Source organism: Modestobacter muralis, from assembly GCF_010682105.1.
GTDB lineage: Bacteria > Actinomycetota > Actinomycetes > Mycobacteriales > Geodermatophilaceae > Modestobacter > Modestobacter muralis.
Map to the genome: position 1 here is coordinate 1 of NZ_JAAGWH010000033.1, position 57,671 is coordinate 57,671.

A 57,671-nucleotide genomic window follows, 5' to 3' on the forward strand; every position below is an offset into this window, starting at 1 on the left:
TGACCCTCGCCCCCCACCACTCGCTCTGCTCGCGGTGGGGGGCGAGGGGGCCGGGCCCTCGCCCGGTCCGTCCCGAGCTCGCGAGGGTCGGGGGTGGAGCGGGTCCGTCAACTACGCTCGGCGGTGCACCGCCGGTCCACGCCGGCGGTGGTGGGGGATGGGGTAATCGGCAGCCCGCCGGCCTTTGGAGCCGTGCAGTCTCGGTTCGAGTCCGAGTCCCCCAGCCAGTCCGCGGACGCGCGTGGACGGCGCCGGGTGCACCTGCCCGGCACCGCCGGACGCCGTCCCCCGCCCGTCCCGAGGAGCCAGGTGAGCCAGCAGCAGCCGACCACGACAACAGGGCAGGTGGGCGCGGTCGTCGTGCTCGCCGCCGGCCAGGGCACCCGGATGCGCTCACGCACCCCCAAGGTGCTGCACCGGCTCGGTGGCCGGTCGATGCTCGGTCACGTGCTGGCCGCCGCCGCACCGCTGGGCGCCGCACAGACGGTGGTCGTGGTCGGCTCGGGCCGGGAGGCGGTCGAGGCGCACCTGGCCGAGGTCGCGCCCGGCGCAGTCCCGGCGCTGCAGGAGCAGCAGCTGGGCTCCGGGCACGCCGCCGCGGTCGCCCTGGACGCGCTGCCCGAGCTCGCCGGCGCCGTGCTCATCGTCAACGGCGACGCCCCGCTGCTGCGCGCCGCCACCCTCGCCGACCTCGTCCGGGCCCACGCCGACGCGGGCAACCTGCTCACCGTGCTCACCGCCCGGGTCGCCGACCCCACGGGGCTCGGCCGGATCGTCCGGGACGACGCCGGCGGGGTCACCGCCATCGTCGAGGAGCGGGACGCCGACGCCGCCCAGCGCGCGATCACCGAGGTCAACGCCGGGGTCTACCTCGGCGACGCCCGCGCCGTCCGGGAGGCGCTGCGCCGGGTCGGCGCCGCCAACGACCAGGGCGAGCAGTACCTCACCGACGTCCTCGGGCTGCTGGTCGCCGACGGCGAGCGCGTGGGCGGGCACACCGCCGCCGACGCCGCCGACACCCTGGGCTGCAACGACCAGCGCGAGCTCGCCGCGCGGCGCCGCACCCTCAACGACCGGGTCCTCGACGACCTGATGCGCGCCGGTGTCGTGGTGGTCGACCCGCAGACCACCTGGGTCGACGTCACCGTCGAGGTCGCCGCCGAGGCCGTGCTGCACCCCGGCACCCAGCTGCTGGGCACCACCTCGGTCGGCACCGGTGCCGAGGTCGGCCCTGACACCACCCTCGTCGACACCCGGGTCGGAGAGGGCGCCACCGTGCTGCGGTCGCAGTGCCAGCAGGCCGACGTCGGCCCCTCGGCCACCATCGGCCCGTTCAGCTACCTGCGCGCGGGCACCCGGCTGGCCCGCGGTGCCAAGGTCGGCGCCTTCGTGGAGACCAAGAACGTCACCGTCGGCGAGGGCTCCAAGATCCCGCACCTGTCCTACGTCGGCGACGCCACCATCGGCGCGGGCAGCAACATCGGTGCCGCCACCGTGTTCGTCAACTACGACGGGGTGGCCAAGCACGCCACCACCGTCGGCGACCACGTCCGGATCGGCTCGGACACCATGCTCGTGGCCCCGCTGACCATCGGCGACGGCGCCTACACCGCCGCCGGGTCCGTCATCACCTCCGACGTCCCGCCGGGTGCCATGGCCGTCGCCCGGGGCAAGCAGCGCAATGTGGCAGGCTGGGTGGGACGACGCCGTCCGGGGAGCCCCTCAGCGCAGGCCGCAGCAGCGGCCGCTGGTGCGGCATCCGCCCCCGCGACCGACACTCCACCAGAGCCCTCCGGCCCGCACCCGGCCCGGACCTCGGACGACGACCAGCAGGGGCAGCCATGAGCGTGATCCGGCAGACGACCAACAAGAGCCTGATGCTCTTCTCCGGACGGGCGTTCCCCGAGCTCACCACGGAGATCGCCGGCCACCTGGGGGTGACCCCCACCCCGACCGCCTCCTACGAGTTCGCCAACGGCGAGCTTTTCGTGCGGTTCGAGGAGTCGGTGCGCGGCTGTGACGCCTTCGTGGTGCAGAGCCACACCGCGCCGATCAACACCTGGCTCATGGAGCAGCTGATCATGGTCGACGCGCTCAAGCGCGCCTCGGCCAAGCGCATCACCGTCGTCGCGCCGTTCTTCCCCTACGCCCGGCAGGACAAGAAGCACCGCGGTCGCGAGCCCATCTCCGCCCGGCTCGTCGCCGACATGTTCAAGACCGCCGGCGCCGACCGGCTGATGGCCGTCGACCTGCACACCGCGCAGATCCAGGGCTTCTTCGACGGCCCCGTCGACCACCTCTTCGCCATGGACCTGCTCGTCGACGAGGTCAAGCGCCGGTGGGGCGACCGCGACCTGACCGTCGTCTCGCCCGACTCCGGCCGGGTGCGCGTGTCCGAGCGGTGGAGCGACAAGCTCGGCGGCACCCCGCTGGCCTTCATCCACAAGACCCGCGACATGACCCGGCCCAACGAGGTCGTCGCCAACCGCGTCGTCGGTGAGGTCGAGGGCCGGGTCTGCATCCTGGTCGACGACATGATCGACACCGGCGGCACCATCTCCAAGGCCGCCGAGACCCTCTTCGCCGCCGGCGCCGCCGACGTGATCATCGCCGCCACCCACGGCGTGCTCTCCGGGCCGGCGGTCGACCGGCTCAAGAACAGCCAGGTCAGCGCCGTCATCGTCACCAACACGCTGCCCATCGAGCCCGAGCGCCGGTTCGACAAGCTCACCGTGCTCTCGATTGCGCCCCTGCTCGCCAGCGCCATCACGCAGGTCTTCGAGGACGGCTCGGTCACCAGCCTCTTTGATGGGGCCAGCTGAGCTGTGCTCATTGCGATCCTCCGGATCGCACCGCGGCCAGGAGCCGTTCCCGGCGGGCGCTGAGCCGTTAGTGCTGCACCGGCAGGGACCCTCCGGGCCCCGTGCCGGTGCAGCCGGACCGGCTGCGGTCCCGAGCGGGAGCCTCCGGCCCCGCGCTCGGTCCCGCAGGCGTCCCTCCGGGACGACGGTCCGAACCCCTCCGCCGGCGGCGCTCGCCCGTCCCCGGCCCGACTCCAGCCGGTCCGGTCGCCACCGTGGGCTCGGTGGCCGGTGATCCCGCTCGTGTACCGTTCTTCCCGTTGCCCGGCGAGGGAGTGGCTCCGGCCTGCTCCGTGATCGACGTGCGTGTGGCCTCCAGGGGTCGTCGCGGTCGTGCGCTGGGTGCGCAGACCCGATCCACTGTTGAGGAGCACACCCCGTGGCTGACTTCCGCCTCGCCGCCCTGTCCCGCACCGAGTTCGGCAAGGGCAGCGCCCGTCGCGACCGCCGTGCCGGCCGCGTCCCCGCCGTCCTGTACGGGCACGGCCAGGACGTCGTCCACCTGACCCTGCCCGCCCGCGAGTTCGCCGCGGCGCTGCGCAACGGTGGCACCAACGTGCTGCTGACCGTCACCCTCGACGGCACCGAGCACCTGGCGCTGACCAAGGCCGTGCAGCGCGACCCGATCAGCCGCGAGCACAAGCACGTCGACCTGCTGCTGGTCCGTCGCGGCGAGAAGACGATCGTCGACGTCCCGGTCGTCATCGTCGGCGAGGCCGCCCCGGACACGATCAGCAACCACCAGCTGAACACCGTCTCCCTCGAGGCCGACGCGACCCAGCTGCCCGGCCCGATCGAGGTCGACATCACCGGCCGCACCGCCGGCAACGGCATCACCGCCGGCGACCTGGTGCTGCCCGCCGGCGTCACCCTGGTCACCGACCCCGAGGCCCTGGTCATCGGGTTCCTCGGTGCGCCCACCGCCGCCCAGCTGGAGGAGGAGCTCGCCGAGGCCGAGGCCGAGGCCGGCATCGAGCGCGACGAGTCCGACGCCGACGGCGACGTCGTGCCGGAGCCGTCCGACCAGGGCAGTGGCGAGTCGATGGACGCCGCCTCGAACTCCGCCGACAGCTGAGTCCTGCACTGAGCGAGAGCACGACCCGCGGGGGCGCCGGCACTGCCGGCGCCCCCGCGGCGTCACCCGCCCCGGCCCCGGCACCCTCCGAGGGCCCGTTCCTCGTCGTCGGGCTGGGCAACCCCGGTCCCGAGTACGCCGGCAACCGGCACAACGTCGGCGCCATGGTGGTCACCGAGCTCGCCCGGCGGGCCGGGGTCAAGCTGTCCGCGGGCAAGGGGCCGCGCTCCCGGGCGCTGTCCGGTGAGGGGCGGCTGGCCGGCCGCCGCGTCGTGCTGGCCGTGCCGCTGACCTACATGAACGAGTCCGGCGGGCCGGTGCGCGGGCTGCTGGACTACCACCACCTGCCGCCCACCGACCTCGTCGTCGTCCACGACGAGCTCGACATCGCCTTCGAGGCCGTGCGGCTCAAGCGCGGCGGGGGGGAGGGCGGGCACAACGGCCTGCGCTCGATCACCCGCTCCACCGGCACCAAGGACTACCTGCGCGTGCGGGTCGGCATCGGCCGGCCGCCCGGCCGGCAGGACGCCGCCGACTTCGTGCTCCGGGACTTCTCCGCCACCGAGCGCAAGACCCTCGACCTGTTCATCAGCGAGGCGGCCGACGCCACCGAGCTGCTGCTCGAGCGCGGGCTCGAGACCGCGCAGAACAGCGTGCACCCCCGCAGCTGAGCACGCACGGTCGCCGTCCTCGCCCGGACGGGTGGACGGCCGGCCCCAGCGGGTGAACCACCGCGGGGCTGGTTGCCCGGGTTCGTCACCCCCTGTGATCGTCACTCGGTGTCGCCAGCGTGACCGGCGGATGGCCATACGGCCGTCCGCCGGGGAACTCCTGGCCACGTCGATGACAACGCGTGACGAGATCCCCCGGGGGGAACCGTGCTGCTGGAACGTGCAGAGCCGACGAGTGCACTCGTGCGACCGGTCTCCGGCCTGCTGGGTGCCGCCGTCCGGACCCCGCTGCCGGCCCTGGCCGGCGCCCGGACCGACAGCCCGCGGCGCTGGGCCGCCCGGCACCGCCGCCGGCTGATCGCCGTCGAGGCCACGCTCGCCGCCGCCGTCGCCGCGGTCGTGCTGTCCGTCCGGGCCGACGACGTCGCCTCCACCGACGGCCTGCTCTGGGCCAGTCTCTCCCTCGTGGTCGCCTGGCCGGCCCTGCTCGCGGTCACCGGTGCCTACGAGGGGCGGTCCTTCGGCGTCGGCTCCGACGAGTTCCACCGGATCGCCCGCGCCGGGCTGCTGCTGCTGGCCGGCCTCGGCTTCCTCAGCTACGCCGCCGAGCTCTACCTCAGCCGGGCTCTCGTGGTCGTCGCCGTCCCCGCGCTGGCCCTGGTCACCCTGGTCGAGCGGTACGCCGCCCGCCGGGTGCTCCACCACCAGCGCGCCCAGGGCCGGGGCGTCAAGCGCGTCGTGGTCGTCGGGCGCGGGGGCGCCGTGCTCGAGCTGGTCGGGCGGCTGCAGCGGACCCAGCACGCCGGGCTGCAGGTGGTCGCCGCCTGCGTCACCCCCGACGACCGTTCCCGCGTGGCCCGGGCCGCCGGGCTGCCCGTCGCCGGCCTGGACGACGTGCTCGACCTGGCCCGCCGCGTGCAGGCCGACACCATCGCGGTGACCTCGGCCAGCGAGACCGCCGCCCAGTACCTGCGCACCCTGTCCTGGCAGCTGGAGGGCACCGGCCTGGAGCTGCTGGTCGCCCCGGGCCTGGTGGAGGTGGCCGGTCCGCGGCTGCACATCCGGCCCTTCGACGGGCTGCCGCTGCTCTCGGTCGAGCAGCCCCGGTTCACCGGCTGGCGCCGGGTGGTCAAGGGCGTGCTGGACCGCTCGGTGGCGCTGGCCGCGCTGCTGGCCCTCGCCCCCGTGTTCGCCGGACTCGCGCTGGCCGTGCGCCTCACCAGTCCCGGCCCGGCCTTCTACCGCCAGGAGCGGGTCGGCCTGGGTGGCCGGCGCTTCACGATGCTGAAGTTCCGCAGCATGGTGGACGGTGCCCACTCCCAGGTCGCCGGCCTGTCCGACGGCAACGACGCCGACGGACTGCTGTTCAAGATCAGGCACGACCCGCGGGTCACCCCGCTGGGCCGGCACATGCGTCGCTTCTCCCTCGACGAGCTGCCCCAGCTGGTCAACGTCCTGCGCGGCAGCATGTCGCTGGTCGGACCCCGGCCGCCGCTGCCCGCGGAGGTCGCCCGCTACGACAGCGAGGTGAGCCGCCGGCTGCTGGTCACCCCGGGGCTGACCGGGCTCTGGCAGATCTCCGGTCGCAGCGACCTGCCGTGGGAGGAGGCCGTGCGGCTGGACCTGCGCTACGTCGAGAACTGGTCGCTGGCCCTGGACCTGCAGATCCTGTGGAAGACCGCGCGCGCCGTGGTCCGCGCCTCCGGCGCCTACTGAGCGACCGGGCGCGCGAGCGTCCTGCCCCGAGCGGAGCCACCCGGTCCACGACCGGGTGGCTTCCTCCCTCTGGGTGACCGCACGAGTGCGAACGGCGATGACCTCGCGTGTGCGAGGGATGGTTCTCCCGGGCCGGCCGACGCGGCTGGGCCCACCACCGCGCCGTCGGCCGGTGACCGGGTGCCTCGAGGACGAGGCACCCGTCGGACCGCAGGGAACGGAGCCAGGGGCCATGCCACGCAGGAGGTCGGGAGCGCTTCGCATCGCACTGGTCGGGACGCGCGGCGTCCCGGCCCGCTACGGCGGGTTCGAGACCGCCGTCGAGGAGGTCGGCCGCCGGCTGGCCGAGGACGGGCACGACGTCGTCGTCTACTGCCGCACCACCGCGGACGCCCCGCGGCCGGCCGAGCACCTGGGCATGCGCCTGGTGCACCTGCCGGCCCTGCGCCGCCGGTCGCTGGAGACGCTGAGCCACACCGGGCTGTCGGTCCTGCACCTGCTGACCCACCGGGTCGATGCCGCGATCGTCTTCAACGCCGCCAACGCACCCTGGCTGCCGCTGGTGCGTGCCGCCGGCATCCCGGTCGCGACGCACGTCGACGGCCTGGAGTGGAAGCGCGCCAAGTGGGGCGGCATCGGCAAGCGCTACTACCGCGTGGTCGAGGCGCTGTCGGTCCGCTGGTCCGACGCGCTCATCGCCGACGCCCGCGGGATCGCCGACTACTACCGCGACGAGTTCGCCGCACCCACCGAGCTGATCGCCTACGGCGCGCCCAAGATCGACGCTGCCGGCAGCGACAAGCTCGCCGGGGCCGGTCTCACCGAGCGCGGCTACCACCTGGTGGTCGCCCGGTTCGAGCCGGAGAACCACGTCGACGTGATCGTCGACGGCTACCGGCGCAGTGGTGCCGAGCTGCCGCTCGTGGTCGTCGGGTCGGCCCCCTACGCCGACGACTACACCCGCCGGGTGCACTCCCTGGCCGACGAGCGGGTCCGGTTCCTCGGCGGCGTCTGGGACCAGGAGCTGCTCGACCAGCTCTACGCGAACTGCGCCACCTACCTGCACGGGCACTCGGTGGGCGGGACCAACCCCTCGCTGCTTCGGGCCATCGGCGCCGGCGCGGCCACCATCGCCTACGACGTCTCCTTCAACCGCGAGGTGCTGGAGACCAGCGGCCGCTACTTCTCCACCGCCGAGGACGTCGCCACCGCCCTCACCGCCGCCGAGGCCGACCCGGCCCGCACCCGCAAGGACGGCAAGCGCGCCCGGCTGCTGTCGGCCCGGTACGACTGGGACCACGTGGCCCAGGGCTACGCCCAGCTGTGCCGCCGGCTGGCCGCACGCGACGTCCCGCGCTCGCGCCCCAGCGGCGTCCGGCTGCGCCTCGGCCCGGCGGCCCAGCCCGAGCCGGCCACCCGGCCCGAGCAGGCGGCCGACGTCGCCGCCCTCGTGCCCGCGGCCCGCCCGGCCGGTGCGGTCGACGCCCGCTCGCGCCGCCACCGCGCCGTCTCCGCCGAGACCACGCCGCCGCCGGCCGCAGCAGCCGACGCCGACGCTCCGCGGGCGGCCCGGTCGTGAGCGGGACGCTGCTGAGCCCACCGGCACCCGCGGTGCGGCCGGCACCGCGCCGGGTGGCAGCGGGGGAGACGCTCCGGGACACCCTCGGCCGGCTGTCCACCGCGCAGAAGGGCGCGGCCGGTGCGCCGGCGTACAGCCGGTTCCTCAACCGTCGCGCCGGCCGGTTGCTGGCCGCGCTGGCGTTCCACGCGGGCCTGACCCCCAACGCCGTCACCGGCATCAGCGCGCTGTGCACGTTCACCGGCATCGCGCTGCTCGCCCTGGTCGCGCCGTCCTGGGGGCTGGGCGTGGCCGTGGCCGGCTGCCTCGCGGTGGGCTACGCGCTGGACTCCGCCGACGGCCAGCTGGCCCGGCTGCGCGGTGGCGGCTCGCCCGCCGGTGAGTGGCTGGACCACATGGTCGACGCGCTCAAGACCTCCAGCCTGCACCTGGCACTGCTGGTCGGGCTCTACCGCTTCCAGCCGGTGGAGCGCGGGCCGGTGTTGCTCGTGCCGCTGGCCTTCTGCGTCGTGGCCGCGGTGCTGTTCTTCGGCACCATGCTCAACGAGGCGCTCCGGGCCCAGCACGGCGCCACGACCCGCGCCCAGCGGACCGCCGGCCGGCCCAGCGTGGTCCGCTCCCTCGTCGTCCTGCCCACCGACTACGGACTGCTGTGCTGGGTGTTCGTGCTCCTGGGCGCGCCGGTGGTCTTCCTGTGGGTCTACGCCGGGCTGGCCGTCCTGACGGCCGGTTACCTGGCGCTGGCCGCCCTCAGCTGGTTCCGAGAGATGGGCAGGTTGCCCCGATGAGCACTCCCTCCACCACGCCGCAGCCGGCCGGGCCCGACGCGGGGACCGGGCGCCCGGTCTCGCGCCGGCTCACCCTGGCCGCCGCCGCGACGGCCGTGGTCGCCGCGGTCGTCGCCGCGGTCACCCTCGGCGGGGGCGGCAGCCCGCCGTCGGCCGCGGGTGCCGACGCCTCCCCGACGGGGTCGACGGCCACGACCAGCGCACCGGCGGGGGAGTCCGCGGCGCCCACGACCGCGGCGCCCGTGCCCTCCCCGCAGACGCCGACGCCCACCGGCCCGACGTCCGACGCCGACGAGGGCCCGCCCGAGCTGCCGGTCGTGCCGCTGGACGCACCCGCCCCGGTGGGCAACGGGGTCGTGGCCACGCTGCCGCGGATCGAGTCGATCGACGCCTCGGCGACCGGACCGGGCAACATCGCCGGCCCGGCGCTGCGGGTGACCGTGCAGGTCACCAACGGCACGGCGGAGCCGCTGTCGCTGGGCGGGGTGGTCACGAACCTCTACCTCGGCCCCGACCGCACGCCGGCCTCCCCGGTGGACGACCCGTCCCGGGCACCGTTCACCGGCACCGTCGCGCCCGGTGCGTCGGCGACCGGCGTCTACGTCTTCACCGTCCCGGCCGACGCCCGCTCGGCCGTCACCGTCGAGGTCGGCTACGAGGCCGGTGCCCCGCTGCTGCAGTTCACCGGCCCGGTGGGCTGACCGCTCGTCCGGGCACCCGCCCGGACGGCACCTGCTGCACTGCCCGAAGGGGCCGACCGCACTCCGCGGTCGGCCCCTTCCGGCGTTCCCGGCGGCACCCGCCGGGCCAGGGTGGCCCTCAGCCGCTCCGGCGCGGTCGACGCCCGCCGACCTCACCGCCCGACGGGCCGGTCCTCCTCCGGGAGGGCCGGCCCGTCGTCGTGCCCGGCCCCAGGGGCGCCGGGCACGCGGCGTCACCTCACTCACCCGATCGGTGGCCCTCCGGCGTCAGCACCACCTGATCCGGGGATGGGCGGCCCCCCCTTTCCCTGCGATCGTCACTCTCAGTACCCGTCGAGCCCGCCACGTCGGTCGGCCGTCCGCCCCGGAGCAGGGAGAGCACGAATGAGTTCACCGACCGCACGCACGACCCAGCGGGTCGTCGCGGGCCTGCTGAGCCCGCTGCTGCTGGCCGGCGCGATGACCCTCCTGCTGCCGGGTACGGCGCGCGCGGACTCCGCACCGCTGGACGCGACGAACACCGCGACCCCACGGACGGTCACCGCCGACGCGCTGCCCACCGTGCAGATCGACGGCGTCGCCTGGTCGCAGGTCGTCGTGGGCGACACCGTCTACGTCGCCGGGAAGTTCGGCTTCGCCCGCCCGGCCGGTGCCGCGGTCGGCACCCAGCAGACGGTGCGCAACAACATGCTCGCCTACGACGTCCGCACCGGTGCGCTGATCACCTCCTTCGCACCGGACCTCAACGGCACGGCGCTCGTGGTGACCGCCTCGCCCGACGGCTCGCGGGTCTACGTGGGCGGCGACTTCACCCGGGCCAACGGCCAGGTCCGGAACCGGGTCGCGGCCTACAGCACCTCGACCGGCGCGCTGCTGCCGGACTTCAAGCCCAGCGTCAGCGGCCAGGTCCGGGCCATCGCCGCCACGGACACGACCGTCTACCTCGGCGGCGGGATCAACGCCGTCGGCTCGACCAGCCGCAGCCGGCTCGCCGCGGTCAGCGCGAGCAACGGCGCCCTGCTGCCCTGGGCCCCGGTCCCCGGCGTGGGTGACACGAAGGGCAACCGGCTGCCCGTCTTCGACGCCAAGGGCAACCCCACGGGCACGCTGGACACCGCCGCCAACGCCCGCACCAGCAGCGACGTCCTGTCCCTGGTCGTCACCGGTGGCGGCCGCCAGGTGGTGGCCGCCGGGCGCTTCGCCACCCTCAACGGCGTCGAGGCCACCGGCGTCGGTGCCCTCGACGCGACCACCGGGGCGACCCGGCCCTTCGCGATCAACCAGCTGTTGACCAACCAGGGCATCAACTCGGCGGTCTACAGCCTCTCCACCGACGGCACGAACGTCTACGGCACCGGCTACGACTACTACGGCCCCGGCAACCTGGAGGGGGCCTTCGCCGCGGACGCGCTCACCGGCGCGGTGCGCTGGGTCGCCGACAGCCGCGGGGACACCTACAACAGCTTCGCCGCCGGCGGAGCGGTGTACCTGGCGGCGCACACGCACGCCGCGGCGAACTTCGGCGGCTTCCCGCAGCAGGACCCGCAGGTGTTCCGGTACGCCTCGGCGCTCTCGGCCGCCGCCGCCGGCACCAACCACCGGTACGCCGACCTGCGCGGCAACACCGCCCTCGTCGGCACGCCCGCGCCCGCCGCGCAGATCTGGGACCCCAGCTTCGCCGCCGGCGCCGTCACCGGGCAGGAGCAGGCCGGCTGGTCGGTGACCGGCAACGGCCGCTACGTCGTCTACGGCGGTGAGTTCCCCCGGGTCAACGGCGTGGAGCAGCACGGTCTCGTCCGCTTCGCCGTCCCCGGCACCGCTCCGGCGAAGATGGGGCCGACCGGCAAGGGCCTGACCCCCACCGTGACGTCGCTGACCCCGGGCACCGCCCGGGTCAGCTGGACCGAGAGCACCGACCAGGACAACGAGAACCTGACCTACCGGGTGTACCGGGACGGCGGGACGACCCCGGTGTACGAGGTGACCTCGCCCTCGCAGTGGTGGAGCACCGACCTGCTGGCCTTCCAGGACAGCGGGCTGTCCGCCGGCACCCACACCTACCGGGTCGGCGTCGTCGACCCCTCCGGCAACAAGAACACCGGCCCCACGGTGTCGGTCACCGTGGCCGCGGGCAGCACACCGGCCCGCAGCTACACCTCCCTGGTGCGCGCCGACGGAGCCAGCGGAGCCTGGTCGCTCGGTGAGTCCAGCGGGACGGTCGCCCGGGACCGCGCCGGCGCCAACGACCTGACGCTCAACGCGGGTGTCAGCCTGCGGCAGGGCGGCGCGCTGGCCCAGGACACCGACACGGCGGCCTCCTTCAGCGGCACCACCACCGGCTTCGCGGCCACCACCACGAAGGCCTACGGACCGCAGACGTTCAGCGTCGAGGCCTGGGTCAACACGACCACCAAGGCCGGCGGCAAGATCATCGGCTGGGGCACCTCGGCCACCGGGACCAGCGGCAACTACGACCGGCACGTCTACATGGACACCTCCGGACGGCTGCTCTTCGGCACCTACACCGGGGCGACGGACTCGGTCACGAGCCCGCGTGCCTACAACGACGGCCGGTGGCACCACGTCGTGGCCACCCTCGGCGCGGCCGGCCAGCAGCTCTACGTCGACGGCGCGCTGGTGGCCTCCCGCGCCGACGCCACGACCGCCGAGCCCAACTACGGCTACTGGCGCATCGGCGGGGACTCCAGCTGGTCCGGCTCCCCGTGGTTCGCCGGGAAGATCGACGAGGTCGCCGTCTACCCGACGGCGCTGACCGCCGCCCAGGTCGCCGGCCACCACCGGGCCGGCACCACCGGCACGGTTCCCAACCTGCCCCCGACCGCGTCGACCACCTCTTCGGTGACCGACCTGACCGCGGCCTTCGACGGGTCGGCCTCCCGCGACGCGGACGGCTCCCTGACCTCCTGGGCCTGGACCTTCGGTGACGGGACGACCGGCACCGGCCGCACGACCAGCCACGCCTACAAGGCGGCAGGCACCTACGCGGTGACGCTGACCGTCACCGACGACAAGGGCGCCACGGCGGTCCAGCGGACGTCGGTGACGGTCACCGCGCCGCCGGCCAACGTCGCGCCGACCGCGGTCGTGACCGCAGCGGCCGCCGGCCGCACCGGCACCTTCGACGCCTCCGGGTCCACCGACACCGACGGCGAGGTCGCCCGGTTCGAATGGGACTTCGGCGACGGCACCACCGGCACCGGTGCGCGGGCCACCCACGAGTACGCGGCGGACGGCACCTACGCGGTCACCCTCACCGTGACCGACGACGACGGCGCCACCGGCACCGCACGCACGTCGCTGGTGGTCAACTCCACGGTGCTGGCCTCCGACGCCTTCGGCCGCACGGTCACCGGCGGCCTGGGCACCGCTGACCGGGGCGGTGCGTGGACGGCTGCGGCTGGTGCGACCCGCCAGTCGGTGAAGCCCGTCGCCGCGGCGCTGGCCCTCACCGCCGGCACCAACACCGGCTCGTACCTCGGCGCGGTGTCGCAGACCAGCGTCGACCTGCGCACCACGCTGACCCTGTCGGCCCGGCCGACCGGGACCGGGGCCTCGGTGTACCTCACCGGGCGGCGGGTGGGCGCCAACCAGGAGCAGCGGGCCCGCCTGCGCTTCCTGGCCGACGGCAGCGTCCGGGTGGCGGTCACCGAGCTGGCGGGAACCACGACGGAGTCCCTGGTCGGGGCCGAGGCCACCGTCCCGGGACTGACCTACACGGCGGGCACGCCGCTGCAGGTCGCCGTGCAGGTCACCGGCACCGGCCCGACCACCCTGTCGGCCACGGTGTGGCCGGCCGGCACGGCCCAGCCGGCCACGCCGACGGTGACCCGCACCAGCACCACGGCGTCCCTGCAGGCCGCCGGGTCGATCGGCGTCAGCGGCTACCTGGCCGGCAGCGCCACCGCCCCGGTCACGGTCACGGTGGGCACGCTCACCGCCGCACCCGCCGGCGCCACCCCGGCGCCGGCGCCGGCACCCGCCCCGGCACCGGTCAACGCGAAGCCGACGGCGGTGGCCACGTCCTCGACGGCGGACCTCACCGCCACCCTCGACGGCAGCGGCTCCACCGACACCGACGGCACGGTGACCGCCTGGTCCTGGGCGTTCGGGGACGGGGCGAGCGCCGACGGTGCCACGGTCACGCACACCTACGCCGCGGCCGGCACCTACCCGGTCACGCTGACCGTGACCGACGACGACGGGGCCACCGCGAGCGTCGTCCGCCAGGTGCCGGTCACCGCCCCGGCCGCACCGGCCCCGGAGCCGGAGCCGACGCCGCCGGGTGCCCCGGCCGCCGTCGCCTCGGACGCCTTCGGCCGGACGGTCACCGGCGGGCTGGGCACCGCCGACCTCGGCGGCGCCTGGACCGCCACGGCCGGGGCGGCCCGGCAGTCGGTGACCCCGGGCCAGGCCGTGTTCGGCCTGACCCCGGGCACCAACACCGGGTCCGTGCTGACCGCGGTCAGCCGCACCGACGCCGACGTGCGGACCCGCTTCTCCTCCACGACGACACCGGGCGGGACGGGCACCTCCGTGTACGTGGTGGGCCGCCGCGTGGCCGCGAACCAGGAGTACCGGGCGCGGGTGCGGCTGCTGGCCGACGGCAGCATCGGCGTCGGGGTCACCCGGCTCGCCGGGACCGGCACCGAGACGCTGCTGGGCGCCGACGTCGTCCTGCCCGGCCGGTACACCAGCGGCCAGGAGCTCGCCGTCCGGTTCACCGTCCGCGGCACCGGGACGACCGACCTCGCGGTCACCGTGTGGCCGGCCGGCTCGCCGGAGCCGACGACACCCACCGTCGCGCGCACCGACACCACCGCCTCGCTGCAGGCCGCGGGCTCGGTCGGGCTGCTCGGCTACCTCTCCGGCTCCGCGACCGGCCCGGCGACGCTGCGGTTCGGGGACCTCACCGTGCGGCCCGTCGCCTGACCGCACCCGCTCGACCACCCCTCGCGGGTGAGGCCCGGTCCCGCTGCGGCGGGGCCGGGCCCTCGCGCTGTCACGATGGGCCGGTGAGGGGTCTGCTGCGCGTGCTGCGCCGCCCGGCCACGGGCGCGCTGACCGCCCAGGGCACCCAGGCGCTGGCCGGGCTGGTCCTGCAGGTGGCCGCCGCCCGCTCGCTGGGCGCCGCCGGTCTGGCCACCTTCGCCCTCCTCTACGGACTCGTCGTGCTGGCCACCGCCGTCTGCAGCGGGCTGGTCGGCGACTCGCTCACCGTCCTGGACCGCCACGAGCCGCGCACCCGGGCCGCCCTGCTCGTCGGCGCGACCTGGGTCTGCGGCGTCGCCGGTGTGGGCGGTGCCCTGCTCGGGGTGCTGACCGGCGTGGTGCCCCCGTGGGCCGGGCTGGTGCTGGGTCTGGCCACGGCCGCCTTCATCGCCGAGGACGCGCTGCGCCGGCTGCTGATGGCCACCGGCCGTTTCTGGTCGCTGCCGGCCGTCGACGGCACGAGCCTGCTGCTGGCGCTGGGCACCCTGGGGCTGCTCCGCACGACGGGCGCGCTGGACCTCACCGACTTCCTCCTCGCCCTGCTGGTCGGCCAGGCCGGCGCCGCGCTGGTGGCCTGGCCGCTCCTGCCGGCGCACGAGCGTCCCCGCGGCCCGTGGCGCGGGCCCGCGCTGCGGGTGGTGGCCGCCTTCGGCGTCTGGCGGGCCGCGGCGCAGGCGATCCGGCCGGCGCTGCTGACCGTGCTGCGGCTGCTGGTGGTCGCGGTGGCGGGGGCGGCGGCGTACGGGCCGCTCGAGGCCGCCCGGGTCTACACGGCCCCGACCCTGGTGCTGGTCGCCGGGCTCGGCTCCTGGCTGCTGCCGCACTTCGTCGCGCTGCAGGCCGCCGGCCCCGCCGCCGGGCTCCGGTACGCCGACCGGGCCGCCGCCGGCCTGGCGCTGGCGGTCGCCGGTCTCGGCGGGGCCGCGGTGCTCGTGCTGCCGTGGCTGGGCCCCGCGCTCACCGGCGGCGACTACCCCGTGCCGGTGGGGGCCGTCGTGGGGTGGACGGCCTACGCGGTCGCCTCGGCGGTGCTGCTGCCCTACTCCGGGCTCGCCTCGGTGCACCGCAGGCAGCGCCGGGTGCTCGCCCTGCGGTCGCTGGAGCTCCTGTCGCTGGTCGCCGTGCTCGCGCTCGTGCTCCTGGTGCCCGGGGGCGCCGGCTGGGCGCCCGCCGCGCTGGCGCTGGGTCCGCTGCTGGCCGCCGTCGCGGTACGGCGCCTGGTGCTGGTGCCGCTGCTGTCCCCCCGGGCCGAGGCCGGCACCACCGCCGCACCCGTCCCGGCCTGACCGCCCGGGTCACCCGGGTTGCCGGGTCACCCGAGTCGCCCGGTCGACCGGGTGGCCCCGGGCGAGCGGTCAGCGGGCGGTGCGCTCGACGACCGCGGTCACCGCGTCCTGGTAGCGCTGCCGGCTGAACCGGCGCAGCGCCGACTCCCGGCCGGCGGCGGCCAGCGAGCGGGCCAGCCCGGCGTCGTCGAGCAGCGAGCCGACCGCCCGGGCGAGGTCGGCGGGATCGCCGGGGGTGACCAGCAGGCCGGTCTCCCCGTCGGTGACGATCTCCCGCAGCCCCTGCACCGCCGAGACGACGACCGGGCGGCCGGCCAGCTGGGCCTCCACCGCGGTGTTGCCGAACGGCTCGGCCCGCGAGGGCACCAGGACGACGTCGGCCTGCGCGAGCGCGGGCCAGGTGGGGGAGGTGTACCCGGCGAACTCGACGGCGCCGGCGAGGTCGGGGCGGGCCGCGCGCTCGCGCAGCTGCTCCTCGAACCACTCGTAGCCGGGGAACACCGTGCCGCACAGCTGCAGGACGACGTCGCGGCCCTCCGCACGCAGCAGCCCGGCCGCCTCGAGGGCGACGTCGGTGCCCTTGCGCGGGGCGAGCCGGCCCACGAGCACGACGCGGCGCGGTCCGGTCGGGGCCGTGACCGGGGGCAGCGGCTCCGGCGGCCCGGCGACGCCGTTGTGCACCACCTCGGTGCGCCGCCGCAGGGCGGGCACCGCACGCAGCAGCGTGGCCGCGGCGGCGTTGCTGTTGACCACCACCGTGCGGGCCAGCAGCAGCGGGGCGTTGAGCAGGACACCGACCAGGCGGGGGGCGTCGTCCTCGGCCTCGTGCACGTGGCAGAGGGCCGGCCGCCCGGCGAGCCGGGCCGCGACCAGCCACAGCGGCACGGTGACGGTGTTGACGTAGACGACGGCGGGGTCCAGGGAGCGCAGCCGCCGGACCATCACCGGCAGCGCGCGGCTGGTGTCGACCACCAGGCCGAGCAACCCCGCCGGGCGCAGCAGCGACTTGCGCAGCACCGGCACGGGGAGCAGCTCCACCGCGGCCCCGGCGGCCTCGAGCCGGGCGCGCAGCGGGCCGTCGCCGGGGAGCGCCACGACGACCTCCCAGCCGGCGGCGGTCAGCCCGCCCACGCTCTCCACCAGCTGGAGGTCCGAGCCGTAGAGGTCGGCCGACGGGTGTGCGACGAGCACCGTCCTGCGCACGTGATCTCCTCGTTCCGGTCTCCCGGGCCGTGCCCGGGTCGTGCGGGGGAGCCCCCGACCCGTCGTCGGGAGGGGGCGGGTCGTCAGGCGCGCAGCGGGGACGCCGGCCCGGGCGGCCCACCGGCCAGCGGGTCGGTGCGCAGGTCGTCGGCCAGTCTGTCGCGCGAGGCGCCCTCGCCCAGCAGCGAGACGGCGAAGAAGGCCAGGAATGCCGGGGTGGCGTCGAACAGGCCGCTCTCCAGCACGCTGCGCCCGAGCAGGTAGACCAGCAGGCCGAGGAAGAGCGCGCGCTGCGGGCGCGGGGCGTGCCACGCCCCGCGCAGCGCCCACACCGCCCAGGCGCCGGCCACCAGCACGCCGAGCACCCCGGCCTGCACCAGCGCCGACACCCAGCTGCTGTCCAGCGGCTGGGTCTTCCAGTACTGGCCCTGGACGGCGATCTCCTTGACCGAGAGCCCGCCGCCGAACACCAGCTCCCAGCCCGACTCCGCCCAGGTGGTCGCGGCGCGCCAGGCGATCATCCGGGAGTGCAGGGTGCTGGTGCCCGCGCCGTCCCGTTCGGCGAAGCCGGTGGCCGCACCGGTGCCGGCCACGGCCAGCACGCCCAGCCCGCCCAGCAGCAGCACGCTGACGACCAGCCCGACGCGGGCCCGGCGCAGGTGCAGGCCGGTGACCAGGACCCCGACGAGCAGCATGAGCAGGCCGGTGCGCGAGCCGGTCTCCCAGATGACGGCCAGCGCCACGACGGCGGCCAGGGTGCCGGGCCCGCTGATCTCGCCGAGCACCGTGCGCCAGGCGACGTGGGCCACGACGACCCCGGCGAGCAGGGCCAGCTCGTTCGGGCTCAGCGGCGGCAGCCCCCCGGCCAGCCGGCCGGAGGAGAGCGTGGGCAGGCCGGTCAGCACCGCGACCAGCGCGATGGCCCCGCACGCCCGGGCCAGGGCGGTCGAGAACTCCAGCACGGTCGACGAGCGCAGCAGCAGCAGGACGGTCGCGGCCAGCACCACGAGCCGGACGGCGACCAGGCTGCTGGGCAGCAGCGTGCCGTGGGTCAGCGAGCCGAGCACCGAGCTGCTGAGCAGGACGGCGAGGAACCAGACCGAGCCGGTGCCCACCCGCCGCCGCGGTCCGGACGCCGCCAGCAGCAGCGCACCGGTGAGGGCCAGCACGCTGAGCAGGCCCTTGCCGGCCACGACCGGGTCCAGGGCGCCGGTGAAGTACTCGCCGCGCCGCCAGCCCACGGTGCTGGCCACCAGCAGCAGGGCCACCGCGGTGCGGGCCACCGCCCGCCGGGCGGGGTCGGTGGACGCGGCGTCCGGTCCCGGCCCGGGCGGGACGACGGGACGCCGGACCGGCGCCGCGGTCACCGGGGGGCGGGCGTGGCCCGCGGGGACCGCGAGCGCGTCGCCGCCGCGCGGGGGGCCGGCACCACGGTGGGCGTGCCCGGTGCGGCGCCGGCCGGGTCGGTGCCGGTGTCGATGGCCGGCGCCGGGCGGCGCCGGGGCGTGGGCGGGGTGAGCACGACGGCCAGCGCGGTCGCGCCGACCTCGCCGAGCAGGGTGCGCACCTCGGTCAGGTCAGCGGCCACCACCCGCCCGGTCGGGACGACGAGGACGACCGAGCTGCCCGCGGCCCGGCGCCAGGTGGCTACCGGGGCCAGCGGGTCGGTGACGGAGACCGACACCGGTGCCGCGCCCGACGGGTCGGCGGCCGGGGCGGCGCCGTCGAGCACGGCGGGCACGTCGCGGACGGAGAGCTCACGGGCGAGGTCGGCGGCGAAGGCGGTGGCGGCCTCCTGCTCCTCGGGGGACGGCGAGAGCACCAGCAGCGAGCCGGGCCGGTCGGCGCCCAGCAGGTCCAGCCGGCGGGCCAGCGTGGCGGCCGGGCGGCCGCTGAGCGCGCCCCGCCGGCGACCGGCCGGGGCGCTGAGGACCGACAGTCCGGGGTCGGCGCCCCAGGCCTGCCGGACGCCGTCCTCGTCGTGCACGGTCGGGTCGAGCCGGCTGCGCACGATGGCGGCGGCCAGGCCGAGGAACAGGCCCACGACCAGGCCCAGCGCCAGGACCGGCAGGGTCTGCGGCGTGGTCGGCCCGGCCGGCGCGGTGGCGGGGTTGGTGACGGTCAGCGCCACCGGTGAGGTCTTCGTGCCCGGCTGCTCGAGCTCCTCGACGACGTCGGTGAACTGCTCGGCCACCGCGTTGGCGACGGCCGCCGCCGTGTCCGGGTCGGCGAAGGTGGCGGTGACGTTGATCTGCGAGGTGTCGGCCGGGTTCGCCGCGCTCAGGTGGCCGCGCAGCTGCGGCACGGTCAGGCCCGTGCGCAGCTCGGCCTCGGCCGGGGCGAGCACCGCGGCGCTGACGGCGACGTCGGGGTAGCTCTCCACCCGCGCGCTGATGAACTGCGGGCTGGCGGTCCCCTCGGCCGAGGAGCTGACGAACACCTGGGCGGTGGCCTGGTAGGTCCGCGGGGCGAACAGCAGCACCGCGCCCGCCACCAGCAGGCAGGCCAGCAGCGTGCCGACGCCCGCGCGCCAGTGCCGGCGCAGCGCGCCGACGTAGTCCCTGAGTTCCATGTGTCTGCTCCCCGCCGTGCGGCACCGCCGCACCTGCTGCCGGCTCCACGCACGGCCGGTCGCCGTCCTGCCCTGATGTCCTGCTGAGTCTCCGGGCGCGGGACGGCGGGCCACCAGGGCTGACGAGGGGTGCTCACCCGTGCGAGGTGGACCGGCCCGCCGGCCGGGCACGGGCGGCTCCACCCACCGGGGGAGGGTCGTCACCCGCCGGTGTGCCGACCGGTGCCCGATGGGGTGACAGCCGCCGGATCGATGACGCTGTGTGACGTCTGCGGAGCTTCACTTGCCGACGAACAGGACGGTGAGCGGGATCGGACGGCGATCCCGTCACCGTGGGTGGCCATCGACCGCCAGCACAACGTCAGCGCCAGACGCACCGGGAGACGACATGACCGTGATCGGCTACGCCCCAGGGGCCTACGACCTCTTCCACGTCGGGCACCTCAACATCCTCCGGCACGCCGCCGAGCACTGCGACCACCTGATCGCCGGGGTCGTCTCCGACGAGGTGCTGCTGCTGACCAAGGGCCGGCTCCCGGTCGTGCCGCTGGCCGAGCGCATGGAGATCGTGGGCAACCTGCGCTTCGTCGACGGCGTCCACGCCGAGGTCGTCCCGGACAAGCTCGACACCTGGCGCGAGGTGCAGTTCGACGTGATCTTCAAGGGCGACGACTGGCGGGGCACCGCCAAGGGCGACAAGCTCGAGGCCGACTTCGCCGCCGTGGGCGTGGCCGTGCACTACTTCCCCTACACGATGCACACCTCGTCCACGCAGCTGCGCAAGGCGCTGGCCGCCCTGGACGCCGCCCGCCCCACGGGTGCCTCCGTCTCCGTCTGACCGGCCTCCCCGCCGGGGTCCGCGAGGTCGTGGAGGTCTCCTCCCGACGGTCCGCGGCGGTCCCGACAGCGGGTTAACCTGGGACTCGGCCCCCGCGCGCACCCGGCGCGCCGTGTGCGGCCCCTGAACCGGGAGTGTCCTGTCGTGAGCCTGCGCGGCGTGCTCGACGTCGTCCTGACCGACCCCGGCATGGCCTCGGTGGTGCAGCACGCAGGGCAGGCGCAGCTCGCGGTCACCGCGCCGCCGTCGGTCCAGCCGCTGGTCGCCGCCGCCCTGGCGGCCCGCCGTCCCGGTGGTGCCGGCGTGCCGGTGCTGGTGGTGACCGCCGGCGAGCGGGACGCCGACGCGCTCGCCTCGCTGCTGCGCTGCTTCGTGCCCGACTCCCGGGTCGAGGTCTTCCCGGCGTGGGAGACGCTGCCGCACGAGCGGCTGAGCCCCCGCGCGGACACCGTCGGCCGCCGGCTCGCGGTGCTGCGCGACCTCACCCACCCGGGCGCGAACGGCGGCGTCGACGTGCTCGTGGCCCCGGTGCGCAGCGTGCTGCAGCCGCTGGCCCCGGGGCTGGGCGACCTCGTCCCGGTGGAGCTGGCGCCGGGCCAGGCCGCCGAGCTCGACGACGTGGCCCAGGCGCTGTCCGACGCCGCCTACGTGCGGGTCGAGCTGGTCGAGAAGCGCGGGGAGTTCGCCGTCCGCGGTGGCCTGCTCGACGTCTTCCCGCCCACCGAGCAGCACCCGGTGCGGGTGGAGTTCTGGGGCGACGAGGTCGACGAGCTGCGGTACTTCTCCGCCGCCGACCAGCGTTCCCTCGACGAGCGCCCGGAGCGGCTCTGGGCCCCGCCGTGCCGCGAGCTGCTGCTCACCGACGAGGTGCGCGCCCGCGCCGTCCAGCTGGCGGTCGACCACCCGGAGCTCGCCGAGGTCGCCGGCAAGCTGGCCGAGGGCATCGCCGTGGAGGGCATGGAGTCCCTCATCCCCGCCCTCATCGGCGGCGAGGCGATGCAGCTGCTCACCGACCTGGTGCCCGCCGGCACGCACGTGCTGGTCTGCGACCCCGAGCGGGTGCGCAGCCGCGCCGCGGACCTGGTGCGCACCGCCGAGGAGTTCCTCGCCGCCTCCTGGCAGACCGCCGCCGAGGCCGGCCAGGCGCCGATCGACCTGGGCGCCTCCTCCTTCCAGGACCTCGGTGACGTCGAGGACGCCGCCCGCGGCCGCGGCCTGCCGTGGTGGACCACCGGCACCTTCACCCTCTCCCCGGACGACGACGACCAGCACGTGACCCTGGACGCCACCGGCGTCGAGCGCTTCCACGGCGACCAGGTGCGCGCCTTCGAGGCGCTGCGCATGTGGGGACGTGACGGCTGGCGGGTGGCGCTGACCTTCGCCGGCCCCGGCCCCGCCCAGCGCGCCGCCGACCAGCTCACCGAGGCCGACCTGGGCGCCCGGCTCGTCCCCGGCATCGAGGAGGTCCCGACCGCCGGGGCGCCGTTCGTGACCCAGGGCAACCTGGAGGCCGGGTTCGCCTTCCCCGCGGTCGGGCTGGCGCTGCTGACCGAGGGCGACCTCACCGGTCAGCGCGGCACCTCGATGAAGGACGCCACCAAGATGCCGGCCCGCCGGCGCAACGCCGTCGACCTGGTGCAGCTGCAGCCCGGTGACCTGGTGGTGCACGAGCAGCACGGCATCGGCCGGTACGTGGAGATGGTCAGCCGCACCGTGCACGGTGGCCAGCGCGACTACCTGATCGTCGAGTACGCACCGGGCAAGCGGAACCAGCCGCCCGACCGGCTCTTCGTGCCGACCGACGCCCTGGACCAGCTGACCCGCTACGTCGGCGGCGAGGCCCCGTCGCTGTCGAAGCTCGGCGGCGCGGACTGGCAGAAGACCAAGGCCTCGGCCCGCAAGGCGGTCAAGCAGATCGCCGCGGAGCTGATCCGGCTGTACTCGGCACGGATGGCCAGCAAGGGCCACGCGTTCGGCCCGGACACCATCTGGCAGCGCGAGCTGGAGGACGCCTTCCCCTTCACCGAGACGCCCGACCAGCTGGCTGCGATCGACGAGGTCAAGGCCGACATGCGCCAGCCCGTGCCGATGGACCGGATCATCTGCGGCGACGTCGGCTACGGCAAGACCGAGATCGCCATCCGCGCGGCGTTCAAGGCGGTGCAGGACGGCAAGCAGGTCGCCGTCCTGGTGCCGACGACACTGCTGGCCAACCAGCACTTCAAGACCTTCTCCGAGCGGATGGCCCAGTTCCCGGTCACCGTCGCGGTGCTGTCGCGCTTCCAGTCGACGACCGAGTCCAACGAGACGCTGCGCAAGCTGGCCGACGGCGAGGTCGACATCCTGGTCGGCACGCACCGGCTGCTGCAGCCGACCACCCGGTTCAAGGACCTCGGGCTGGTCATCGTCGACGAGGAGCAGCGCTTCGGCGTCGAGCACAAGGAGTACCTGAAGACGATGCGGACGGCGGTCGACGTCCTGTCGATGTCGGCCACCCCGATCCCGCGCACCCTGGAGATGAGCCTCACCGGCATCCGGGAGATGTCGACGATCCTCACCCCGCCGGAGGAGCGGCACCCGGTGCTGACCTACGTCGGCGCCTGGGAGGACAAGCAGATGGCCGCCGCGATCCGCCGCGAGCTGCTGCGCGACGGCCAGGTGTTCGTCATCCACAACCGGGTGCAGTCGATCGACAAGGCCGCGGCCAAGATCCGCAACCTGGTGCCCGAGGCCCGCATCGCGGTGGGCCACGGGCAGATGAAGGAGCACGAGCTCGAGCGGATCATGGTCGGCTTCTGGGAGAAGGAGTACGACGTCCTGATCGCCACCACGATCGTGGAGTCGGGCCTGGACATCCCCAACGCCAACACCCTCATCGTCGACCGGGCCGACATGTTCGGCCTCTCCCAGCTGCACCAGATCCGTGGCCGCGTCGGCCGTGGGCGGGAGCGCGCCTACGCGTACTTCACCTACGACCCGACCCGGCCGCTGACCGAGACCTCGGTCGACCGGCTGACCACCATCGCCAACAACACCGACCTCGGCGCCGGCATGGCGGTGGCGATGAAGGACCTGGAGATCCGCGGCTCGGGCAACCTGCTGGGCGGCGAGCAGTCCGGGCACATCGCCGGCGTCGGTTTCGACCTCTACGTGCGGCTGGTCGGTGAGGCGGTCAGCGACTACCGCGCCCAGGCCACGGGGGAGTCCCCGGCGGTGGAGCCGGCCGACGTCCGGGTCGACCTGCCGGTCGACGCACACCTGCCGCACGACTACCTGCCCGGCGAGCGGCTGCGGATGGAGGCCTACCGCAAGGTCGCCAGCGTGCAGGACGACGACCAGGCGCAGGCCGTGCTCGACGAGCTCACCGACCGCTACGGCCCCGCCCCCGACCCGGTGCTCAACCTGCTCGCCGTGGCCCGGTTCCGCGCGGCGATGCGGGCGCTGGGGGTCACCGAGGTGTCGATGCAGGGCCGCAACGTGCGCGTCGGGCCGGTGGAGCTGCGCGAGTCGCAGGTGATGAAGCTGTCCCGGCTCGCCGAGGGCGCCACCTACAAGGAGGCCGTGCGCACCGTGTCGATCAAGGTGCCCGTCGGGCCCGACCGCCGCACCCCGCTGCGCGACGTCGCCCTGCTGGAGAAGCTGCACACGCTGCTCACCGCCGTCCTCGCCCAGCCCGTCGCCGTCGCGTCCTAGCCCCGTCCCGCCCTCAGACGGTGATCAGGTGACCTGATCACCGTCTGTCCTCCCTCACCAACGTTGGTGCGGCAGGCCGGACGTTGGTGAGGGAGGACGTCGTCTGCGGGGCCGGGGGAGACTGGCGGCGTGCCGACCTTCGTGACCGTCAGCCCGCACCTGCCCGGACTCCTCGGCCCCACCGGCTGGCAGGCGGTCACCGCCATCGACCGGCTGGTCGCGCTGCCCGGCGCCGCCGCCACCGCCGAGGCGCTGCGGGAAGCCGGCACGGCGGTCACCGACCTCGCGACCCTGGCCGAGGTGCCCGCCGGCGCGGTCTGCCTGCTCACCCGCGCCGAGGTCCCCGAGGGCGCGACGGTGGTCGTCGGCGCCCCCGAGCCGCCCGGCGCCCGGCTGCTGGACGTCGTCGCGGTGATGGACCGGCTGCGCTCACCCGGCGGCTGCCCCTGGGACGCCGAGCAGACCCACGCCTCGCTGCGCGGCTACCTGCTGGAGGAGGCGCACGAGGCCTACGACGCGATCGTCGACGAGGACCCCGTCGGCATACGCGAGGAGCTCGGCGACGTCCTGCTCCAGGTCGTCTTCCACGCCCGGGTGGCGCAGGAGGCACCCTTCGGTGTCCCGTTCGACGTCGACGACGTGGCCGGTGACCTGGTGGACAAGCTGGTGCGCCGGCACCCGCACGTCTTCGCCGACGCCGGCCCGCGGGACGTCGCGGCCGTCGAGCGCGGCTGGGACGAGATCAAGAAGATCGAGAAGCAGCGCCGCTCGCCGACCGAGGGCGTCTCCCGCTCGCAGCCGGCCACCTCGTGGGGCGCGGCGCTGGCCGGCCGGGCCGCTCGGGCCGGGCTGCCGACCCCGCCCGCCGCCGAGCTGACCGCGACCGACGCCGCCGAGCTGGGGGAGCAGCTGCTCGGCATCGTCGTCGCCGCCCGGGAGCGCGGCTGGGACGCCGAGGACGCGCTGCGCACCGCCGTCCGCCGCTACGCCGACGCCCTGGACGCCGCCGCCCACGCCCGCCCTCCCCAGGCATAGGTACCAACACCCCCGTGTGCACCCGCCGGGACGCAGGTATCGGTACCAATGCCTCGGTGGCTGTGGGTGAACACACGGCCGGGACGGCGGCTGCGCACAGCAGGCGCACCTAGCGTGGAGGGCTCCGGCCAACGGCGTGCCCGGTCCTCCCGCCCGCGCCACCCGCCAGGAGCCCGTCCCGCATGCTCGTGCCCTCCCCGTTCCCCCTTGCTGTCGACGGCACCGTCTCCGAGGTGCTGCCGCAGGCCACCTGGCTCCTGCTCCTCGTCGTCGGCGGTGCCGCGCTGGCCGCCTGGCTGGTCGCGGTGGCCATCGGCACCGTGGTGCGCCGCTTCGCCGGCCGCAGCACGGCCGTCGCCGACCTGTCCCGGCGCGGACGCCGGCCGCTGCGGGTGCTGCTCGTGCTCGTCGCGGTGACGGTGGTGCTGGACTCGGCGACCGGGGTGGGGGAGTGGCGCGACGTCGTCGTCCGGGTGCTGGGCCTGGCCCTGATCGCGGTGGCCGCCTGGCTGGTCGCGGTCGCCGCCTTCGTCGTGGAGGACCTCGCGCTGGCCCGCTACGACGTCGACGTGGTGGACAACCGGCACGCCCGCCGGGTGCGCACCCAGGTCACGCTGGTGCGCCGGCTCACCGTCGCGGTGCTGGCCCTGCTGGCGATCGCCGGGATGCTGCTCACCTTCCCCGCGGCCCGGGCGGCCGGCACGTCGATCCTGGCCAGCGCCGGGGTGCTGTCGGTCGTGGCGGGTCTGGCCGCGCAGACCTCGCTGGCCAACGTGTTCGCCGGGCTGCAGCTGGCCTTCACCGACGCCATCCGGGTCGACGACGTCGTGGTCGTGCAGGAGGAGTGGGGGCGGATCGAGGAGATCACGCTGACCTACGTCGTCGTGCACGTCTGGGACGACCGCCGGCTCGTGCTCCCCTCGACGTACTTCACGACGACGCCCTTCCAGAACTGGACCCGCACCGAGTCCGCCGTCCTGGGCTCGATCGAGATCGACGTCGACTGGACGACGCCCTTCGACGAGATGCGCACCGCCCTGGACCGGATGCTCGACGAGAACAACCTGTGGGACGAGCGGGTCAAGGTCCTGCAGGTGACCGACGCGGTGAGCTCGGTGATCCGGGTCCGCGTGCTGGTCAGCGCCAAGGACGGCCCGACCCTGTTCGACCTGCGCTGCCAGGTGCGGGAGGCGCTGGTGGTCTGGCTGCAGCGCGAGCACGGCGCCTCGCTGCCGCGGGTCCGCACCGAGGGCGTGGGGGGCTTCGGCGTCGAGCGCGTCCCGGCCCCGGCGCTGCCGGGGTCCACGGACGCCGTGACCTCGCCCAACGCCGGCCTGTTCACCGGCAGTGTGGAGGCCCGGGAGCGGTCCCGGGCCTTCGCCGGTCCCAGCCCCGAGGAGCTCGCCGAACGGTCCCGCAACACCGCCGAGTCCCGTGACGAGCGGCCCGCTCCTCAGCCTTGAGTCGTCGCGTTCGGGTCGGAGCCCAGCAGCTGGGGGAGCCAGAACAGGACCGCCGCCGACAGCACGGTCGCGGCCAGGAAGCCCAGCACGCCGCTGCTGTCCACGTAGGCCCACAGCAGCCCGAGCACCGGGGCCAGGAACGGCAGCACGCCGTCGGCCCGCGCCTGCCGGGCCATCCCCAGCTCGGTGGCGGCGGGGACGACGGGCGCCTGCCGCACCTGCCCGCGGGGCTCCTTGCCGCGCAGCCGGCCCGAGGGCCACACCTCCGCGCCGTCCAGCACCGGCAGCACGAGACGGCCGCGGGCGGGGTCGCCGTGCACCGTGACCGGGGTCCCCGGCGTCAGCCGGTCCAGCTCCGGGGCCCAGTGCACCGGCAGCCAGCGCCGTCCGGCCGCGGTCGTCAGCTCCAGCCAGCTGCGCACCAGCAGCCCCTGGGCGACCACCACGTGGGTGGCCGGCACCGCCGTCGCCGGGCGGGTGCGCAGCCGGGGCCGCCCGAGCAGCCGGGCCAGGGTCAGTGCGGTGACCACCACCAGCACCAGCGCGACCAGCACCAGCCCGAACAGGACGTCGCCGGCCGCGGCGTGGGCGGCGTCCCCGTCGGTGTGCACGAGCGCCCGGGCACCGGCCGGGGCCACCGGGTCGTACTGCACGGTCAGCCGTGCGCCCACCGGCACCGGCAGCGGGCGGGGCAGCTCGAGGACCCCGGTGCGTGCGGTGCCGGCCGCGTCGGTGAAGGCGACGTCCAGCCCACGGCCGTCGGGTGCCGTGCCGGTCGCGGTCACCGTGGCCGGGGCGGTGGCGCTCGCCGCGGCCAGCGGCTCCCGCGCCGACCCGAGCCGGACGCCGAGCGCGACCAGCAGGACCAGGCCGACGACGACCACCGGCACCACCCCGAGCCGGAGCTGGCGGACGGCGCGGCGGTGCGGCCGCGGTGGGGGAGGCGGGGCGGGCGAGGTCATCGCCGGTCATCGTCCCAGGCCGCCCGGTTCCGGCGCGGTGTGTCCGCGGACCGGCCGGGCTGGCTAGGCTGCAGCCCGTGGCCAGCATCGAAGCCGTAGGCGCCCGAGAGATCCTCGACTCACGAGGCAACCCCACCGTGGAGGTCGAGGTCGCCCTCGACGACGGGACGATCACCCGGGCCGCCGTGCCCAGTGGTGCGTCCACCGGCGCCTTCGAGGCGGTGGAGCTGCGCGACGGAGGCACCCGCTACGGGGGCAAGGGCGTGACCCAGGCCGTCGACGGCGTCCTGGACGTCATCGGCCCCGAGCTCGTCGGCTTCGAGGCCGCCGAGCAGCGGCTGGTCGACCAGCGGCTGATCGACCTCGACGGCACCCCCGACAAGTCCCGCCTGGGCGCCAACGCGATCCTCGGCGTGAGCCTTGCCGTCGCCAAGGCCGCCGCCGAGTCCTCCGGCCTGCCGCTGTTCCGCTACGTCGGTGGCCCGTCGGCGCACCTGCTGCCCGTGCCGATGATGAACATCGTCAACGGCGGCGCCCACGCCGACAGCAACGTCGACGTCCAGGAGTTCATGATCGCCCCGATCGGGGCGGCGTCCTTCGCCGAGGCGCTGCAGGTCGGCACCGAGACCTACCACTCGCTCAAGGCCGTGCTGAAGAAGCGTGGGCTGTCCACCGGCCTGGGCGACGAGGGCGGCTTCGCCCCGTCGCTGCCCAGCAACCGCGACGCCCTCGACCTGATCGTCGAGGCCGTGCAGAACGCCGGCTACACCGTCGGCACCGACATCGCCTTCGCCCTGGACGTCGCGGCCAGCGAGTTCCACAGCGCCGAGGGCTACGCCTTCGAGGGCTCGATGAAGTCCTCCGACGAGCTCATCGAGTACTACACGGGCCTGGTCGACGCCTACCCGATCGTCTCCATCGAGGACCCCCTCGACGAGGAGGACTGGGACGGCTGGGTCGCCATGACCACCGCCCTGGGCACGCGCGTCCAGCTGGTCGGTGACGACCTGTTCGTCACCAACCCCACCCGGCTGGCCGACGGCATCGGCCGCGGCGCGGCGAACGCGCTGCTGGTCAAGGTGAACCAGATCGGCACGCTCACCGAGACCCTCGACGCGGTCGACCTGGCCCACCGCAGCGGCTACCGCTCGATGATGAGCCACCGCTCGGGCGAGACCGAGGACACCACGATCGCCGACCTCGCCGTGGCCACCAACTGCGGCCAGATCAAGACCGGTGCCCCGGCCCGCAGTGAGCGCGTGGCCAAGTACAACCAGCTGCTGCGCATCGAGGAGGAGCTGGACGACGCCGCGCGTTACGCCGGCGCCGCCGCGTTCCCGCGGCTGGCCGCCCGCCAGGGCTGATCTGCGCATGAGCTCCGCCCGCACCCGTCGCGCCCGGCCCGGTGGCTCACGCCGCCGGACCTCGTCGGGGCCGGTGCGGGCGGGCTCGCGCGGTGCGGCCGACAGCCGGCCCGGCCGGCGCACCACCCGCAGCCCGGCCCGCACCGCCCCCGTCCGCCGCGGGCCGCGGTTCACCGGCCGCACGGTGCTGCTCGCCGCGACGGTGCTGCTGCTCGCGCTGACCCTGGCCGGGCCGCTGCGGCAGTACGTCGCCGGCCGCGAGCAGCTGGCCGAGCTGGCCGCCGAGCAGTCCGCGCTGTCCCAGCGCGCAGCCGACCTGCAGGCGCAGCTGGACCAGCGCGCGGACCCCGCCTACATCGAGCAGCAGGCCCGTGAGCGGCTCACCCTCGTGCCGCCGGGCAGCCGGCTGGTCATCGTCGGGGACGCCGGCGGCCCCGGTGACACGGCCGAGGCGCCCGCCGGGGTGCCCGACTCAGCTGCCCCGCTGCCCTGGTACGAGGCGCTCCTGGACTCGGTGGCCCGGGCCGACGGCTGACGTCGGAGGACCCGCCCCCATCACGAGCAACCTCGTGGTGGGGCCCGGCCAGGGGATCGTCCCGGTGCGTCACCGGGGGCCGTGCGCGTCGCCGGGCCGCCGTCCCGCAGACTCGGGGCGTGAGCGAGCGTGCGACCGGACCAGAGACCAGCCCCGCTGCCGGCCCCGGGCCGGTGGTGGCCCCGCCGTCCCCGCCGGTCACCGCCGAGGAGCGCGCGGTCATCGCCCGCCAGCTCGGCCGCCCGCCCCGGGCCCTGGTCGGGGTGGCGCACCGCTGCCCGTGCGGCCAGCCCGACGTCGTCGAGACCTCGCCCCGGCTGGAGGACGGCACCCCGTTCCCCACGCTGTACTACCTGACCTGCCCACGGGCGACCGCCGCGGCCAGCCGGCTGGAGTCCGCCGGCCGGATGCGGGAGTGGCAGGAGGAGCTGGGCCGTGACCCCGAGCTCGCCGCCGCCTACCTCGCCGCGCACGAGAGCTTCCTGGCCACCCGCGACGCCCGCGACGTCCTGCCCACCCGGGCGACCGCCGGCGGCATGCCCGACCGGGTCAAGTGCCTGCACGCGCTCGCCGGGCACGCGCTCGCCGCGGGCCCGGGCGTGAACCCCATCGGTGACCGCGCGGTCGCCGAGATGGGGGAGTGGTGGGCCGCCGGCCCGTGCGCCCAGCCCAGCCCCACCGACCCGGAGGACGTGCGATGAGGGTCGCTGCCATCGACTGCGGCACCAACTCCATCCGGCTGCTGGTCGCCGACGTCCCGCCCGCGGGCCCGGCGACCGACCTGCTCCGCCGGATGGAGGTCGTCCGGCTCGGCCAGGGCGTCGACGCCACCGGCCGGCTCGCCCCGGAGGCGATCGAGCGCACCCGCCTGGTGCTGGCCGAGTACGCCGCCCAGGCCCGCGAGCTGGGTGCCGAGCGGGTGCGGATGGTCGCCACCAGTGCCAGCCGGGACGCCGCCAACCGGGCCGACTTCGAGCAGATGGTGCTCACCACGCTCGGTCAGCTCCCCGACGTCGTCCCCGGGGTGGAGGAGGCCGGGCTGTCCTTCCTCGGCGCCACCGCGTCGCTGACCGGGATCACCGCGCCGTACCTCGTCGTCGACATCGGTGGCGGGTCCACGGAGTTCGTGCTGGGCGACGCCGACGGCGTACGCGCCGCCCGGTCGGTCGACATCGGCTGCGTGCGGCTCACCGAGCGCCACCTGCGCAGCGACCCGCCGCCGCCGGACGAGGTGCAGGGCGCCGAGGCCGACATCCGGGCCGCGCTGGCGCTGGTCGCCGCGGAGGTGCCGGTGGGGGAGACCGTGAGCCTGGTCGGGGTGGCCGGCACGGTCACCACCGTCGCCGCGCTCGCCCTCGGGCTGCCCAGCTACGACCCCGACGCCATCCACGGTTCACGCATCCCGGTCGCCGCCGTCCGCTCGGTCGCCGCGGGGCTGCTCACCGCGACCCGCGCCAAGCGGGCCGCGTACCCCGTCATGCACCCGGGCCGGGTCGACGTCATCGGCGCCGGCTCGCTCATCCTGCGGGTGGTCATGGACGCCTTCGACCTCGACGAGGTCGTCGTCAGCGAGCACGACATCCTCGACGGCATCGCCCTCCGCCTGGCGCGGTCCTGACGTAGCACGGACCAGGCAAAGGAACCTCTACCTGTGGGTTTTGGGGCAGCAGCGCAGGTGAAGGTTCCTTTGCCTGAACGGGCCGGGTTCAGGCGGCGCTGTCGGCGTTCATGTCCGGGGGCAGCTCACCGGTGATCGCCTCGTAGAGCGAGGTGGCCACGCGGGCGGCCACCAGCCGGCCGGCCGCCACGAGGACGCCGGAGACCGCCGCCCACGCGAGCGCCTCGCCCCAGCCGACGCCGGGGGCGGCCGGGTTCTTCGGCGGCGGGTAGCCCCGCACCTTCTCCCACGCCAGGTCGGCGAGCTTCTTGACCATGATCCCGGTCGGCACGGCCAGCCCCAGCCCGAGCAGCTTGTAGAGCCCGGGCTCCTTCTCCGCCTGCTTCTTCTTCGCCACGACCCGATCCTGCCCCAGGGGCACCGCGGCGCGCCCACCGGTCGCGTGCTCTGCTGTGGCCATGGCACGCGACGCCGACGGCTTCCCGGTCACCCGCAGCGCTGGCGGGGTGCGGCGCGGGGCCGCCGGGTCCCGGGAGCTGGCCGTCCTCGACGAGCGCATCTCCGGCTGCCGCGCCTGCCCCCGGCTGGTCGCCTGGCGCGAGGAGGTCGCCGAGGTCAAGCGCGCCTCGTTCCGCGACGAGGAGTACTGGGGCCGCCCGGTGCCCGGCCTGGGGCCGGCCGACGCCCGGATCGCCGTCGTCGGGCTGGCACCGGCCGCGCACGGCGGGAACCGCACCGGCCGGGTCTTCACCGGCGACCGCAGCGGCGACTGGATCTTCGCCGCGCTGTGGCGGGCCGGGCTGGCCAACCAGCCGACCTCGGTCCACCGGGACGACGGGCTGCAGCTGACCGACGTCCGGGTGTGCGCCGCCGTCCGCTGCGCCCCGCCGGCCAACGCCCCGACCCCGCAGGAGCGGGACACCTGCTCGCCCTGGCTGGCCCGCGAGCTCGCCCTGCTGCCCCGGCTGCGGGTGGTCCTCGTCCTCGGCGGCTTCGGCTGGACGGCGCTGTGGCCGGTGCTGGCCGAGGCAGGGGTGCCGCTGCCCCGCCCGCGGCCGGCCTTCGGGCACGGGGTGGAGGTGCCCCTGACCGGTCCGAACGGCCCGCTCACCCTCCTGGGCAGCTACCACGTGAGCCAGCAGAACACCTTCACCGGCGTGCTGACCGAGCCGATGCTGGACGCCGTGCTCACCCGGGCCACCGAGCTGGCAAGCTCCTGAGCAGCTGAGCCCCCGTAGCCCAATCGGCAGAGGCAGACCCCTTAAAAGGGTCGCAGTGTCGGTTCGAACCCGACCGGGGGCACTCGTGCGGGTGACCGGGCCGGAACGGGAACTCACCGCCCCCACCTGGCGTTGGAACAGACAGCGTGGGACGCACAGACGGTCCCACGGCCCGACCAGTCACCTCGAGGAGATGACGATGCCCAGCAGCAACCCGGCCTTCAGTCGGGGGTTCCCCGCGGCCGGCAACGGCCAGTACGCCGGCTGGGGCGCAGGCCCGCAGCAGACGACCGGCGCGGTGCCCACCCAGTACGACCCGTACGGCAAGCCGGTCCAGTCGCCCTACGCGGCCACCGACCGCGCCTACATGACGATGGACGACGTCGTCACCAAGACCGGCATCAGCTTCCTGGTGACGGTGCTGTCCGCCGCGGCCACGTGGGCGCTCCTGCCCGAGAGCCTGGCCTGGGGTCTGGCGATCCCGGCGGTCCTGGTCGCGTTCGTGCTCGGCATGGTGATCTCGTTCAAGCAGATCGCCAACCCGGCCGCCACGCTGGCGTACGGCATCCTGTACGGCGTCGCACTGGGCGCCATCAGCGAGGCCTTCAACGACATCTACCCCGGCATCGTCATGCAGGCGCTCATCGGCACGTTCGGTGTCTTCGCCGGCATGCTGGTCGTCTACAAGACCGGCGCCATCCGGGTCACCCCCAAGCTGACCCGCTGGGTCGTCGGTGCCCTCGTCGGTGCCCTGGTGCTCACCCTGGTCAACGTCGTGGTCGGCCTGTTCACCGACGGTGACCCGCTGAACCTGCGCGACGGCGGCCCGGTCGCCATCGGCTTCAGCCTGCTGATGATCGGCATCGCGGCGTTCATGCTGCTGCTGGACTTCGACGCTGCCGACGAGGCCATCCGCCGCGGCGCCCCGCCGAAGTTCGCCTGGTACATCGCCTTCGGCCTGCTCGTCACGGTCGTCTGGCTGTACATGGAGATCCTGCGACTCCTGAGCTACTTCCGGGAGTGACCTCCCCCCGGGACTGAGCTGGTCCCAGCACCGACAGACCGTGGCCCGGTCCCCGCGAGGGGGCCGGGCCACGGTCGTGTGTGCGGGCCGCCCTGTCGAGGACGGCGCAGGGCTCAGGAGACGACGGGCTCGGTGGGCACCTGGTCCGGGTCGGCCACCGTGATCTCCGTGGGTGCGCGCCGGCGCAGCCGGGCCCACGGCCCGCGCGGGCCGGTCTCCGACCCGCGGACGGCGGTCGGCTGCACCTCGGTGCCGGTGCGCCCGGCGGCCTTGGCGGCAGCCTGCGCGATCGGGCGGACGGTGTTGCGGCGCAGCCGCAGACCGCGGTCCAGCGCGGCCGGCCAGACACCGAGGGAGTCGGCGACCGAGGGCAGCAGCACCGCCGCGGCGGCGGCGTACCCGGCCGCCGAGGGGTGGAACTCGTCGCTGCTGAACATCGTCCGGTCGCTGGCGAAGGCCGGCCCGAGCACCGAGCCGAGGGAGACCGTGCGGCCGCCGGCGGCCACCACGGCGATGGTCTGCGCGGCCGCCAGGTTGCGGCTCCACCGGCGGGCCATCAGGCGCAGCGGCTGGCGGATCGGCCGGATCGTGCCCAGGTCCGGGCAGGTGCCCACGACGACCTCGCTGCCGGCCTCGCGCAGCCGGCGCACCGCGTCGGCCAGGTGCGCGACGGAGACCGCCGGCCGGGTGCGGCTGGTGACGTCGTTGGCGCCGATCATGATCACCGCGACGTCGGGGTGCTCGGCCAGCGCCACGTCCACCTGGGCGTCGAGCCGGCTCGAGGTGGCCCCGGACACCGCGAACTTCGCCAGCCGGACGGGGCGCTCGGCCAGCTCGGCCAGCGCCGAGGCGACGAAGACGCCGGGGGTCTCGGCGGCGCGCTCGACCCCGAGCCCGACCGCGCTGGAGTCGCCCAGGACCGCCAGCACGATCGGCGTGCCCGGTCCGCGGCCGTAGCGGCCGTTGCCGGTGGGCGGGTCGGCCTGGGTGCGGTGGGACTGCACCGTGCGGCGGGCCGCCCGGGCCTCCTGGCGCAGCAGCGTCACCAGTGCCGCACCGGCCAGGCCGACGCCGCCGCCGCCGTAGACGGCCCCGGTCGCCAGCCTGCGGGCCCTGCTCGCTCGCGTCACGCGGTCCCGCCCCTCTCCACCGGCCCTGCCGTCGCGTCCTGCGCAGGAGCACCGGCTCCCACGTTAGTTGCCCCCTACGGTGGGGCCGTGGCCGACCGCGCTGATCTCACCCCTCCGAACGACCCCCAGGACGACGCCGCCCGCAGTCAGCAGATCATCGACGTGCTGGTCGACGCCTTCTCCGACCTGATGGCCGCCGACGCGGACGCCTTCCGCACCAAGTTCCGCAAGATGGCTGCCGACCCGTTCGCCTTCTACCGCGGGTCGGCCTGCCTGTTCTACGCCGACATGGCGACGCTGGAGGACCGCTGGGGTGACGAGCGGACGTCGCGGGTGTGGATCCAGGGCGACCTGCACGCGGAGAACTTCGGCACCTACATGGACGGCGAGGGCCGCATCGTCTTCGACGTCAACGACTTCGACGAGGCCTACCTGGGCCACCTCAGCTGGGACCTGCGCCGGTTCGCCGCCAGCTTCGCCCTGCTGGCCTGGCGCAAGGCGCTGGGCGACGACGTCATCGGCGAGCTGCTCGGGGTCTTCCTCGGCTCCTACCTCGACCAGGTCGAGGCCTTCACGCGCTCCGACGAGGACCGCTCCTTCGCCCTGACCCGGGACAACACCCAGGGCGCGGTGCACGAGGTGGTCCTGGAGACGACGGCCCGTACGCGCATCGGGCTGCTCGACCGGCTCACCGTGGTCGAGCGCTACGAGCGGCGGTTCGCCGACCTGCCGCGCAACCGCCGCCTGGACGACGACGAGCGGGCCGAGGTGCTGGCCGCGCTGGACCGCTGGCAGGGCACGGTGCACCCGCCGCGGCGCCGGCACGACGTCGCCTACGGCGTGAAGGACGTCGTCGGCACCGGCGGCTTCGGCATCGGCAGCGCGGGGCTGCCGGCCTACACGGTGCTCATCGAGGGCTACGACCAGGCGCTGGAGAACGACGTCGTCCTGTCGCTGAAGCAGGGCAACGTCGCGGCACCCAGCCGGATCGTCGGGGACCCCGAGATCAGCGGGTACTTCGAGCACCACGGCCACCGGACGGCGGTGAGCCAGCGGGCGCTGCAGGCCAACGCCTCGCAGTTCCTGGGGCACACCGAGATCCGCGGGGTCGGCTTCGTGGTGCAGGAGCTCTCGCCCTACGAGAGCGACCTGGACTGGGAGGACCTGACCGAGCCCGACGAGATCGCCACCGTGATGGCCCAGCTGGGCCGTGCGACGGCGAAGCTGCACTGCGTGGGCGACGCCGACAGCGACCACACGCTGGTGCCGTTCCAGACCGAGGAGGCGCTCACCGAGCTCCTCGGCGGCCGCCGGGAGGAGTTCGTGGCCGACATGGTCGCCTTCGCGCACTCCTACGCGCGGCGGACCCAGGACGACCACCGGCTGTTCGTCGACGCCTTCCGGGCCGGCCGCATACCGGGGATCAGCTCCAGCGGGGCGCACCCGACGGCGTGACCCCGGTCAGCGGATCGGCAGCTCGATGACCATCCCGCGGTGCGGTCCGACCGGTCGCAGGTCGTACTCCTCGGTGACGCTGGTGAAGCCGATCCGCTCGTAGAAGCCGACGGCGGCACCGCGGGCGTCGCACCACACCAGCTGGGCACCGCGAGCCACGACCCGGGACAGGCCCTCGGCCACCAGCGCGCGGCCCACGCCGAGCCCGCGCACCCGTGGGTCGGTGGCCATCCCGCGCAGCTGCCACGAGCCCTCGCCCTCCCGCCACGGGCAGTCGCGCGGGTGGAAGCGGACGACGCCCACCACCTCACCGCTCTCCAGCCGGGCGGCGAGGTGGACCGTGTACGGGGCGTCGTCCTCGTCGATCTCGGCGGGCCGGCCCTGGCGCAGCTCCTGGACGCGCAGCGGGTAGGTGGTCGCCGCGTCGACCTGCTCGATCGTGATCGTCCCGGTGGGTGCCTCGGTGCTCACGCCGCCCATCTTCCCCGACGCGCTCCCACGGCTCTCGCCGGCTTTGATCAGGTCACCTGATCGAAGGCCGTCCTACCGCACCAGCGTTGGTGCAGTAGGACAGCCTCTGGTGCAGTAGGACGCCCGTGGACCTCGCTACGGGAGCCGCAGCTGTCTCAGCGGCCGCGGCGGCCCTTGCGGGCCTGCAGGTAGTCGGCCACCACGTACTCGCCGAGCCGGTCGCTGGAGGGCTGGAACACCCGGCCACCGGCCCGCGCGGTGATGTCGTGCACGAACTCGACCAGTCCGGGCTCGGGGTCCAGGGCGAAGACGTTCATGGTCGCGCCGGAGCGGGCCACCTTCTCCACCTCGGCGACGGTGCGGGCGATGGTCTCCGGCATCGGCGGCCAGCAGAAGAACGGCGTGCCGTCGTCCTCCAGGTGCGCGGTCGGCTCGCCGTCGGTGACCACTAGCACCACCGGCTCGGCGTCCCGGTGCTTCGCCAGGAACCGGCGGGCCAGCATCAGCCCGTGCTGCAGGTTGGTGCCCTGCAGGGTGTCGACGCTCAGCTCGGCCAGCTCCTCCGGGCGCAGCACCTGCGCGGTGGAGGAGAACCCGATGATCTCGATGGCGTCCTGCGGGAAGCGGGTGGTGACCAGCGAGTGCAGCGCCATCGCGGTGGACTTCGCGTCCCCCCAGGTGCCGCGCAGCGCCATCGAGTAGGAGAGGTCGACCAGCAGCGCGACCGCCGCTCCCGTGCGGCGCTCGGTCTCGACCACCTCGAAGTCCTCGACGGCGATCTGCACCCTCCGCTGGCCGTCCTCCCGCGGCGTGCCGGCGTTGCGCAGTACGGCGTTGCGGACCGTCCGGACGACGTCCAGCGGCTGCTCGTCGCCGAACCGCCACTCCCGCGACGCCCCGGTCAGCTCGCCGGTGGCGCCGGCGTCGGCGACGTCGTGCTCGCCGCGGCCGGTGGCCGCGAGCTTGGCGAACACCCGGCGCAGCGCGGTGGCACCCAGCCGGCGGACCGCCTTCGGGGACAGCTCGAGCTTGCCCTCGCTCCGGTTGAGGTAGCCCTGCCGCTCCAGCTCGCGCTCCAGCTGGCGCAGCGCGGCCAGGTCGTCGACGGCCGAGCGGCCCAGCGCCTGCTCCAGCAGCTCCTCGTCGACGTCGGCCAGCGAGGCGCCCGCGTAGCCCTGGGAGAGCTGCTGGCTGAGCGCCTCGAGGTCGGCGAGCTCGGCGACGGCGCTGGTCGCGTCGCCCATCCCGAGCCCCTGCTCGCCGTCGGGCACCGGGCCGCCCTGACCCCACGGCAGGTCGGGGCGGGCCTGCCGCAGCGCGTCGTTGAGGTGGGCCATCTCGCTCTGCAGGCCGAGGTCGCCCATGGCCTGGCCCATCAGGTCCTGCAGCTCCGCGCGCTGCTCGGCCGACAGACCGGCCATCATCCGTTGCTGCGCAGCCGCCCGGCGGGCCAGGGAGTCGATCAGCTCCTCGACCGACTCGGGCGCGTCGGGGAAGAACTCCCCGTGCTTGCCCATGAAGTCGGCGAACTGCTGGTCGGTGTCCTCGCCGCGGTTGTGCGCGTCCACCAGCGCCGACAGGTCCGCGACCATGTCCTTGACTGCCTGCATGCCGGCCCCGTCGCCGTCCTGCATCTGCTGCAGCGCCTGCTTCATGCCCTGGAACTGGCTGTCCAGGACCTCCTGCTGGAGCAGGTCCTTGATCTGCTGGTACGCCTGGGCGGCCTCCGGGGAGCGCCACTGCTTGTCCTTCAGCGCCCGCACGGCACCCGCGGTGTCCTGCGGCAGGGCGTCCAGCTCCTGCTCGGCCAGCCGGGCGGCGTCGTCCGGGTCCGGGAACAGCGCCGTCCGCTCGGCCTCGACCGCACGGTCCAGCAGCTCGCGGACCTCCTCCAGCGTGCCGTCCATCCGGCCGGCCTTGCGGGCCTGCTTGAGCCGGTCGCGGACGGTGCGCCGGAGCTGGTCGAGACCACGGCGACCGTCGACGCCGCGGCGCAGCAGGTCGCGCATCGCCTCGCGGACGCCGGCACCGGCGAGCACCTGGTCGCCGATCTCGTCGACCGCGGCGGCGACGTCGTAGGGCGGGGCCAGCGGATCGGGCCCGCCGGCCCACCTGCCGTACCGGTACCCCTTCGGCCTGCGCTGCCCGGGCACGTCAGGCCCCGTAGATCGTGCGGGAGCCGTCGGTGTCCTTGGCCAGCCGCCGGGTCAGCCACAGCCCCTCGAGCGCGAACTCGACGGCGGCCGCGGCCTGCTCGGCGGACTCCTCGCCCTCGGGCACCCCGAGCCGGCCCAGCAGCTGGGCCAGGTTGGGCACGGTGCCCAGCTGGCCGAGCAGCCGGGTCGCCGACACCAGGTCGCCGGACTCCACGGTGTCCCCGCCCGTGAAGTGCTCCTGCAGGCCGGTCAGGTCCAGTCCGCCGCAGCGCGCCCGGAAGGTCTGCGCGGTGGCCTGCCGGAGCAGGTGCTCCAGCACCTCCATGTCCCGGTCGTCGTCGTTGTCGGAGCCGGAGTCGGCGAACTCGACCTTGCCGCGGCTGGCCGGGACGATGCTCGGCAGGTCGACGACCCGGGCCACCGGCCGCGCCTCGCCGGCCACCGCGGCCCGTCGCACGGCGGAGGCCGCGACGGTCTCCAGACCGGCGATGGCGAACCGGGCGCTGACGCCGGACCGCTGGTCGACCTGGCTGGACTCGCGCACCAGGCGGGTGAACCGGGCGACGATCTCCACCAGGTGCTCGGGCACGATCGGGGAGTCCAGGTCCGAGCCGGCGCCCAGCCAGCTGGTCTGCGCCTCCTGCTTCAGCAGGCGGATCTCGTCGGCCAGTTCGATCGGGTAGTGGGTGCGCACCTCGGCGCCGAACCGGTCCTTGAGCGGGGTGATGATCCGCCCGCGGTTGGTGTAGTCCTCGGGGTTGGCGCTGGCCACCAGCAGCAGGTCCAGCGGCAGCCGCACCCGGTAGCCGCGGATCTGGATGTCGCGCTCCTCGAGCACGTTGAGCAGGGCCACCTGGATGCGCTCGGCCAGGTCGGGCAGCTCGTTGATGCTGAAGATGCCGCGGTTGGTGCGCGGCACGAGGCCGTAGTGGACCGTCTCCGGGTCGCCCAGGGTGCGGCCCTCGGCGACCTTGATCGGGTCGACGTCGCCGATGAGGTCACCGACGCTGGTGTCGGGGGTGGCCAGCTTCTCCCCGAACCGCTCGCTGCGGTGCTGCCAGCCGACCGGGGTCGCGTCGCCGTGCTCGGCGACCTGGCGGTGCCCCCAGACGCTGATCGGGGCCAGCGGGTGCTCGTTGAGCTCGCTGCCGACGAGCACCGGCGTCCACTCGTCGAGCAGGCCGACCAGGGTGCGGATGAGGCGGGTCTTGCCCTGGCCGCGCTCGCCGAGCAGCACCAGGTCGTGGCCGGCGATGAGGGCGCGCTCGACCTCGGGGACGACGGTGTCCTCGAACCCGACGATGCCGGGCAGGGTGGGCTCACCGGCGGCGAGCCGGGCGAGCAGGTTGGCGCGGAGCTCGGCCTTCACCGGCCGGGCGGTGACCCCGGTGGCGCGGAGCTCACCGAGGGTCGTGGGAGCGGGAGGAGTGGGGGACTGCGAGGTCTGCTGAGGTGCTGCGTCCGTCACCTCGACCACGGTACGACGGAGGAGTGACGGCCGGGTGTCCGTCGTCCCGGCGACCGCGCGTGCGGGAGGATCACCGGGTGGTCGTCCCCGGTGCAGTGCCCCTGGTCAGCGGTGCCGACGTGGAGGCGGCCGCCCTGCTGCTCGCCGGCATCGTCCGGCGCACCCCACTGGAGCACTCCCGTGCGCTGGCCGACCGGGTCGGCGGTCCGGTGTGGCTCAAGTGCGAGAACCTGCAGCGGGCCGGCTCCTTCAAGATCCGCGGTGCCTACACCCGGATCGCCCGGCTCACCGACGCTGAGCGCGCCCGCGGGGTCGTCGCCGCCAGCGCCGGCAACCACGCCCAGGGCGTCGCGCTCGCCGCGCGCGAGCTGGGTGCGGCGGCGACGGTCTTCATGCCCGAGAGCGCGCCGCTGCCCAAGGTGGCCGCCACCCGTGGGTACGGCGCGGAGGCCCGGCTCGGTGGGGCGACGCTGACCGAGGCGATGGTGTCGGCGGTCGAGTTCGCCGCCGCCACGGGCAAGGTCTTCATCCACCCCTTCGACCACCCCGACGTCATCGCCGGGCAGGGCACCGTGGGTCTGGAGGTCCTCGAGCAGTGCCCCGAGGTCGCCACGGTCGTCGTCTGCACCGGCGGCGGCGGTCTGGTGTCGGGGATGGCGGCCGCGATCAAGGCCCGGCGTCCCGACGTCCGGGTGGTCGCCGTGCAGGCCGCCGCTGCTGCCGCCTTCCCCGCGTCGCTGGCCGCCGGGCACCCCGTGCAGCTGGCCGCCATGACCACCATGGCCGACGGCATCGCCGTCGCCGCACCCGGCGACCTGACCCTGGCCCACGTCGCCGGCCTGGTCGACGACGTCGTGACCGTCACCGAGGGCGACCTGTCCCGGGCGCTGCTGTTCTGCCTCGAGCGGGCCAAGCTGGTCGTCGAGCCGGCCGGGGTCGCCGCGGTCGCGGCGGTGCTCGCCGACCCGGGTGCCTTCGCCCCGCCCGTGGTCGCGGTCGTCTCCGGCGGCAACATCGACCCGGTGCTGATGATGAAGGTCGTCCAGCACGGCATGACCGCGGCCGGCCGCTACCTGTCGCTGCGGGTGACGGTGCCCGACCGGCCCGGCTCGCTGGCCGGGTTGCTGCGCGAGCTGGCCGGGCTGCGGGCCAACGTCCTGTCCGTCGAGCACGAGCGGACGACGCCGGCGCTCGACCTCGGTGAGGTGCTGGTGGGCGTCCACGTGGAGACCCAGGGCCCCGACCACGCCCGCGACGTGCTTGCCGCCCTGTCCGCGGCCGGCTACCCGGTGAGCGTCGACTGACCCACCGATGAGTTCCCCCGGCGGCGCCGGTCCCCACCCCTGACCCGCCGCCGCACCTGGCGGCGGGTGGACCGTGCGTCGTTGGAGGAGTGCTCATGCAACGGACCCGCCGGGTCACCGGAAGACCCCGTGAGAAGTGTCGGCAGGGAGCCCTACCGTGCGCGGCATGAACAACGCCGTCGTCGTCGAGGGGCTGGTCAAGCGCTTCGGGGAGAACACCGCGCTCGGTGGGGTCGACCTCACCGTGTCCGAGGGCACCGTCCTCGGGCTGCTGGGTCCCAACGGGGCGGGCAAGACCACCGTCGTCCGGATCCTCAGCACCCTGCTGCGCCCCGACGCCGGCCGCGCCGAGGTCAACGGCCTCGACGTCGTCACCCAGGCCGGCCAGGTGCGCGCCACGATCGGGCTCACCGGTCAGTACGCCGCCGTCGACGAGTACCTGACCGGCCGGGAGAACCTGGAGATGGTCGGGCGGCTGTACCGGCTCAGCGCCAAGGAGTCCCGCACCCGGGCCGGGGAGCTGCTGGAGCGCTTCGACCTGGTCGACGCCGCCGGGCGTCCGGCCAAGACCTACTCCGGGGGCATGCGCCGCCGGCTCGACATCGCCGCCTCGCTGATCGCCCGGCCACGGGTGCTCTTCCTCGACGAGCCCACCACCGGGCTCGACCCGCGCAGCCGGCTGGGCATGTGGGAGTTCATCGCCGACCTGGTCCACGACGGGACGACGATCCTGCTCACCACCCAGTACCTGGAGGAGGCCGACCGCCTCGCCGACCGGATGGTGGTCATCGACAAGGGCCGCGTCATCGCCCGCGGCACCGCCGACGAGCTCAAGGCCCAGGTCGGCGGCGAGCGGCTCGAGCTCACCGTGCGCACCGCCGAGCAACTGGCGGCGGTCAGCGAGGCGCTGCGGCCGCTGGCGCACGGCGAGCTGCAGGCCGACCCGCAGACCCGCCGGCTGTCGGTGCCGGTCACCGGCGGTACCGACACCCTCGCCGAGGCCCTCCGCCGGCTGTCCGGCGTCCGGGCCGAGATCCTCGACATCGGACTCCGCCGCCCCGACCTCGACGACGTCTTCCTCACCCTCACCGGCCACAGCGCCGAGGACGCCCAGCCGGCCGCCGATCCCGCCGAGCACGACACCGTCAGCGCAGGAGCCCCCCGATGACCACCCTGGCCGAGACCGTCTCCGACAGCATCGTCATCACCCGGCGCAACCTGATCAAGGTCAAGCGGGTGCCCGACCTGATCGTCGCCGCGACCCTCTCGCCGATCATGTTCGTGGTGCTCTTCCGGTACGTCTTCGGTGGCGCGATCAACCTGCCCGACGGCATCACCTACGCCGAGTTCCTGCTGCCCGGGATCTTCGCCCAGACGGTCATCTTCGGGTCCACGATCACCGGCGCGAGCCTCGCCGACGACATGCAGAAGGGCCTCATCGACCGGTTCCGGTCGCTGCCCATGTCGCGCTCGGCGGTGCTGATCGGCCGCACGGTCGCCGACCTGGGGCTCAACGCCTTCTCCATCATGGTGATGGCGCTGACCGGGCTGGTCGTGGGCTGGCGGATCAACAGCTCGATCGCCGGGGCGATCGGCGGCTTCCTCATCCTGCTGGTCTTCGCCTACGCGATCTCCTGGCTCATGGCGCTGGTCGGGCTGCTGGTGCGCACCCCCGAGGTGGTCAACAACGCCAGCTTCATCGTGATCTTCCCGCTGACGTTCATCGCCAACACGTTCGTGCCGCTGGAGAGCTTCCCGACGGCGTTGCGGCGCTTCGCCGAGTGGAACCCGGTCTCCACGGTCACCCAGGCCTCCCGTGAGCTGTTCGGCAACATCCCGGCCAGCGCGCCGGAGCCCGCGGCCTGGTCGCTGCAGAACCCGGTGCTCTACACGCTGCTGTGGGCCGCCGCGATCCTCGCGGTGTTCATCCCGCTGTCGGTGCGGGCGTACCTGCGCAGCACGCGCTGACGAAGGGCCTCGCTGTCCCGGCCACGTCCCGGGGCTCGTCCCGAGCACGCGAGGGACGAGGAGGACGGGGTCCGTCCACTCGCGGCGGACCTCACAGCGAGCCCGACGGCGGGACTCGTGGCCGAGGCCGACGGCGGGGGCGTCGTGGCCGGCCGGTCGTCCAGGTGACGGCCGGCCGGGGTGCGGGGCGAAGATGGGGGCGATGAGCACCGCTGAACCGGCCGCCGCGCCGGCACCCGAGCCCCTGTCCCCGGCCAACCCGTTCGCGGCCCCCTCGACGCTGCCCTACGCGCTGCCGCCGTTCGCCGACATCACCCTCGAGCACTGCCGCGAGGCGCTGGTGGCCGGGATGGCGGCCCAGCGGGCCGAGGTCGCCGCGCTGCTCGCCGACCCGGCCGCTCCCAGCTTCGACAACACCGTGGTCGCCCTGGAGCGCTCCGGTGCGCTGCTGGGCCGGGCCGAGGCGGTCTTCTGGAACCTGTCGTCGTCGATGTCCAGCGACGAGCTGCGCGGGATCGAGCGCGAGGTGGCGCCGCTGTCGGCCGCGCACTCCGACGCGCTGCGGCTGGACCCGGCGCTGTTCGCCCGGATCGACGCCGTTCACGCCGGCCGGCACGAGGCCGGGCTGGACGAGGAGTCCCTGCGCCTGGTCGAGCGGTACCACCTGGACTTCGTGCTGGCCGGTGCCGGACTGGACGAGGCCGGGCGCGCGCAGCTCCGCGAGCTCAACCAGCGGCTGTCGGAGCTGTCCACCACCTTCGGGCAGAACCTGGTGGTGGCCACCGAGGCCGCCGCGGTGCTGGTCACCGACGCCGCCGAGCTCGACGGTCTGAGCCCGGCCGAGGTCGAGGCCGCCGCTGGGGCGGCCACCGAGCGCGGGCAGGAGGGCTTCCTGCTCACCCTGGTGCTGCCCTCCGGTCAGCCGGCGATGGCCAAGCTGCGCGACCGGGAGCTGCGGCACCGGCTGCACCAGGCCTCGCTCACCCGCGCGTCCTCCGGCGAGCACGACAACGGGCCGATCGCTGCGAAGATGGCCCACCTGCGCGCCGTCCGCGCCCGGCTGCTCGGGTTCGACACCCACGCCGACCTGATCGCCGCCGACCAGACCGCGCGCACCTCCGCCGCCGTCGACGAGCTGCTCGGTGCGCTGGTCGCGCCGGCGACGGCCAACGCGCACGCCGAGGCCGAGGTGCTCGCCGAGCTCGCCGCCGCCGACGGCGTCGAGCTGGCCGCCTGGGACTGGGCCTATTACTCCGAGCGGGTCCGCGCCGAGCGCTACGCCGTCGACAGCGGTGCCCTGCGGCCGTGGTTCGAGCTCGACCGGGTGCTCGTCGACGGCGTCTTCCGGGCCGCCGAGCTGCTCTACGGCTACACGTTCACCCCGCGCCCGGACCTGCAGGGCTACCACCCCGACGTCCGGGTCTGGGAGGTGTTCGGGCCCGACGGCGCTGCGGTCGGGCTCTACCTCGGCGACTTCTTCGCCCGCGACGGCAAGCGCGGCGGGGCCTGGATGAGCTCCTTCGTCGACCAGTCGGAGCTGCTGGGCAACCGCCCGGTCGTCTTCAACTGCCTCAACGTGACCCGGGCCGCGGCCGGGCAGCCCACGCTGCTGACGATGTCGGAGGTCACCACCCTGTTCCACGAGTTCGGCCACGCGCTGCACGGGCTGTTCTCCGCCGTCACCTACCCGCGGTTCTCGGGCACCAGCGTGCCGCGCGACTTCGTGGAGTACCCCAGCCAGGTCAACGAGATGTGGGCGCTGTGGCCGGAGGTGCTCGCGCACTACGCCCGGCACGTCGAGACCGGTGAGCCGCTGGCGCAGGACGCCGTCGACGCGATGGAGGCCGCCGCGCTGTGGGGCGAGGGCTTCGCCACCGTCGAGTACCTCGGCGCCACGCTGCTGGACCAGGCGTGGCACCGGCTCACCCCGGACGCCGAGGTCACCGACGCCCAGGCGTTCGAGGCCCGGGCGCTGGCCGACGCCGGCGTCGCCTTCGACCTGGTGCCCCCGCGCTACCGGTCGACGTACTTCCAGCACGTCTTCGCCGGCGGTTACTCAGCCGGCTACTACTCCTACATCTGGTCGGAGGTGCTGGACGCCGACACCGTGGAGTGGTTCAAGGAGAACGGCGGGCTGCGCCGGGAGAACGGCGACGTCTTCCGCGGCCGGCTGCTCTCCCGCGGCGGTTCGGTCGACCCGCTGGGTGCCTTCCGCGCGGTGCGCGGCCGGGACGCCGACACCGGCCCGCTGCTCCGCCGCCGGGGCCTCACCCCGGCCTGACCGCAAGCGGGCCCCGCGGACGACGTCCGAGGGGCCCGTCGTCGCGGCTGCCTGCGGTCTTCCTGTCGCTCCTGCGGTCGGGCAGGACCGCAGGAGTGGGGGCGGGCCGGGGGAGCGAGGATCAGTACACGTCGTCGACGTACTCCGGCGCCTCGCCGGCGGGGAAGTCCTCGTACCCCGGCGGTGGCTCCTCGCCGTCCGGGGCGCAGGCCAGTCCGGCGTCCGAGGGGTCCACGGTGCGCACCGGGTGCTCGCCGGAGCTGCAGACGCGCTCCCGGTAGGAGCACCCGCTCGTGCCCGCCGCCGCGAGCACCAGGAGCAGGACCAGCAGGGTCGTCAGGCGCCTGGACATGGCGCGCAGCCTACGAAGCCACCCCCGTGCCCGGTGACCTCAGAGCCAAGGGAGCCCGAGCACCAGGTCCAGGTCGTCGGGGGCGGCGCCGTCGCGCACCAACCGGTTGGGCTGGCGGTGGCCGCAGGCGGTGCAGCGGTGCACCACCTGCCAGCCCTTGCCCGACTTCTCCACCAGGCCGATCGGCTCCATCAGCTGCCGGCACTCGCTGGCCCGGTCGCCGGGCAGCTCGTCGACGTGCAGCGACCACAGGCACCACGGGCAGTGGTTGCGGTAGTGGCCGTCGGTGTTGGCCGGCACCAGGGTCGAGCAGTGCCCGCAGACGAAGTCGGTGTTCTCCGCCCGTCGCCCGCGGGCCCGCCCGCCGTCCACCGTGCTGGTCACGCGCTCGATCAGGGGACGAACGGCTCGACGGCCAGGACCTTGACCGAGATCGTCTTGCCGTTGGGGGCGGTGTAGGTGACCGTTGCGCCCGGCTCGGCCCCGATGATCGCCGCGCCCAGCGCCGACTCGGGGGAGTAGACGGTGAGGTCGGTCGTGCCGGCGATCTCGCGCGAGCCCAGCAGGAACTTCTCGGTGTCGTCCTCGTCGCCGTCGAAGGCGATGGTGATGACCGTGCCGAGGGCGGCGTTGGTGGCCTCGGTGGGCGCGGCGCCGACCTGGGCCTTGCGCAGCAGGTCGGTGAGCTGGCGGATGCGGCCCTCGGCCTTGCCCTGCTCCTCGCGCGCCGCGTGGTAACCGCCGTTCTCCTTGAGGTCGCCCTCCTCGCGGCGGTCGTTGATCTCCTTGGCCATGGCCGGGCGGTTGGCGATCAGCTGGTCGAGCTCGGCCCGCAGCCGGTCATGGGCCTCCTGGGTCAGCCAGACGCCCTGGTCACGCTGGTCGGTGGGGGATCCCACGGATGACTCCCGGTGCTCATGAGAGGACCCCGTGCGACGGGGGTCCTCTCTGGTCAATCCGGGCAACCTAACACCGGCAGGTGACCGGGTGCAGCCGTCCGGTGGACGCCGACGTGGTGCGGGGCACACCGGGAAGGCCAGGGTGCCCGGCCGGAGAGCCCGGGGGAGGGGGATGATGGGAGGCCAGCAGCACGGCATCGACGGGCACGGGCCCGACGGGCGCAGCGAGGAGAGAACGTGACCGAACCGGACCAGTTGCGCCTGCTCGCGGTGCACGCCCACCCCGACGACGAGTCGAGCAAGGGCGCCGCGACCATGGCCAAGTACGTCGCCGAGGGCGTCCGCGTCCTGGTGGCCACCTGCACCGGCGGTGAGCGCGGCTCGGTGCTCAACCCGGCGATGGACCGCCCCGAGGTCTGGGAGCGGATGGCCGAGATCCGCGCGGCGGAGATGGACCGTGCCCGCGAGATCCTCGGCGTGGAGCAGGAGTTCCTCGGCTTCGTCGACTCCGGCCTGCCCGAGGGCGACCCGCTGCCCCCGCTGCCGGAGGGCTGCTTCGCGCTGGTGCCCCTCGAGGAGGCCGCCGCGCCGCTGGTCGAGCTGATCCGCCGCTTTAAGCCGCAGGTGATGACCACCTACGACGAGCGCGGCGGCTACCCGCACCCCGACCACATCAAGACCCACGAGATCTCGATGTATGCCTTCGAGGCCGCCGCCGACCCCGACCGGTACCCCGACCTGGGCGAGCCCTGGCAGGTCAGCAAGGTCTACTACCAGATGGGCTTCACCCTCCCGCGCACGAAGGCGCTGCACGAGGCGGTACTGGCCAACGGCGGTGAGTCGCCCTACACGGAGTGGCTGGCCACCTGGGACCCGGCCAACGACATCTCCCACCGGGTGACCACGCGGGTGCCGTGCGCCGAGTACTTCCCGGTGCGTGACGCCGCGCTGATCGCCCACGCCACGCAGATCGACCCGACCGGACGCTGGTTCTCCGTGCCGCTGGACCTGCAGACGCAGACCTGGCCGACCGAGGACTACGAGCTGGTGCGCTCGGTGGTCGACGCCCCGACGCCCGAGGACGACCTGTTCGCCGGCGTCCGCACCTCCGAGCGCGTCTCGTGACCGGGGCGTGGACGGTCCTGGCCGCTGCCCAGCAGCAGGTGCCCGAGGACGTCGGCAAGGCCGGCCCGCTGGGGCTGCTGCTGATGGTCGTGCTGCTCATCGTCGTCCTGGGGCTGGGCCGGTCGATGGGCCGGCACATCAAGCGCGTGCCGGTGAGCTTCGACCCGGCCGACCAGCCGGTGGCGGTGCCCGACAGCCCCGCGGAGCTGATCGACGGCCCGCGGTCGCGGCCGGCCCCGCAGCCGGGGCAGGAGCTGCTGGACACCCTGCGTCGGGCGCCGCTGGCCATCGAGCCGCCGCGCCCCGAGGACGACGGCCGGCCGCAGCCCCGGGGCTGACGGCCGGCCGCTGCCCGCGGTCTACCAGCGGTGCGCCACGTCGATGACCAGTCGGTCACCGGCGGTGCCGGGGAGCACGAGGACCCGGAAGGGCAGCCTCGCGCGGGTCCCGACGGCGAGGGTTGTGTAGCCCTCGAAGCTCCCCGCCGACGCCACCTGGCGGAGCGTGCGGAAGCCGGTCACCGGCACCACGACACGCTCGTCGGGCACGTGCACGGTCGGCCTGCCGGCGGTGTCGTACGCCGGTGCGTGCACCACGACCTGCAGCGCGGCGCCGCCGAGGACGCGCACCGGCGCTCCTGAGCCGTCCCGGTGGACGACCGGGACGTACCGGACGTCGTACCCACCGAGTGGGCGGCCGCGGAGGTCGACCACCAACCGGTCGAAGCAGGCGTGCTGCCCGGCGCGGACACCGGTCACGGCGACGCTGGCCGACGTGCCGGCGTCGGTCTCGGGGCTGGAGCCCCAGGTGAGGCCGCAGTACGGGGCCGCGGCCGTGGCAGGGCCGACGAGGCCCAGCACGGACCCCGCGCTCACGGCGAGGACGAGCAGGAGACGGGACAGGGGACGGGGACGGTTCATGGCGGACCTCCTGATGTGATGTGCGCCACATCAAGCGTCCTGCGACACGCCAGTCGGCACCAGGTGCCCGGGGGTGTGATGACCGCTGAACCCGCGCGTGCTCGTTGGTCACATCTCGTCGTCGTTGTCCACCACCGCCGTCGACGGTGGTCGCCGCGGGCCGTGCCCGACCGGTGACCGGCGGGTCCGCTGAGAGCGCAACGACGGAGCGGTCGACGACCTGATTACATGATTACAGTCGGGTCGTCCGCATCTGTCAGGAGGAACCCGTGCACGCACACCACCGTTTCCCGCCCGAGGGCTTCCCCGGCCGTGGCCGGGCCCGTGGCCGCTCTGCCGACGCCCCACCGCCGGTCGAGCGCGCCGAGGTCGCCGGCTGGTTCGCCGGCCGGCTGCCCGACGGGTGGTTCACCGGCCCGGTCGAGCTGAGCATCGACCGCGACGAGATCACCGTCGTGGGCGCCGTCCCCGAGCCCGACGCCGGTGACGGCGACCCGACCGCGGCCCGCGCCGGCCGCATCGCCCGCTTCCGCGAGCAGACCCGCGGCCAGCGGATGGAGATCGCCGACGCCGCCCAGGCCCGTTACGGCCGGTCGGTCGCCTGGGGCGCCACCTGCGGCGACGTCCGCGAGGTGTTCACCACCCTGTCGGTGCCGGTGATGACCCGGCTGCGTCAGCCCGAGCGGATGGTCCTGGACACCCTGGTCGACGCCGGGGTCGCCCGGTCCCGGTCGGAGGCGCTGGTCTGGGCCGTCCGGCTGGTCGGTGAGCACAGCGACGACTGGCTCACCGAGCTGCGCGAGGCCATGGCCCACGTCGAGGAGGTCCGCGCCCGCGGTCCCCGCTGACGGTCCGCCGGGCCCGTCGCCGGACAGGGGACACTGGGCCGCGTGCCTGAGACCGCAGACCCGACCGACACCGACGTGCTCGTGGTCGGTGCCGGTCCGGCCGGCTCCGCGGCCGCGGCCTGGGCCGCCCGGGACGGGGCCGACGTCGTCCTGGCCGACGCCGCGGTGTTCCCCCGGGACAAGACCTGCGGCGACGGGTTGACCCCGCGGGCGATCGCCGAGCTGGACCTGCTGGGGCTCGGAGACTGGGTCCGCGGGCACGCCCGCAACCGCGGTCTGCGTGCCGCCGGGTTCGGCCAGGAGCTGCTGCTGCCCTGGCCCGGCGGCAGGCTGCCCGACCACGGCGGCGCGGTGCCCCGGACGGAGCTCGACGCCGGCATCCGGCAGGTCGCGCTGGACGCCGGCGCGACGCCGCTGGAGGGCGCCCGGGCCGTGGACGTCGAGCGCGACGGCGACCGGGTGTCCGCGGTGGTGTTCCGCCGTCCCGACGACTCGACGACGACGGTGCGCTGCCGGAAGCTGGTCGTGGCCGACGGCGTCCGCTCCCCGCTGGGCCGGGTGCTGGGCCGGGAGTGGCACCAGGACACCGCCTACGGCGTGGCCGCCCGCGGCTACGTGACGTCGGGCCGCAGTGACGACGAGTGGATCTCCTCCCACCTCGAGCTCCGCGGCGCCGAGGGTGAGCTGCTGTCCGGCTACGGCTGGGTCTTCCCGCTGGGCGCGGCGGCCGGCGAGGTGAACGTCGGGGTCGGCACGCTGGCCACCGAGAAGCGCCCGGCCGACGTGCGGCTGCGCAGCCTGCTGGAGCTCTACACCGACCAGCGGCGCGAGGAGTGGCAGATCGAGGGCGCCGTGCGGGCCCCGGCGTCCGCCCTGCTGCCCATGGGCGGGGCCGTGTCCGGGGTGGCCGGGCGCAACTGGGCGCTGGTCGGGGACGCCGCCGGCTGCGTCAACCCGCTCAACGGCGAGGGCATCGACTACGGCCTGGAGACCGGCCGCTCGGTGGTCGGGCTGTTCGGCGAGGACGACTGGTCGCAGGCCTGGCCGGCCACCCTGCGCCGGCACTACGGCGAGGCGTTCTCCATCGCCCGCCGGCTGGCCGGGCTGCTCACGGTCCCGCGGCTGCTCCCGGCGGCCGGCCCGGTGGGCATGCGGTCGAAGCTGCTGATGACCGTGGCGCTGCGGGTGATGGGCAACCTGGTCACCGAGTCCGACCGGGACGTCGTCGCCCGCGCCTGGCGGCTGGCCGGCCGCGCGTCCCTGCGCCTGGACCACCGCCCGCCCTTCACCTGAGGAAGGACCCCCGTGCCCCTGTGGCCCTCCTGCAGGGGCCCGCCGCGAGTCTGCGAGCGGTGGGGGGCAGGAGGGTCCTTCATCAGACGAAGGGCGAGTTGAAGATCGTGAAGTGGACGGCGATGTAGTGGCAGGCGGCGGCCACGATGGTCATCGCGTGGAAGACCTCGTGGTAGCCGAAGGTGCCCGGCCACGGGTTGGGCCGCTTCATCGCGTAGGCGACCGCGCCGATGCTGTAGAGCACGCCACCGACGGCCAGCAGCACCATCGCCGTCACGCCGACCTGCTGCACGATGTCGACCAGCACGAACAGCGCCGCCCAGCCCAGGCCGAGGTAGATCGGCACGCCGAGCCAGCGCGGGGCGTGCGGCCAGACCAGCTTGAGCGCGACGCCCAGGGCGGCGCCGGTCCAGACCCCGGCCAGCAGCCACCAGCCGGTCGGTTCGGGGACGGCCAGGAAGGCGAAGGGCGTGTACGTGCCGGCGATGAACACGAAGATCATCGAGTGGTCCGCGCGCTTCATCCACTTCCAGCCGCGCGGTGACCACCGCCGCCGGTGGTACAGCGCGCTGACGCCGAACAGCCCCAGGATGGTCAGGCAGTAGAGGGTCACCGGCCACCCGGCCCGCGCCCCCTGCGCGAACGCCAGCGGGATGAGCACCGCCCCGGCGACGATCGAGCCGAAGAAGGCGAACAGGTGCAGCCAGCCGCGCATCCGCGGCCGGGTGTCGGGGTGGTCGTAGTCGGCGTCGCCGTAGTCGGTGAGCAGGTGCTCGCCCTGGTGGGTGAGGGCCTCGACCTGCTCGCCCTCCTCCCGGACGACCGTCAGCGCCTGGCCGAGCGGGGCCTCGAGCTCGGCGCCGTCGGCGGTCACCCGGACGTCGTCCCCGCGGTGTGAGGAGGAGGTCATGCCCCGAGGTTAGGCAGCCCCCGGGTCGCCGTCATCCCGAGTGGACTGTGAGGTCGCCGGGAGCCGCGCCGGGCCGCCGCCAGCCGTCCGGGGGACGGGGACCTACTGTGGGGTCGTGGGGCTGCGCGCGAGGATCCGGGACGCGCTCACGGTCGTCTACGAGCACCGGCTGGCCCGTGGGCTGGTGGGTGCCGACACGCCGCGGCACGTGGGCGTGATCATCGACGGCAACCGCCGCTGGGCGAAGGCCATCGGCCTGGAGGACGTCAGCGAGGGCCACCGCCGCGGCGCGGACAAGATCGCCGACCTGCTCACCTGGTGCGACGAGGCCGCGGTCGAGGTGGTCACCCTCTTCCTGCTCTCCACCGACAACCTCACCCGGCCCGAGCCCGAGCTCACCCCGCTGCTGCGGATCATCGAGGGCGTCGCGCAGGACCTCGCCGGACCGGCGCGGCGCTGGCACCTGCGCGCGGTCGGCGCCCTGGAGCTGCTGCCGGACGAGACCGTCGCCGTCCTCACCCAGTCCGAGCACGACACCCGCGACCGGCCCGGCGCCACGGTGAACCTCGCGGTCGGCTACGGCGGGCGGCGGGAGATCGCCGACGCCGTCCGGTCGCTGCTGGCCGAGCACGCCGAGCGGGGAACGACGCTGCCGGAGCTGATCGAGGTGCTGGACGCCGACCACATCGCCGAGCACCTGTACACGCGTGGTCAGCCCGATCCCGACCTGGTGATCCGCACCAGCGGCGAGCAGCGGCTGTCGGGCTTCCTGACCTGGCAGACCGCGCACTCGGAGTTCTACTTCACCGACGTCTACTGGCCGGAGTTCCGCCGGGTCGACTTCCTGCGCGCGCTGCGGGCCTACGCCGCCCGGCACCGCCGCTTCGGCAGCTGAGGCCCCGGGCCTTGTCCGGCGCAACCGGCTGGGAGACTGCAGACATGGCAGCCGGTGCGGTCGACGTCCCCCTGGAGTACGTGCGGCTGGGGCTGCGCTTCGACCGGCTGGAGCCCGGGTTCGTCGATGCCTACACCGGCGACCCGCGGGTGCGGGCCCAGGTCGCCGACGAGCCGGCGCCCACCGCGCCGCAGCTGCGCGACCAGGCCCGCGGGCTGCTGGCGGAGCTCGACTCCGCGGCCCTGCCGGCCGGGCGCACGGCGTTCCTGCGCGGGCAGCTGACCGGCCTGGAGTGCTCGGCCCGCAAGCTGGGTGGGGAGCCGGTGGGCTTCATCGACGAGGTCGCGGCCTACTTCCAGGTGCAGGTCGGCCTGGGCGACCCGGCCGAGTACGCCGCCGCGCACGCCGAGCTCGAGCAGCTGCTGCCCGGCAGCGGCAACCTGGCCGAGCGGTACGCGGTGCACCGCCGGCGCGAGGAGTGCCCGCCGGCCAAGCTGGAGACCGCGGTGCACGCGCTGTCCTCGGCGCTGCGCGACCGGGTCCGGGCGCAGTACGGGCTGCCCGAGGCCGAGACGGTGACCTACGAGGTGGTCACCGACAAGCCGTGGTCGGGCTTCAACTACTACGAGGGCGACTTCCACTCGCGGGTGGCGATCAACGCCGACCTGCCGCACCGGCTGAGCCAGCTGCCGCACCTGGTGGCGCACGAGGCCTACCCCGGCCACCACACCGAGCACTGCCGCAAGGAGGTCGGCCTGGTCGAGCGTCAGCACCACGTCGAGCACACCGTCTTCCTGGTCAACACCCCCGAGTGCCTGATGGCCGAGGGGCTGGCCGACCTCGGCGTCGAGGCCGCGATCGGCGAGGGCTGGGGCCCGTGGGCCGCCGAGGTGCTCGGCGACCTCGGGCTGCGCTTCGACGGGCACCTGGCCGAGCGGGTCGCCGCCGCCGCGGCCCCGCTGAACCGGGTCCGCCAGGACGCCGCGATCCTGCTGCACGACCGGCGCGCCGACCCCGACGTGGTCACCGCCCACCTGCAGCGCTGGGGCCTGGTCAGCCACGACCGGGCGGTGCAGCAGTTGCGCTTCCTCACCGACCCGCTGTGGCGGGCCTACATCTCCACCTACGTCGAGGGCTACGACCTGCTCGCCGCGTGGCTGGCCGCCCGGCCGGCCGGGCAGCCGGTGGCCGACCGCTTCCTGCGCCTGCTCGACGAGCCGCTGACCCCGGCCGGGGTCAGCGCCGAGCTCGCGGCCGCGTGACGCGCCGGACGGCGGGGGAGCGGCGCACGCTGGGCCTGTGGACGGCGGGCTGGCTGCTGCTCTTCCTGGTCCTCGGGCTGCTGTGGGTCGGGGACCTGCCCCTGATGTGGCCGGTGCTGCTCGTGCCGGTGGTCTGGGCGGCGGTCGCGCTCCGGCCCCGCCGGGACGGCTGAACACGGTCGACTTCCGTCGGTGCCCGGGTGGACACTGCGCGGCGTGATCCACGCCCGCGGCCTGGCCCGCACCTTCCGCAAGAAGAAGCAGGAGGTGCACGCCGTCGCCGGGGTGGACCTCGACGTCGAGGCCGGGGAGATCGTGGGGTTCCTCGGCCCCAACGGCGCCGGCAAGACCACCACCCTGCGCATGCTCACCACGCTGCTCGTGCCCACCTCGGGCACCGCGACGGTGGCCGGCTGTGACCTGATCAGCGACCCGGTCGGGGTGCGCCGCCGGATCGGCTACGTCTCCCAGAACGGGTCGACCGCCCCCGAGGCGCGGGCCGGGGAGGAGGTCGTCGACCACGCCCGGCTCTACGGCATCAGCACCGCCCAGGCGACCACGCGGGGCAAGCAGCTGTTCCGCGACCTGGACCTCGACGGTCTGTGGGAGCGCCAGCCCAAGACCATGTCCGGCGGGCAGCGGCGTCGGCTGGACATCGCGCTGGGGCTGGTGCACGTGCCCGGCCTGGTCTTCCTCGACGAGCCCACGACCGGGCTGGACCCGCAGGCCCGGGCGAACCTGTGGCAGCACATCCGCGGCCTGCGCGAGGAGCGCGGGACGACGGTCTTCCTCACCACGCACTACCTCGACGAGGCCGACGCGCTCTGCGACCGGATCCTGGTCATCGACGCGGGCTCCATCGTCGCCAGCGGGACGCCGGACGAGCTGAAGTCCGACGTCGGCGGAGACGTGCTGACCGTGACCGTCGAGCGCGCCGAGCAGGCGGGCCAGGTGGCGGCGCTGATGGCCGCCCTGCCCGGGGCCGAGGCGCCGCAGGTCACCGACACCCGGGTGGTCGGCCGGGCGCCACACGGCGGCGCCGCGCTGGTCGCCCTGGTGCGCGAGCTGGACGCCGCCGGGGTCGCGGTGGCCGGCATCGAGAGCCGGCGGCCCAGCCTGGACGACGTGTTCCTCGGCCTCACCGGCCGGTCCCTGCGCGAGGAGTCCGCGCCCGCCCGCCGCGCCGAGCAGCTGGAGACCGCGCGATGACCACCACCACGAGCGAGCTCGCGACCAGCAACCTGGCCCGGGACACGTACACGGTCTTCGCCCGGGCCATGCGGATGTCGCTGCGCAACCCGGCCTGGCTGGTGATCAGCCTGATGCAGCCCGTCCTGTACATCCTGCTGTTCGGCCCGTTGCTCGAGCCGCTGTCCGGGCAGCTGGGGGCGGCCAACGCCTACCAGGTGTTCGTCCCCGGGATCCTCGTGCAGCTGGGCATCTTCGGTGCGCTGTTCGTCGGGTTCGGGCTGATCGCCGAGTACCGGGCCGGGGTCATCGAGAGCCAGCGGGTCACCCCGGCCAGCCGCACCGCGCTGTTGCTGGGCCGGGTGCTGCGCGACGTCGTCGTCCTGCTGGTCCAGGGCACGCTGCTGGTGCTGGTCGCGATCCCGCTCGGGCTGCGGGCCCCGCTGCTCGGCGTCGTCGCCACGCTGGTGGTCATCGGCCTGCTGGGTGCGGCGTTCGCGTCGGTGTCCTACGCACTCGCCCTGACGCTGAAGAGCGAGGACGCCTTCGCCCCGCTGCTCAACGCCGTCGTCCTGCCGGTGCTGCTGCTGTCGGGGATCCTGCTGCCGATGACGCTGGCCCCGGGCTGGCTGCAGGCGGTCAGCGACGTCAACCCGCTCAAGCACGTCGTGGAGGGCACCCGCTCGCTGTTCGACGGCGACTACTCCAGCGGCACCGTGTGGTGGGGCCTCGGGCTGACCGTCGCGATGGGCGTGGCCGGGTGGTGGTTCGGCGTCCGACGTTTCCGGCAGGAGTCCAGCTGACGAACTCACTCGCTCCTGTCACACGATCGCGTGTCAGGGGGGTGTTCCTGTCGGTGGGAACGCCTAGCGTCCGGGGTGGAGGACGAGCTCACCTCGTCGTCCACGGGAGGCCCGGTTGGTGCGACGGAGTTCGTCTACCAGAGGGGCCGCGTCCTGGCCCCAGCGCCGGGGCCCGGCCGCCTTCGAGCCGGGGCGCGCTGTGCGCCCCACGGGAGCCGATTCGTGACCACGCGCCGCACGTTCGTCCTCGACACCTCCGTCCTGCTCTCCGACCCGGGCGCGCTGCTGCGCTTCGAGGGGCACGACGTGGTGCTGCCCCTGGTGGTCATCAGCGAACTCGAGGCCAAGCGCGACCACCCCGAACTCGGGTGGTTCGCCCGGCAGACGCTGCGCGCGCTCGACGACCTGAGGGTCCTGCACGGCCGGCTGGACGCCCCCGTCCCGGTCGGTGACGCCGGCAGCACGCTGCACGTCGAGCTCAACCACAGCGACTCCTCGGTGCTGCCCGCCGGCTTCCGCAACGACAGCAACGACAGCCGGATCATGGTCGTGGCGCTCAACCTCCGCGCGGACGGCAAGGACGTCTGCCTGGTGACCAAGGACGTGCCGCTGCGGGTCAAGGCCGCCGCCCTGGGCTTGCAGACCGACGAGTACCGGGCGCTGGGCGCCGTCGACGCCGGCTGGACCGGGATGACCGAGCTGGGGTTGGAGGAGGAGGAGATCCAGGCCCTCTACGAGCACGGGACGGCGCACGTCCCGGCCGCCGCCGAGCTGCCCACCCACACCGGGCTGGTGCTGATGAGCGGGCGGGGCTCGGCGCTCGGGCGGGTGGCCCCGGACAAGTCGGTGCGGCTGGTCCGCGGCGACCGCGACGCCTTCGGGCTGCACGGCCGCTCGGCCGAGCAGCGGATCGCCCTGGACCTGCTGATGGACCCCGAGATCGGCATCGTGTCGATGGGCGGTCGCGCCGGCACCGGCAAGTCCGCGCTCGCGCTGTGCGCCGGCCTGGAGTCGGTGATGGAGCGCCGGGCGCACAAGAAGGTCGTCATCTTCCGGCCGCTGTACGCCGTCGGTGGCCAGGAACTCGGGTACCTGCCGGGCGGCGGGGACGAGAAGATGGCGCCCTGGGCGCAGGCGGTCTTCGACACCCTCGGCGCGCTGGTCTCCGCCGCCGTGCTGGACGAGATCGTCGCCCGCGGGCTGATCGAGGTGCTGCCGCTGACCCACATCCGCGGCCGGTCGCTGCACGACTCGTTCGTCATCGTCGACGAGGCGCAGTCGCTGGAGCGCGGGGTGCTGCTGACCGTGCTGTCGCGGCTGGGCACCAACTCCCGCGTCGTCCTGACCCACGACGTCGCCCAGCGGGACAACCTCCGCGTCGGCCGCCACGACGGCGTCACCGCGGTGATCGAGGCCCTGAAGGGACATCCCCTCTTCGCCCACATCACCCTGACCCGCTCCGAGCGCTCCCCGATCGCCGCCCTGGTCACCGAGATGCTGGAGGACCTCCCGCTCTGACCCACGTTGCCCGCACTCCGGTCGCTGTGCACGTGGTGCAGCACGTGCACAGCGACTGAAGACCGTGCAGTGCGGTCAGCGAGAGCGGCCGAGAGCGCGGGTCCACCGGGCGATCAAGGTGCTCGGTGCGGCCAGTTCCGCCCAGACCCAGCGGACCACGCCACAGCCCTCGTCCCGCAGGGCGTCCTCCCGTCGTTTCTCCTCGAACACG

Annotated in this window: 50 protein-coding genes and 2 tRNA genes (1 of these 52 running past the window's edge); 37 read left to right on the forward strand and 15 right to left on the reverse strand. The window is 74.8% G+C overall.

Features of this window, described 5'->3' with window-relative positions; genetic code table 11:
- The first annotated feature begins 151 nt into the window (after positions 1-151).
- From GCU67_RS11760 to GCU67_RS11810, 11 genes are all read left to right on the forward strand, one after another.
- Positions 152-227: transfer RNA gene (locus tag GCU67_RS11760), tRNA-Gln, on the forward strand.
- 82 nt (positions 228-309) lie between these two features.
- Positions 310-1,845, forward strand: a complete 1,536-nt coding sequence (gene glmU / locus GCU67_RS11765) for a bifunctional UDP-N-acetylglucosamine diphosphorylase/glucosamine-1-phosphate N-acetyltransferase GlmU (RefSeq protein WP_338104952.1) — start codon at positions 310-312, stop codon at positions 1,843-1,845.
- Positions 1,842-2,822 (forward strand): ribose-phosphate diphosphokinase, encoded by a 981-nt coding sequence (locus GCU67_RS11770; protein ID WP_163611413.1) that lies wholly within the window; start codon positions 1,842-1,844, stop codon positions 2,820-2,822. Before glmU ends, GCU67_RS11770 begins: the two co-directional genes overlap by 4 nt.
- Before the next feature lie 418 nt (positions 2,823-3,240).
- Positions 3,241-3,936 carry a 50S ribosomal protein L25/general stress protein Ctc gene (locus GCU67_RS11775; protein WP_163611414.1) on the forward strand — a complete coding sequence of 232 codons (696 nt, stop codon included), beginning with the start codon at positions 3,241-3,243 and terminating at the stop codon, positions 3,934-3,936.
- Between the two features lie 113 nt (positions 3,937-4,049).
- Positions 4,050-4,607 carry an aminoacyl-tRNA hydrolase gene (pth, locus tag GCU67_RS11780; RefSeq protein ID WP_246215022.1) on the forward strand — a complete coding sequence of 186 codons (558 nt, stop codon included), beginning with the start codon at positions 4,050-4,052 and terminating at the stop codon, positions 4,605-4,607.
- Positions 4,608-4,850: 243 nt separating this feature from the next.
- Positions 4,851-6,323, forward strand: a complete 1,473-nt coding sequence (locus GCU67_RS11785) for a sugar transferase (protein ID WP_338104953.1) — start codon at positions 4,851-4,853, stop codon at positions 6,321-6,323.
- A gap of 232 nt (positions 6,324-6,555) precedes the next feature.
- Positions 6,556-7,902 (forward strand): DUF1972 domain-containing protein, encoded by a 1,347-nt coding sequence (locus GCU67_RS11790; RefSeq protein WP_163611416.1) that lies wholly within the window; start codon positions 6,556-6,558, stop codon positions 7,900-7,902.
- Positions 7,899-8,690 carry a CDP-alcohol phosphatidyltransferase family protein gene (locus GCU67_RS11795; protein WP_338104954.1) on the forward strand — a complete coding sequence of 264 codons (792 nt, stop codon included), beginning with the start codon at positions 7,899-7,901 and terminating at the stop codon, positions 8,688-8,690. The genes GCU67_RS11790 and GCU67_RS11795 overlap by 4 nt, the downstream gene beginning before the upstream one ends.
- Positions 8,687-9,391: a hypothetical protein gene (locus GCU67_RS11800; protein ID WP_163611417.1), complete on the forward strand. Its 705-nt coding sequence runs from the start codon at positions 8,687-8,689 to the stop codon at positions 9,389-9,391. The genes GCU67_RS11795 and GCU67_RS11800 overlap by 4 nt, the downstream gene beginning before the upstream one ends.
- Positions 9,392-9,775: 384 nt before the next feature.
- Positions 9,776-14,341 carry a PKD domain-containing protein gene (locus GCU67_RS11805; protein WP_163611418.1) on the forward strand — a complete coding sequence of 1,522 codons (4,566 nt, stop codon included), beginning with the start codon at positions 9,776-9,778 and terminating at the stop codon, positions 14,339-14,341.
- An 83-nt stretch (positions 14,342-14,424) separates the two neighbouring features.
- Positions 14,425-15,687, forward strand: a complete 1,263-nt coding sequence (locus tag GCU67_RS11810) for an MATE family efflux transporter (RefSeq protein ID WP_163611419.1) — start codon at positions 14,425-14,427, stop codon at positions 15,685-15,687.
- A 69-nt stretch (positions 15,688-15,756) separates the two neighbouring features.
- On the opposite strand, the gene GCU67_RS11815 is transcribed toward GCU67_RS11810, so the two are convergent.
- The 3 genes from GCU67_RS11815 to GCU67_RS11825 all read right to left on the reverse strand — a co-directional run bounded on the left by GCU67_RS11815 (position 15,757) and on the right by GCU67_RS11825 (position 19,462).
- On the reverse strand, positions 15,757-16,890 hold the full coding sequence (locus GCU67_RS11815; protein ID WP_163611420.1) for a glycosyltransferase: 1,134 nt from the start codon (positions 16,888-16,890) through the stop codon (positions 15,757-15,759).
- A gap of 83 nt (positions 16,891-16,973) precedes the next feature.
- Entirely contained in the window at positions 16,974-18,257 is a 1,284-nt protein-coding gene (locus GCU67_RS11820) for a hypothetical protein (protein WP_163611421.1), read from the reverse strand.
- Positions 18,254-19,462 (reverse strand): YveK family protein, encoded by a 1,209-nt coding sequence (locus GCU67_RS11825; RefSeq protein WP_163611422.1) that lies wholly within the window; start codon positions 19,460-19,462, stop codon positions 18,254-18,256. The genes GCU67_RS11820 and GCU67_RS11825 overlap by 4 nt, the downstream gene beginning before the upstream one ends.
- A 388-nt stretch (positions 19,463-19,850) precedes the next feature.
- On the opposite strand from GCU67_RS11825, the gene GCU67_RS11830 reads away from it, so the two are divergent.
- The 4 genes from GCU67_RS11830 to GCU67_RS11845 all read left to right on the forward strand — a co-directional run bounded on the left by GCU67_RS11830 (position 19,851) and on the right by GCU67_RS11845 (position 26,491).
- A complete protein-coding gene (locus tag GCU67_RS11830) occupies positions 19,851-20,300 on the forward strand; it encodes an FAD synthase family protein (protein ID WP_163611423.1) in 450 nt (149 codons plus the stop codon).
- 144 nt (positions 20,301-20,444) lie between these two features.
- On the forward strand, positions 20,445-23,993 hold the full coding sequence (gene mfd, locus GCU67_RS11835; RefSeq protein ID WP_163611424.1) for a transcription-repair coupling factor: 3,549 nt from the start codon (positions 20,445-20,447) through the stop codon (positions 23,991-23,993).
- Positions 23,994-24,122: 129 nt separating this feature from the next.
- Positions 24,123-25,028, forward strand: a complete 906-nt coding sequence (locus GCU67_RS11840) for a MazG nucleotide pyrophosphohydrolase domain-containing protein (protein ID WP_163611425.1) — start codon at positions 24,123-24,125, stop codon at positions 25,026-25,028.
- Positions 25,029-25,210: 182 nt separating this feature from the next.
- Entirely contained in the window at positions 25,211-26,491 is a 1,281-nt protein-coding gene (locus GCU67_RS11845; RefSeq protein ID WP_163611426.1) for a mechanosensitive ion channel family protein, read from the forward strand.
- Here the strand turns inward: GCU67_RS11845 and GCU67_RS11850 are convergent.
- Positions 26,482-27,453: a hypothetical protein gene (locus tag GCU67_RS11850; protein ID WP_163611427.1), complete on the reverse strand. Its 972-nt coding sequence runs from the start codon at positions 27,451-27,453 to the stop codon at positions 26,482-26,484. The genes GCU67_RS11845 and GCU67_RS11850 overlap by 10 nt on opposite strands.
- 77 nt (positions 27,454-27,530) lie before the next feature.
- Between GCU67_RS11850 and eno the strand changes: the two genes are divergently transcribed.
- From eno to GCU67_RS11870, 4 genes are all read left to right on the forward strand, one after another.
- Positions 27,531-28,817: a phosphopyruvate hydratase gene (gene eno / locus GCU67_RS11855; RefSeq protein WP_163611428.1), complete on the forward strand. Its 1,287-nt coding sequence runs from the start codon at positions 27,531-27,533 to the stop codon at positions 28,815-28,817.
- A 7-nt stretch (positions 28,818-28,824) separates the two neighbouring features.
- Positions 28,825-29,352: a septum formation initiator family protein gene (locus GCU67_RS11860; protein WP_211661240.1), complete on the forward strand. Its 528-nt coding sequence runs from the start codon at positions 28,825-28,827 to the stop codon at positions 29,350-29,352.
- A 119-nt stretch (positions 29,353-29,471) separates the two neighbouring features.
- Complete coding sequence (locus GCU67_RS11865; protein ID WP_338104955.1) at positions 29,472-30,053, forward strand: DUF501 domain-containing protein; 582 nt, start codon at positions 29,472-29,474, stop codon at positions 30,051-30,053.
- On the forward strand, positions 30,050-30,970 hold the full coding sequence (locus tag GCU67_RS11870) for a Ppx/GppA phosphatase family protein (protein ID WP_163611429.1): 921 nt from the start codon (positions 30,050-30,052) through the stop codon (positions 30,968-30,970). Before GCU67_RS11865 ends, GCU67_RS11870 begins: the two co-directional genes overlap by 4 nt.
- Before the next feature lie 88 nt (positions 30,971-31,058).
- Here the strand turns inward: GCU67_RS11870 and GCU67_RS11875 are convergent, their stop codons facing one another.
- Positions 31,059-31,367 (reverse strand): DUF4235 domain-containing protein, encoded by a 309-nt coding sequence (locus tag GCU67_RS11875; RefSeq protein WP_163611430.1) that lies wholly within the window; start codon positions 31,365-31,367, stop codon positions 31,059-31,061.
- A gap of 61 nt (positions 31,368-31,428) precedes the next feature.
- Here GCU67_RS11875 and GCU67_RS11880 point away from each other — a divergent pair, with 61 nt between their 5' ends.
- The 3 genes from GCU67_RS11880 to GCU67_RS11890 all read left to right on the forward strand — a co-directional run bounded on the left by GCU67_RS11880 (position 31,429) and on the right by GCU67_RS11890 (position 33,214).
- On the forward strand, positions 31,429-32,190 hold the full coding sequence (locus GCU67_RS11880; protein WP_246215015.1) for a uracil-DNA glycosylase: 762 nt from the start codon (positions 31,429-31,431) through the stop codon (positions 32,188-32,190).
- 8 nt (positions 32,191-32,198) lie between these two features.
- Positions 32,199-32,272: transfer RNA gene (locus tag GCU67_RS11885), tRNA-Leu, on the forward strand.
- Between the two features lie 117 nt (positions 32,273-32,389).
- Positions 32,390-33,214 carry a Bax inhibitor-1/YccA family protein gene (locus tag GCU67_RS11890; protein ID WP_163611431.1) on the forward strand — a complete coding sequence of 275 codons (825 nt, stop codon included), beginning with the start codon at positions 32,390-32,392 and terminating at the stop codon, positions 33,212-33,214.
- Between the two features lie 113 nt (positions 33,215-33,327).
- Here GCU67_RS11890 and GCU67_RS11895 read toward each other — a convergent pair whose 3' ends face one another.
- Complete coding sequence (locus tag GCU67_RS11895) at positions 33,328-34,344, reverse strand: GDSL-type esterase/lipase family protein (protein ID WP_163611432.1); 1,017 nt, start codon at positions 34,342-34,344, stop codon at positions 33,328-33,330.
- Between the two features lie 87 nt (positions 34,345-34,431).
- On the opposite strand from GCU67_RS11895, the gene GCU67_RS11900 reads away from it, so the two are divergent.
- Complete coding sequence (locus GCU67_RS11900; RefSeq protein WP_338104956.1) at positions 34,432-35,799, forward strand: DUF2252 domain-containing protein; 1,368 nt, start codon at positions 34,432-34,434, stop codon at positions 35,797-35,799.
- A gap of 6 nt (positions 35,800-35,805) precedes the next feature.
- Here the strand turns inward: GCU67_RS11900 and GCU67_RS11905 are convergent, their stop codons facing one another.
- The 3 genes from GCU67_RS11905 to GCU67_RS22825 form a co-directional block, all read right to left on the reverse strand.
- Entirely contained in the window at positions 35,806-36,270 is a 465-nt protein-coding gene (locus GCU67_RS11905) for a GNAT family N-acetyltransferase (RefSeq protein WP_163611433.1), read from the reverse strand.
- Positions 36,271-36,425: 155 nt separating this feature from the next.
- A complete protein-coding gene (locus GCU67_RS11910; protein ID WP_163611434.1) occupies positions 36,426-38,423 on the reverse strand; it encodes a VWA domain-containing protein in 1,998 nt (665 codons plus the stop codon).
- A gap of 1 nt (position 38,424) precedes the next feature.
- Positions 38,425-39,894: a sigma 54-interacting transcriptional regulator gene (locus GCU67_RS22825; RefSeq protein ID WP_338104957.1), complete on the reverse strand. Its 1,470-nt coding sequence runs from the start codon at positions 39,892-39,894 to the stop codon at positions 38,425-38,427.
- Positions 39,895-39,971: 77 nt separating this feature from the next.
- On the opposite strand from GCU67_RS22825, the gene ilvA reads away from it, so the two are divergent.
- The 4 genes from ilvA to GCU67_RS11935 all read left to right on the forward strand — a co-directional run bounded on the left by ilvA (position 39,972) and on the right by GCU67_RS11935 (position 45,447).
- Entirely contained in the window at positions 39,972-41,198 is a 1,227-nt protein-coding gene (ilvA, locus tag GCU67_RS11920; RefSeq protein WP_338104958.1) for a threonine ammonia-lyase, read from the forward strand.
- A gap of 166 nt (positions 41,199-41,364) precedes the next feature.
- Positions 41,365-42,366: an ATP-binding cassette domain-containing protein gene (locus tag GCU67_RS11925; RefSeq protein ID WP_163611436.1), complete on the forward strand. Its 1,002-nt coding sequence runs from the start codon at positions 41,365-41,367 to the stop codon at positions 42,364-42,366.
- Positions 42,363-43,166, forward strand: a complete 804-nt coding sequence (locus GCU67_RS11930; RefSeq protein WP_163611437.1) for an ABC transporter permease — start codon at positions 42,363-42,365, stop codon at positions 43,164-43,166. Before GCU67_RS11925 ends, GCU67_RS11930 begins: the two co-directional genes overlap by 4 nt.
- 202 nt (positions 43,167-43,368) lie before the next feature.
- A complete protein-coding gene (locus GCU67_RS11935; protein ID WP_163611438.1) occupies positions 43,369-45,447 on the forward strand; it encodes a M3 family metallopeptidase in 2,079 nt (692 codons plus the stop codon).
- A gap of 121 nt (positions 45,448-45,568) precedes the next feature.
- Here GCU67_RS11935 and GCU67_RS11940 read toward each other — a convergent pair whose 3' ends face one another.
- The 3 genes from GCU67_RS11940 to greA are packed head-to-tail and all read right to left on the reverse strand — an operon-like array spanning position 45,569 to position 46,698.
- A complete protein-coding gene (locus GCU67_RS11940) occupies positions 45,569-45,799 on the reverse strand; it encodes a hypothetical protein (protein WP_163611439.1) in 231 nt (76 codons plus the stop codon).
- A gap of 39 nt (positions 45,800-45,838) precedes the next feature.
- Positions 45,839-46,183 (reverse strand): RNHCP domain-containing protein, encoded by a 345-nt coding sequence (locus GCU67_RS11945; protein ID WP_163611440.1) that lies wholly within the window; start codon positions 46,181-46,183, stop codon positions 45,839-45,841.
- 8 nt (positions 46,184-46,191) lie between these two features.
- Complete coding sequence (gene greA, locus GCU67_RS11950; protein ID WP_163611441.1) at positions 46,192-46,698, reverse strand: transcription elongation factor GreA; 507 nt, start codon at positions 46,696-46,698, stop codon at positions 46,192-46,194.
- A 237-nt stretch (positions 46,699-46,935) separates the two neighbouring features.
- Here greA and mca point away from each other — a divergent pair, with 237 nt between their 5' ends.
- On the forward strand, positions 46,936-47,823 hold the full coding sequence (gene mca, locus GCU67_RS11955) for a mycothiol conjugate amidase Mca (RefSeq protein WP_163611442.1): 888 nt from the start codon (positions 46,936-46,938) through the stop codon (positions 47,821-47,823).
- Positions 47,820-48,161, forward strand: a complete 342-nt coding sequence (locus GCU67_RS11960) for a hypothetical protein (protein WP_163611443.1) — start codon at positions 47,820-47,822, stop codon at positions 48,159-48,161. Before mca ends, GCU67_RS11960 begins: the two co-directional genes overlap by 4 nt.
- Positions 48,162-48,182: 21 nt before the next feature.
- Here the strand turns inward: GCU67_RS11960 and GCU67_RS11965 are convergent, their stop codons facing one another.
- Positions 48,183-48,743 carry an AMIN-like domain-containing (lipo)protein gene (locus tag GCU67_RS11965; protein ID WP_163611444.1) on the reverse strand — a complete coding sequence of 187 codons (561 nt, stop codon included), beginning with the start codon at positions 48,741-48,743 and terminating at the stop codon, positions 48,183-48,185.
- A gap of 269 nt (positions 48,744-49,012) precedes the next feature.
- Between GCU67_RS11965 and GCU67_RS11970 the strand changes: the two genes are divergently transcribed.
- Together GCU67_RS11970 and GCU67_RS11975 are read left to right on the forward strand one after the other, a co-directional pair.
- Positions 49,013-49,591: a hypothetical protein gene (locus tag GCU67_RS11970; protein WP_163611445.1), complete on the forward strand. Its 579-nt coding sequence runs from the start codon at positions 49,013-49,015 to the stop codon at positions 49,589-49,591.
- Positions 49,592-49,633: 42 nt separating this feature from the next.
- Entirely contained in the window at positions 49,634-50,884 is a 1,251-nt protein-coding gene (locus tag GCU67_RS11975) for a geranylgeranyl reductase family protein (protein WP_163611446.1), read from the forward strand.
- 82 nt (positions 50,885-50,966) lie between these two features.
- On the opposite strand, the gene trhA is transcribed toward GCU67_RS11975, so the two are convergent.
- Positions 50,967-51,794 (reverse strand): PAQR family membrane homeostasis protein TrhA, encoded by an 828-nt coding sequence (trhA, locus tag GCU67_RS11980; protein ID WP_163611447.1) that lies wholly within the window; start codon positions 51,792-51,794, stop codon positions 50,967-50,969.
- A 115-nt stretch (positions 51,795-51,909) separates the two neighbouring features.
- On the opposite strand from trhA, the gene GCU67_RS11985 reads away from it, so the two are divergent.
- The 6 genes from GCU67_RS11985 (at position 51,910) to GCU67_RS12005 (ending at position 57,460) form a co-directional block, all read left to right on the forward strand.
- Positions 51,910-52,689, forward strand: coding sequence for an isoprenyl transferase (locus tag GCU67_RS11985; RefSeq protein ID WP_163611448.1), 780 nt, complete (start codon positions 51,910-51,912; stop codon positions 52,687-52,689).
- A gap of 44 nt (positions 52,690-52,733) precedes the next feature.
- On the forward strand, positions 52,734-53,951 hold the full coding sequence (locus tag GCU67_RS11990; protein ID WP_163611449.1) for a DUF885 domain-containing protein: 1,218 nt from the start codon (positions 52,734-52,736) through the stop codon (positions 53,949-53,951).
- Entirely contained in the window at positions 53,948-54,124 is a 177-nt protein-coding gene (locus tag GCU67_RS21155; protein WP_170311047.1) for a hypothetical protein, read from the forward strand. Before GCU67_RS11990 ends, GCU67_RS21155 begins: the two co-directional genes overlap by 4 nt.
- Before the next feature lie 43 nt (positions 54,125-54,167).
- Positions 54,168-55,160: an ATP-binding cassette domain-containing protein gene (locus GCU67_RS11995; RefSeq protein ID WP_163611450.1), complete on the forward strand. Its 993-nt coding sequence runs from the start codon at positions 54,168-54,170 to the stop codon at positions 55,158-55,160.
- On the forward strand, positions 55,157-55,942 hold the full coding sequence (locus GCU67_RS12000; RefSeq protein WP_163611451.1) for an ABC transporter permease: 786 nt from the start codon (positions 55,157-55,159) through the stop codon (positions 55,940-55,942). The genes GCU67_RS11995 and GCU67_RS12000 overlap by 4 nt, the downstream gene beginning before the upstream one ends.
- A gap of 222 nt (positions 55,943-56,164) precedes the next feature.
- A complete protein-coding gene (locus GCU67_RS12005; protein ID WP_163611452.1) occupies positions 56,165-57,460 on the forward strand; it encodes a PhoH family protein in 1,296 nt (431 codons plus the stop codon).
- 113 nt (positions 57,461-57,573) lie between these two features.
- On the opposite strand, the gene GCU67_RS12010 is transcribed toward GCU67_RS12005, so the two are convergent.
- A protein-coding gene (locus GCU67_RS12010) for a hypothetical protein (protein ID WP_163611453.1) crosses the window boundary here: on the reverse strand, positions 57,574-57,671 show its final stretch. Its footprint extends 787 nt past the window's final position; only the last 98 of its 885 coding nucleotides appear in the window; its start codon lies beyond the right edge, outside the window — the gene reads right to left on this strand; the stop codon is at positions 57,574-57,576.

Bases quoted from the DNA above. Each gene is read 5' to 3' on its own strand.
- GCU67_RS11770 (WP_163611413.1), top strand. From the start codon at position 1,842: ATGAGCGTGATCCGGCAGACGACCAACAAGAGCCTGATGCTCTTCTCC.
- GCU67_RS11790 (WP_163611416.1), top strand. From the start codon at position 6,556: ATGCCACGCAGGAGGTCGGGAGCGCTTCGCATCGCACTGGTCGGGACG.
- GCU67_RS11800 (WP_163611417.1), top strand. From the start codon at position 8,687: ATGAGCACTCCCTCCACCACGCCGCAGCCGGCCGGGCCCGACGCGGGG.
- GCU67_RS11805 (WP_163611418.1), top strand. From the start codon at position 9,776: ATGAGTTCACCGACCGCACGCACGACCCAGCGGGTCGTCGCGGGCCTG.
- GCU67_RS11825 (WP_163611422.1), bottom strand. From the start codon at position 19,462: ATGGAACTCAGGGACTACGTCGGCGCGCTGCGCCGGCACTGGCGCGCG.
- GCU67_RS11830 (WP_163611423.1), top strand. From the start codon at position 19,851: ATGACCGTGATCGGCTACGCCCCAGGGGCCTACGACCTCTTCCACGTC.
- GCU67_RS11845 (WP_163611426.1), top strand. From the start codon at position 25,211: ATGCTCGTGCCCTCCCCGTTCCCCCTTGCTGTCGACGGCACCGTCTCC.
- GCU67_RS11850 (WP_163611427.1), bottom strand. From the start codon at position 27,453: ATGACCTCGCCCGCCCCGCCTCCCCCACCGCGGCCGCACCGCCGCGCC.
- GCU67_RS11860 (WP_211661240.1), top strand. From the start codon at position 28,825: ATGAGCTCCGCCCGCACCCGTCGCGCCCGGCCCGGTGGCTCACGCCGC.
- GCU67_RS11870 (WP_163611429.1), top strand. From the start codon at position 30,050: ATGAGGGTCGCTGCCATCGACTGCGGCACCAACTCCATCCGGCTGCTG.
- GCU67_RS11880 (WP_246215015.1), top strand. From the start codon at position 31,429: ATGGCACGCGACGCCGACGGCTTCCCGGTCACCCGCAGCGCTGGCGGG.
- GCU67_RS11890 (WP_163611431.1), top strand. From the start codon at position 32,390: ATGCCCAGCAGCAACCCGGCCTTCAGTCGGGGGTTCCCCGCGGCCGGC.
- GCU67_RS11925 (WP_163611436.1), top strand. From the start codon at position 41,365: ATGAACAACGCCGTCGTCGTCGAGGGGCTGGTCAAGCGCTTCGGGGAG.
- GCU67_RS11930 (WP_163611437.1), top strand. From the start codon at position 42,363: ATGACCACCCTGGCCGAGACCGTCTCCGACAGCATCGTCATCACCCGG.
- GCU67_RS11935 (WP_163611438.1), top strand. From the start codon at position 43,369: ATGAGCACCGCTGAACCGGCCGCCGCGCCGGCACCCGAGCCCCTGTCC.
- GCU67_RS11940 (WP_163611439.1), bottom strand. From the start codon at position 45,799: ATGTCCAGGCGCCTGACGACCCTGCTGGTCCTGCTCCTGGTGCTCGCG.
- GCU67_RS11965 (WP_163611444.1), bottom strand. From the start codon at position 48,743: ATGAACCGTCCCCGTCCCCTGTCCCGTCTCCTGCTCGTCCTCGCCGTG.
- trhA (WP_163611447.1), bottom strand. From the start codon at position 51,794: ATGACCTCCTCCTCACACCGCGGGGACGACGTCCGGGTGACCGCCGAC.
- GCU67_RS11990 (WP_163611449.1), top strand. From the start codon at position 52,734: ATGGCAGCCGGTGCGGTCGACGTCCCCCTGGAGTACGTGCGGCTGGGG.
- GCU67_RS12000 (WP_163611451.1), top strand. From the start codon at position 55,157: ATGACCACCACCACGAGCGAGCTCGCGACCAGCAACCTGGCCCGGGAC.